The sequence below is a fragment of the Lactiplantibacillus sp. 3062 genome (assembly GCF_055413545.1).
In genome coordinates this window covers 345,717-403,200 of sequence record NZ_JBVAYE010000001.1, presented here as the reverse complement: position 1 = coordinate 403,200, position 57,484 = coordinate 345,717, and the positions used below count along the sequence as shown (strand labels likewise).

The window sequence follows — 57,484 nt, the reverse complement described above, 5'->3', positions numbered from 1 at the left end:
TCCGATAATTGGCGGCACCGCTGAAATTATTATAGATGACGCCCTTTAAGTGCGACTTAACGAGCAGATGGGAACGGCCTTCGTAGAGTGGGGTCACGGCCTGATCAGTTAGCGCCGTTTTAGCGGCTTGAACTAAGTCTTGATAGCGCTTGGTCGCGTTCAAAGCATCTGGACCATCAGCGGCTTGCATTGCCTGGTCGTAAGCCTTGCTTTGATAGTGGCCCATGTTGGAGTTGCTGTCGCCAGTCAAAATTGTTAATGATTGTGAAGGGTCGGCAAAATCCATACTCCAGCTAGTTAAATTAAGCTGGAAGGCTCCCTTGGAAACTTTACCTAGCATTGCGGTAAATGGCATTGCCTTGATTGTTACCTTTAGTCCGGGGAGGTGACTGGTTAATTGTCCCTGGATGAATTCAGCGACCTGATGTGAGTTGTCATCATCACCACAAGTAATCGTTAACGTTAGCGATTTTTTGCCCAATTGTCGTTGTGCTTTATGATAGGCGGCTCGAGCCTGGTTGAGATTATAATTAACAGTACCATCAACGGTCGCATCATTGACAAAATCGGTACCAGTTTTAGGATTCTTAGCCATATTGCGCACACCAAAGCTTTTGGCTGGAAGCGAACCATTTTCTAGAACTTTGTTGGTCAGTTGCGACCGGTTGATTGCTAAGGATAAAGCGGTGCGGAGTTCACGGTTGGCTGCTACATGGTTATGGTGATTGTATTGAATAAAGCTGATTTGACCACCCGCAAGTGTTTTGAGTTCTTGATTATTTTTATTCTGGACACTCTGCTCGCCATTAAGTGTCACACTATCTAACTTATTAGATTGATATAAATTATAGGCAGTCGTATTGGACTTAATAACCTGATAATTGATTTGGTGCAGTTTCACCAGTTTGTGATCGTAATAAGCTGGATTTTTCTTTAAGGTCCACGTATTATTAGTCCCGGTCCAGCCAGTAAGCGTAAATGGCCCGTTGTAGACGGTCGTCGCGGCCGAAGTCCCGTACTTCTTCCCGTATTTGTTAACAGCAGGTTGATTGACCGGATAAAAGGTCGAAACAGCTAAAATCTTTTTAAAGTAGGCGACAGGTTTGCTTAACGTGATTGTTAATTGATAGTCACCATTAGCTTTGACACCAAGGGTTGATGGCTTTTTCTTGCCGGCTGCAATGGCGTCAGCATTTTTAATGTTCGTGAAGACATAGGTGAATTCAGATTTACTTTTTGGATCAAGAGTTCGTCTCCATGAATAGACAAAATCGTGAGCGGTCACCCTGTTACCGTTACTCCAGCGCGCATCGTGGCGTAATTGAATGATATAGGTATGACCACCATTGGTAACAGTTGTCTTAGTAGCCAAAGCGTTGACGGGTTGGCTCTGACTGTTCAGCCGATAGAGCCCCTCGTCAACTTGGGTGACTTGGCTATTAGAAACGCTGTCCGTCATTTTAGCGGGATCTAAGCTCATAATTTCTGAGCCAGCTGATAGGTTGATAACTTGTGATTGTTTAGTCGTAGCTGGGTGTGAGTGGGCGTTGACGGTAAAGCCGATGCCGCCAATAATGGCCACGCTGCCGATTGTTAAAATTAATTTGTGTGTTCCGGATAAACTCATAATTAAATCCTCCAAAAGTATAATTGTATTTGGTTAGTTTGATCCATGAGTTTTGCCATCGTTTCGTGACCATTTATTTCACCCCGTTTTTATCGTCAAAAAAACCGTCCTTATCCAGCCAATGCTGTGTTAAGGACGATTTGATAACCGCGGTGCCACCTTAATTGAGTGTTCGCCAATTTAGTGATTAAATCACGCGTACACTCCTACTCCATAGGAAACTAACATTTCCCTGACAACTGACGTATGTCGCACGTCTTTCCGTACTCTCAACTGACGTTAATTTCGGCAAAGCCCTCGGTGGTCCATTTAATTACCTGCGTTCGGCCATACTCTCAGCAACGATGACTCTCTGTGCGGGCACGATAATCTTGATCTCCACCTCATTGGTTTATAAGGACGATATTTTGTTGAAGTGAGTATACCGCTTTTGAAAATCAGTTGTCAAGAGCTGGAAAAATATTGTTCAACTATAAATTTAGTCAAACAGAAAACGATGTTCGTAAATAAACCGAGGATTAATATAGTGTCGAGTGGCATTGATTGCGTGGTTTTTAATAACGGCTGCAAGCATTAATTACTTTCATTATGCGCGAATAAAAATTATAATGACATCAATAATGTAAACGGGTTCAATATTGCGGTGACAAGATTAAGGAGGGCTAAACATGAGCTTTAGAGTTGTAGCCGGTTATTTCGGTGAATTTAGTGATGAAGCGAAGCGGGCCAATCAAGACTTAGGTGTAATCGGCATGTCGTTTCAGTATCAATGTAATCTCGTTTATCCAGAAGGGGCGGGGCCAAACTTTGGTTTTCGAACCGACGCGCAAGCGATTGATGTGTTCGATGCGTTAAAAGTTGGTTACGATGGTTTCAAAGTGCAAGCTGGCCTGATTAAGGCGATGGGACTAGTTGATTATCAATTGGTTGGTGGTCGTTACGAACTAGTCGGCCATGATTTCCGGGAATTACCTTTAGCTGAGATCAATGCGAACTTGGAAGCGATGCCCGGACTTTTGGCTCAGGGACCGATGCCGGTTCGATATGTGACTTATCGTCGGACGGATGACCCTATCGACGCGGTTGGCTTTAGTGGCAACTGGGCACTAGGAGATAGCGGTGGCTTTCGACAGTTAAGTGAGACGTTGGCAGAACCAATGCAAGCACCAGTGGCGGCGCTAATTAAGGCAATTGATCAACTTGGTTTAACGTTACAACAAATTAATCTACCCACACCGCAAAGTTCAACGGCTTTGCCGACACATTTGAGTGATGATGTTCATCAAGCGAACGTTGACGTGTGGGTGGTGTTAACACAACCACAAGGTGACGAGCAGCAAGTTTTGCAGACCATTCATAACGCTCAAGAGTGTAATGAAAAATTGTGCGAAGCGCTGACTCGTGTTTATTTGAAGTAGGATGTTTCACGTGAAACAACTGGCACTTGGCAGTCCGTTATTTTCTTTAGTGCGTTGTATGATATGATACGCACGAACCGTAACACATCTTCACGGGAGAAAATATGTTATTAGAAACTTATCAGCATCGCTCATTTATCAAACAAACTGGCAATATTTCTATCGAACGTGATTGGGAAAAACTTTTCGACGAAGCGTGGTTGATTAAGCATCTTCGTGGCTATCGCTAAGCTCAAGACTTAGAGGGGGAGTGGTTTGATGATGACATCGACACCACGGTTATTACAAGCCATTCAACAAACGACCACCGCAATTTTAAAAACAAACCTTGTTGGTATTTACCTGCATGGATCCTATGTTTTAGGCTCATATAACGAACAGGTGAGCGATTTAGACTATCTGATCGTTGCTCGGCGTCCGTTAACATTAGCTGAAAAACGGCAGTTAATGACAGCTACCATAACGCAATTGTGGCCATTAGCGCCACACAAGGGATTGGAGTTTCACGTGCTGTTACTGAGTGCAACTCAGCATTTTGCGCATCCTTGCCCATTCGATTTTCATTTTTCAAAATACCATTATGAGCATTATCAACAGGCACCGCTGGCCTACCTAAAGACGATGCACGGTACTGATCCTGATCTTACTGCCCACTTAACAATTCTCCAAGCAGCGGGACAAGTCTTGCTTGGACCAGCCATTACAACGGTCTTTGGCCCCATTCCTGCGGTGGCCTACTGGGACAGTATCAAGTCTGATATCGCGAATGCTGAAACGGCGATCGTTCAGTTACCAATGTATACGGTATTAAACCTTTGTCGAGTTCGCGCTTACCAGCAAGATCAGTTAATTATTTCTAAGCAGGCCGGGGGTGAATGGGGGTTACAACAGCTGCCAACACAGTGGTATCCGTTGATCAGGCAGGCGTTAGCAGCCTATGCTGGTCAACAGGACGAACAGGTTATACGATGGTCACGTCCAAACTTAGTGGCGTTTGCACGAATCATGTTAGCCGAGTTGGGCTTAAAATCAGAATAGTTTGTGAGTTTAACAAAAAATGCTTACTGGCGATCATCCACCAGTAAGCATTTTTGTCACCACCAACTTAAAGTCGGCTGTTATAAATCAAGAAACTAATGTAGCAGTTATCGCCATCAGGTAAATCATAGCCAGTGTTTTCGTTGCTACCGTCATTTTCGTGTAAAACAACGAATTCACCAGAACCATAATCTTGGTCGTTTAAATACTTCACTAAACGTTCATCACATTCAGCTAAAGTCTTACCGGTCACAACGCGCCGGTTCCAACCACGATGGATCTCAGTATTTGGATTAAGCATCTCTTCTCAACTCCTCTTAATTATAAAGTCATCAATTGCGCTTGCCGAGCGGGTTGCTGATCAAGATCAGCGCGCGTTAGGTCAGCGTCGACTTGGTGGGTACTGTTAAAAATAATGAAACGTTCACCAACGGCTTGGACTTGCTGGTAGTTATGGCTTGCCATGATGATAGTTTTGCCGGCAGCTTGTAGCCGTTGCAGTAGGGTTAGCATTTGCTGCTGAGCGGCAATTGTTAAGCCGTTCAGCGGTTCATCTAACAATAAAATTTCAGGGTTCAAGGCGAGAACGCTGGCTAGTGCCACGCGCTTCTTTTCACCACCTGAAAGTTGGTAAGGGACCCGGTCTGCTAAGTTAGCACAGTCCGTTAATTGTAAGCAGTCGGCGACGCGTTGCGCAACCATGGCTGCTGATAAACCGAGTTGTCGGGGACCGAAAGCGACTTCCTCAGTGACCGACGTGTTGAATAGTTGAACATCAGTATTTTGAAAGACCATGCCGATTTGCTGATGAAGTTGTTGTCGATTTTGGGCATCAGCGAGATAAGTGGTCGTAATCGGCTGATCGTGAAACTGATAAGTGCCACTAGTTGGACTAGCTAATCCACTCAATAGTCGTAAAAGGGTCGATTTACCAGATCCATTGGGCCCCATTAGACAGACAAAGTCGCCTGAGTTGACCGTTAAGCTGAGGTCCTTCAAGCCACACGTATCAGGATAATCATAGCAAATATTCACCAATTTAATCAATACCACGTTAATGCCTCCAAAAAATAAATAATATCCAGACAATAATCGCTGGGCTCAGGGCAAGATAATCGCGCCAATGGGTACGACGCCCGGTTGAGCGCGCGTAATGACCATTGAACCCGCGTGCTTCCATGGCAGCGTATAGTTCTAGCGCATAAGTGTAACTTTTAAGATATAAATTACCAAATAATGCGCCGATTAAACGGTATGGATGAGCCGTTGGGGCGACCGTCCGCAATTCTAGTGCTTCCATCGTCAGCAATAGATGTTGGCCGAGCATTCGTAAGTACGTGATGGCAATGGCCAAAGTCATAATTAATAGATCAGGGCAATGGAGTGCCTTCAAGCCAGCCAATAAATCTTGAAACGGCGTGGTTAGACGGTAATATTGAGCGTTTGCCAGCATTAGACTGGTTTTAAGGCCAAAGAATAATAACGTGGTGGGACCGGCTAACCAGTAGCTCGGTAATACGAACAGCATGGCCATCCCAACACTGATTAGCCAGCTTCCCATAAAACGGCGCAGTTGGCGTGGAGGTAACCATAATAATTGGCACCCAACTAATAGTGCTAGGCCCCATAACAGAATGAGATTATTACTTAAAGCAATTAAAATGACGAGCAACAGGAGCTGAATTAATTTGAATTGCGGTGCAACGCGCCAATGAGACGTTGCCGTGACTGGCGCTGGCTGTGCTAGTCGACTGAGTAATTGGCGTAGGTGACGCTGATTACGTTGCCAAAATTTCGCTTTAATAGCAGGTGTTGGCGTGGTGGTCGTAGTTTGCAGCCAAGCTGGAATATCAGTGTTGGGACGTGTCGGTTTCATGTTGAAGACCTCGAATCAAAAGTAAGAAAATCAAAACAGCGGTAATGGCCGATAAAATATAACCCACACTGACCGGTAAGCCCGCGATGGCGTAATCACTGAACAGGGCCTGAAAATGGAACCCGTGGACCATTCCTTGAGGCGCGTGAGTACTGATATGTTGTTGCGCTAGCCGTTGCTGTAATTCTTGGGGGCTCCATTCGCCCCAAGCCGTATTGCTAGCCAACAAGCCTAATGGTGATAACACCGCTAATCCGAGTAGCAGTGCGATCCACGGCCGCTGATTGCGCCGAGTGGGTGTCTGATAGAGGTTAGTCGGTGCGACTCGTTTTACAAATTGAAAGACAAGCAGTGTGAAGACGACTTCGACCCAGCCGGCGACTAATAAGTGAGCCGTCAACATTGCGGGTATCGTAATGTTGAGGCCGTATGGGCAGTAGAGCGGCGCACCACTTGCCGTATGAGCCAGTATGGGTTGTAACCCGAGCTCGATACCAGCAACTAGCGCCGCCATATTAATGCCTAAGTAAGCACCAATTGCGAGCCCCAACTTTTCATGGTGCCATTTTTGACCTAGGCGATAGCAGGCGTAGCCGACAAACGGCATAATGACCGCCATATTCAACGCGTTAGCGCCAAAGGCTAGGATACCGCCATCACCGAATAATAAGGCTTGTAGTAGTAACGTCACGGTCAGCGCAAGACACGCCGCCCATGGGCCAATCAAGACAGCTAACAGGGTTCCCCCGACAGCGTGAGCCGTGGTCCCACCTGGAATCGGCAAGTTGAACATCATAATTAAAAAAGCCAATGAAGCGGCGATGCCGAGCATTGGCAGGGTTTCATGATGTTTTTTGATTTGAACTTTAACTTTTAAAACGGCGACGGTCCAGACGGGAGCCATCGCGGTGACCAACGTTCCGCAAGTTGCGGGACTTAAATAATTATCCGGAATATGCACGGATGAGCACCTCACTAATTTGCAATTTGATCTAAGAGGTAACTAACATCTTGAATAATAAATTTGTGATTTTTGACCGTAATGACGCCGTCTGTTCGTAATTCCTTGAGCATCCGGTTGACACTGCTCCGGGAGCTGATACCACAGAAACCGGCAATGTCGTCATTGGTGACCACAAAGTCAATCAGAATCCCTTCGTTAACTTTTCGTCCGAACAAATCAACAAGACTATAGATAAAGGCACAAATGGCCCCTTTTTTACCGTTCATGACCATCCGTTGCAGTCGAAGAATGTTTTCGGACAACTTTTTACGGTAATAATTTTTAACGTAGTTTTGCAGTTCAGGCGTGCTGTTGACGTACTTCCAAAAAGCGACCCGGTTGACCTGATAAAAAGTGGCGTATTCGGACTCAATACGGACGTTAAACGGTTGATCCGTAGAACGAGAAACTTCATCACGCAGCAGGGAGATCACGTCGGGCTTGGCAATATAAGATAAATTATATTCGCGACCGTCTTGTAAAATAATGCTGTTTTTGATGATGCCGTCCTTTAAGACGTACGTATAGTGTTCGGCTAAACCATGATAGGTCAGGTAAGTATGCCGCTTTTTTTTGATTGTCGGCACGTGATGGGCTTCCAAATAACTTAGTAAATATTCAATATCAGTTAATACCATCTTAGTTTTTCAGTTCTTTCGTGAATAATTTTTAAGGTTGAGGTCAGTAAAAATAGCGATTCTCAACAGTAATCACGACGATAACGCTACTTAAGCATAGCGGTTTTCATGATTGTGACAATCGCATTTAAAGTATACATTTGTTAACTATTTTTGAAAACTTAAAATGTAACGGACAAGTTATCCGTCTTCTAGTATAACAAAACGTGCATGTAAAAATTAGTTTTTAGAGAAAGAGGATGGCTAAAAGTCATGGTTGCAATTGATTTACCATATGACAAGCGCACAATTACGGCTCAGATTGATGATGAAAATTACGCCGGTAAGTTAGTGTCGCAAGCTGCAACATATCATAACAAATTATCAGAACAGGAAACGGTCGAGAAGTCGCTGGATAATCCAATCGGCTCCGATAAGCTGGAGGAACTTGCTCGTGGGAAGCACAATATTGTGATTATTAGTTCCGATCACACGCGCCCAGTTCCTTCACATATTATCACCCCGATCCTATTGCGGCGGTTACGGTCAGTGGCGCCCGATGCACGGATTCGGATCCTCGTAGCTACTGGTTTCCATCGGCCATCAACCCACGAAGAATTGGTGAATAAGTATGGTGAAGACATCGTCAATAACGAAGAAATCGTGATGCATGTCTCAACCGATGACAGTAGTATGGTCAAGATTGGCCAATTACCATCTGGCGGCGATTGCATTATTAATAAGGTCGCTGCTGAAGCAGATTTGCTAATCTCCGAAGGCTTTATCGAATCACATTTCTTTGCTGGTTTTTCAGGTGGTCGGAAGTCCGTTTTACCTGGGATTGCTTCATACAAGACGATTATGGCGAACCATTCCGGCGAATTTATTAACTCACCGAAGGCCCGGACCGGTAATTTAATGCATAATCCGATTCATAAGGATATGGTGTACGCTGCTCGGACCGCTAAACTTGCCTTTATTATCAATGTTGTTTTAGACGAAGATAAAAAAATCATTGGGTCATTTGCCGGTGACATGGAAGCCGCCCATAAAGTGGGCTGTGACTTTGTCAAAGAACTTTCTAGTGTACCAGCCATTGATTGTGACATTGCGATTTCGACGAATGGTGGTTATCCGCTTGATCAAAATATTTATCAGGCCGTTAAAGGAATGACCGCTGCTGAAGCAACAAACAAAGAAGGCGGCACGATTATTATGGTTGCCGGTGCTCGTGATGGTCACGGTGGTGAAGGGTTTTATCACAACTTAGCTGACGTTGATGATCCTAAGGAATTCCTGGACCAAGCAATCAACACGCCACGGCTTAAAACTATTCCTGACCAATGGACGGCCCAAATCTTTGCTCGAATCTTAGTTCATCATCACGTGATTTTTGTGTCAGACCTCGTTGATCCTGATTTGATTACGAATATGCATATGGAACTGGCCAAGACGTTAGATGAAGCCATGGAAAAGGCCTATGCGCGCGAGGGTCAAGCCGCTAAAGTGACGGTTATTCCTGATGGTTTAGGCGTTATTGTGAAGTAGTATGGCAACCACAGCAGAAATATTACAACAAGTGGCGGCAGGGCAATTAAGTCCGACGGCGGCTGCCCAACAGTTAGAAGCGGGCAAAACAGCGGCATTAGGTTTTGCCAATGTCGATTTAGATCGTCAACGCCGCAATGGCTTTCCTGAGGTCATCTACGGTGCTGGTAAGACGGCAACCCAAATTGTGGGTATCGTGCAAGCCTTGTCCCAACAGACGTTGCCGATTTTAACGACCCGGTTATCCGCAGAAAAATTCGCGGCACTCCAACCAGCGTTACCAACGGCTGTCTATCATGCCACTGCGCAGTGTATGACGGTCGGGGAACAACCCGCACCGAAAACACCAGGGTACATTGCTGTGGTGACGGCGGGGACCTCCGATCAACCGGTTGCTGAAGAAGCAGCAGTAACCGCGGAAACTTTTGGCAATCGTGTTGAACGAGTCTATGACGTGGGTGTTGCGGGAATCCACCGACTGTTTGCCAAGTTGGATGTGATTCGTGGTGCCCGGGTGGTCATTGTGATTGCGGGCATGGAAGGTGCGCTGGCCAGTGTCGTTGGTGGACTAGTTGATAAGCCCGTGATTGCAGTGCCGACCAGCGTTGGTTATGGTACTAGTTTTCAAGGTATGACCGCGCTATTGACCATGCTCAATAGCTGTGCGTCGGGGATTACCGTTGTCAACATTGATAACGGCTTTGGTGCCGCCTACTCAGCTAGTATGATCAATCAAATGTAAGATTCAGTTAACTGAACAAGGAGAAGATAAATGCAAACACTTTATTTAGACGCTTTTTCGGGGATTAGCGGTGATATGTTTCTGGGCGCGTTACTCGATTTAGGACTTGATTTTGAGCAATTAAAAACCGAATTGGCTAAGTTACACGTGCACGGTTATGAATTAACGCAGCAACGGGAAGCCCAGAGTAGCATCTATGGCACGAGCTTTGATGTTCAGGTTGCGGGTGGTAAGGACCATGGTTTTGTGGAACATCACCATCATCAGCATGAAGCTGGGCATCATCATGATCATGAAGCGCGTCATTTAGCTGATATTGAGGCGTTAATTGACGGCAGTGACTTATCAGATACCGTGAAACACCACGCGAAAGCGATCTTTATGGAAATTGCGCAAGCGGAAGCAGCGGTTCATCACATGCCACTAGCTGAAGTTCATTTCCATGAAGTGGGCGCGTTGGATTCGATTGTTGATATTGTGGGCTGCTGTATTGGGTTGGAATTGATGCAGATTGATACCATCATGGCTTCACCGTTAAGTGATGGTAGTGGTTTTATTAACGTTGCCCATGGTCAGATGCCAGTTCCCGTACCAGCCGTGATGCAGATGCGAGTTGGTAGTGCCATTCCGATTCAACAACGGTTGGATGTGCATACTGAATTGATTACCCCCACTGGGATGGGCTTGGTCAAGACGCTCGTACGTGAATTCGGACCGTTACCGGAAAATGCCGTGCCAACTAGAGTTGGTTATGGGTTTGGTAAACGGGACACGGGTGGTTTCAATGCACTGCGAGCCGTATTATTCGAAAAAAAAAACTAAGTCAGCAAATCGTTAACCGGACGGCTGATGCTGTCTTAATGATTGAAGCTAATCTGGATGATCAGACGGGTGAAGGACTGGGGTACGTGATGAACCAGTTATTAACGGCGGGCGCATACGATGTGTTTTTCACGCCCATTCAGATGAAGAAAGATCGGCCGGCGACAAAGTTAACGGTTTTGGGAAACGTTAACGATAAGGACTTACTGACTAAGTTGATTTTACAAGAAACGACGACGATTGGTGTACGTTACCAGACGTGGCAACGTACTATTATGCAACGGCACTTCCTGACGGTCGCAACGCCGTACGGTGACGTTCAAGTTAAAGTGGCGACATATCAAGATATTGAGAAGAAGATGCCGGAATATGCGGATTGTGCCCAGCTGGCGCAGCAATTTCATATTCCGTTTAGAACGGTCTACCAGGCAGCCTTAGTGGCGGTAGATCAATTAGATGAGGAGGCGTAATTTTTTGGTACATCAGTTGATTGCTGAATTTATGGGCACAGCCCTAATGATTATTTTTGGGGTGGGTGTTCATTGTAGTTCCGTATTAAAGGGAACCAAGTATCGGGGTTCCGGTCATATTTTTGCCATTACAACTTGGGGTTTTGGGATTAGCGTTGCCTTATTCATTTTTGGCAATGTTTGCATTAACCCGGCAATGGTTTTGGCGCAGTGTCTATTAGGAAATATCGCATGGTCTTTATTTATTCCGTATTCCGTTGCGGAAGTGCTTGGTGGGGTCGTGGGCTCAGTGATCGTTTGGATCATGTATGCTGATCATTTTAAAGCCTCAACAGATGAGATTTCACCCATTACAATTCGGAACTTATTCTGTACGGCACCAGCCGTTCGTAACTTACCGCGGAATTTCTTTGTGGAATTATTTGATACATTTATTTTTATTTCGGGTATTTTAGCGATTTCTGAGATTAAAACGCCGGGAATCGTGCCAATTGGCGTTGGCCTACTTGTATGGGCCATTGGGATGGGACTTGGTGGTCCAACTGGGTTCGCAATGAACTTAGCTCGAGATATGGGGCCCCGGATTGCCCACGCCATCTTACCAATTGCCAATAAAGCCGATAGTGATTGGCAATACGGTATCATTGTGCCAGGAATTGCGCCCTTTGTCGGGGCAGCAATTGCCGCTTGGTTTATGCATGGCTTTTTTGGAATTAATTAAATTAAATAGAAGAAGGGTTTTATTATGGCAACATTAGCAACAAAAAAAGCAACGTTAGTAGCAGCATTAAAGGATTTACAACGGGTCACCGTGGCCTTTTCTGGTGGGATCGACAGTACCTTAGTTTTGAAGATGGCCCTCGATGTTTTAGGCCGTGACAATGTGACCGCTGTGGTTGCGAACTCTGAATTATTTACGGATGAAGAATTCGATAAAGCGATGAGTTTAGCCGAAGAACTAGGTGCTAACGTTCAAGGAACTACGCTAGACTACTTGAGCGATGACCACATCAAGAACAACACGCCTGATAGCTGGTACTATGCGAAGAAGATGTTCTACAGCCGGTTGAATGACATTGCGGCTAATAACGGTAGTGCCGCTGTCTTAGACGGTATGATCAAGAATGATGAAAATGATTATCGTCCTGGTTTGAAGGCCCGTAGTGAAGCGGGGGCCCGGAGCTTGTTACAAGAAGCTGATTTCTTCAAGACTGACGTTCGGGCCTTGGCACAAGAACTCGGTTTGACGAACTGGAATAAAGTGGCGTCATGCTCTGTATCTTCACGGTTCCCATACGGGACGACGTTGACACATGACAATATTGCTCAAGTAATGGCCGCCGAAAAATATTTGCGTAGTTTAGGTTTTCCAACGGTCCGGGTTCGTTTCCACAATGATATTGCGCGGATCGAATTACCAGAAGCACGAATTGGTGATTTCTTAGTCTTTAACGACCGCGTTAACCGTCAATTACAATCACTTGGATTCCGCTACGTTACCCTTGATTTAGGTGGCTTCCGTAGTGGTCGGATGAATGATACGTTGACCAAGGCACAATTGGCCACTTTCGCCTAGGCCTAATCAAATTAATGATAGTGGTGTCGGGATTAATCGGAGATGGGCGGCTGAACGGCGGTGATCATGGTTCATTCGCCCACCCGATGATAATCGTAACCCCAGCCGATACGCACATGTTGCGATTATCGCCTGACACCCCAAAAAGCGCAGTTCAAGGCCGCCCTTGAGCTGCGTTTTTCGTATCTTCATTTTTAGATCAACAGGCGTCAAAAGTCACGACGAGTTTACCAACGACTTGACCAGCTTGGAGTTGTTGTAAACCACTTACAAGTTGGTCACGGTGCAAGACCTGAGTAATTAGTGGGTCGACCTTGCCAGTTTGGACCAAAGCTAATAAGGCGGCGGTCATTTGCCCAAGATCGGCAACTTGCGCTGGGTTACCGCTACGGTGGGCACCACCGAGGTCCAATTTACTGATAGTTACAACTTGATTACTTGGAAAGTGGTCCGGAGTTGCTAATACACAGACAAGCTGGCCATTGTAAGCTAAGCGCGGTAAGTCCGCATCAGCATGACCAATGGTATTAATGATCAGATCAACACCGTGCTGCTGCGTTAGGTCTTGAATGCATGTGGTCACATCTTCATGATGGTAATCGATTTGGGCATCGGGATGCAGCGGTGCCACGAAGGCTTGCTTGGCCTGTGAAACGGTCGTGAAGACGGTCTTGCCAGCAGCCTTAGCGAGTTGAATAGCCATACTGCCTACACCGCCCGCACCTGCATGGATCAGCACAGTTTGCGCGGCATTTAAATTGGCTTTGCGCAGGAGGGCCTGATAAGCCGTCAATCCAGCGCAGAGACTAGCGGCGGCTGCTTCAAAGCTCACAGTCGTTGGAATCTTAGCTAGCACGGCTGCTGGTAAACTCACGTATTCGGCAAACGTCCCATTATTGGCGAGATTAGCGTGCCCACAAACTCGTTCGCCAGGCCGAAAATTAGTGACCTCAGCGCCAACCGCTTCCACGATTCCAGCTGTGTCTAGTCCTAGTGTGTGTGGATATTGCCAGGCGGCGTTACCCGCCGTAACTAATTTAAAATCTACCGGATTGAGCCCGACTGCTTGGGTCTTGATCAACACCTCAGTTGGCCCGAGGTTGGGCATGGGCCGTTCTTGCCATTGAAGCTGTTTCATAGTTTGAGCGGATGGATCTGGCACAACAAGTGCTTGCATCTTCAATCACTCTTTTCTTAAAGGCATATTTGCTTTTTATTATAACCGGTCGCGGCGGTGAATTTAAACTTTAATGCCTAATTAATTAAGTAGCAATGAGGGTGATTCGGCTAACGGAAAGATTGACGTTAGCGGTTACAATCGTTAGACTAAGGTTAGTAATTGAATATTTTTAAACACTAGGGGTGTCCAAAAATGGGCTGAGATGGTGCTGTAAGTGCCGATCCCTCTGAACCTGTAAGCTCAAACTTGCGTAGGAAAGTGTCACAGCTAATGTTAGCGGCCACTGGATCAATGCATGTTGATTGGTGGTCGTTTTTGATTGGTGTGACGGTCAATGAGGAGGAGAATTGCTATGGAATTACAATTATTGAATACTTTACGGGATCACAATCCGATTGTTTTTAACATTGCCAATTTTGTTACGGTTCAAGACGTTGCCAATGGGCTAAACGCGTTAGGGGCCTCGCCAATTATGTCAGCTGAAGTCCAAGAAGCAGAGACGATGGTCCAAATTGCCGGGGCAGTTTGCATTAATTTAGGAACCTTGACCACCACCCAGATTGATCAAATGCGAGTGGTTGGTAAGCTTGCTAATCAGTATCATAAGCCAGTCGTTCTTGATCCGGTGGCCGTCGGGGCGGTCCCTTATCGAAAAGAAGTCGCGCTAGCATTACTATCTGATTTTCAAGTCGATGTTATTCGGGGCAATGCTGGTGAAATTGCGGCATTGGCTGGCATGGATTGGCAAGCGAAAGGCATTGATGCGGGGAGCGGTCAGGGCGACCTGGTTGAAATTGCTCAAGCTTGTGCACAGCAATTTCAATGCTGTGTCATATTGTCGGGATCTACTGATGTTATTACGGATGGTCGGCGCGTTGTTAAAGTCGCTAATGGTACCCCGCTTTTCCAACGTCACGTGGGCTCGGGCGATTTACTTTCTAGTATCGTCGCGGCTTTTACAGCCGTTAGTCCAACCGATATTTACCAGGCGGCGCAAATGGCTTGCTTAGTCTTAGCGGGAGCGGGGGAACTTGTCGCCAGTCAGCTGACGGCCGATCGTCCCGCCACATTTGCCATTGATTTGATTGACCGGCTGAGCTTAGTGACAGTGTCAGAAATTCAAACAATTGCTAAAGTTGATTAAATATAATGAAGGGTCGCGAGATTTAATGAATGAATTTCCACAAGTGGCAACGATTGCTGGTACGGACAGTGGTGGCGGTGCCGGTGTCATGGCCGATTTAAAAACGATGCAGGCACGTCACGTTTTTGGTACCGCGGTAGTCGTTGCCGTGACAGCTCAAAATACATTGGGGGTCCAAGATTTTATGGCAATGCCGACGAAGCTCATTGACGAACAATTTGCTTCGTTAGCAGCTGACTTAGACATTCGCGCTTGTAAAACGGGGATGCTTGCAGATGCTGAACATGTCCATGCCGTCGTTGAGAACTTGAAACGAGTTGATTTTGGGCCGCTGACAGTTGATCCAGTCATGATTGCGAAAGGCGGGGCGGCGTTATTAGCCGCGGATGCGATTAAAACGGTTCGCGACGAACTGATCCCGTTAGCGACTGTTGTGACACCGAATTTACCGGAAGCAGAACGATTAACCGGTCAGGCAATCACTAGTAATCAAGCGATGGTTACAGCTGGACATGCGCTACAGGGGTTAGGTGCTGACAATGTCATTATTAAAGGTGGGCATGGTGATAATCCTGATTTAGCTAATGACTTCGTATTGTTGGCTGACGGGACCGCCTTTTGGCTTTCGGCTCCACGGATTGATACGGTGCGGACCCACGGCACGGGAGATACTCTATCGGCATGTATTACCGCCGAATTAGCAAAAGGACGGTCAATGGCTGCGGCCATTAAAACGGCTAAGGCGTACGTTGCTGGGACGATTCAGGATGGTATCCAGGTCGGGCATGGTCATGGCCCGTTGAATCATTGGGCAACCCCAAGTGAGCAGGTGATCGTTCATGACGCTTAAATTTGAACCCACACAATTACGTGCTTATTTTGTGTGCGGGACACAAGACGTGCCGGGACAGGATCTGAATGTGGTCGTCCAAACGGCCTTGGATGCAGGCATCACGGCATTTCAATACCGAGATAAAGGCAATAGCCAGTTGACTACGGCTGAGCGTTTTGCATTGGGGCAGCAGCTGCGGGAACGCTGTGCGCAAGCGCATGTTCCCTTTATCGTCGATGATGATGTCGAGCTGGCACTCGCACTGCAAGCAGATGGGATTCACGTTGGTCAAAAGGACGACCGGGTGACACAAGTTATTCAACGGGTCGCTAATCAAATGTTTGTCGGTTTGTCTTGTTCAACCTTAGCTGAAGTGCAGATTGCTAACCAATTGGAAGGCATTGCCTATCTTGGTAGTGGTCCCATCTTTCCAACGACATCTAAGGCCGATGCGGATCCAGTAGTCGGTCTGACGGGCTTGCGACAATTAGTCGTGACTGCAACCTGTCCCGTTGTCGCCATTGGCGGAATTACTGTCGCGCAATTGCCAGCTATTGCGGCTACTGGTGCGGCTGGCGCTGCGGTGATCTCAATGTTAACGCGTAGTCCCGATATGGCTGCCACGGTCAAGGCGATGCTAACGGCTACGGAGGGTCACTGATGAAACATGACGGGATTTTTCGGAGCCAATTTTTACTGTGGCTCGGTGCGGCTATCTCAATTGCCGAAATCTTAACAGGTACGCTGATGGCACCACTGGGGCTGACACGCGGATTGGCTGCGATTGTATTGGGGCACTTGATCGGCTGTGGCCTGTTCTTGGTTCCAGCCGGCTATTTGGGGGCTAAATTACACCAGTCCGCGTTAGCGTCAGCCCAACTGGCTTTTGGTCGCGGCGGGGTGTTACTAGCGTCAGGACTCAACGCCTTGCAACTCGTTGGCTGGACGGCGGTGATGATCGTCAATGCTCAGTTAGCCATGAACAGTATTAGTGGAAAGCTATTTGGCTTTCGAAGTCCGCTATTAATGGCAACCATCGTGGCGATTTTGATTATTGCGTGGTTGCTCATGGGTAGTCAGTTACTGTTCAAAATCAACAATGCCGTTGTGGGCTTGTTGGTGCTCGGGACGGTGTTAATGCTCGTAATGGTATTTATGGCACCGACAACTAGTCAGTCGGTATCAACGACTAGTATGACGTTTGGGCAAGCAGTGGAATTGAACGTTACGATGGCACTCTCATGGTTGCCACTAATTGGTGATTATACCCAGCGTGTTGATCGTCCTTTACCAGTCGCACTAGTCAGCGCGGGTGGCTATATGTTAGGCAGTTTAGTGATGTTTGTGACGGGGCTATTAGTTGTGTTACGGACAGGGCAAACTGATATCACGGCATTGCTGACGCGGTCCGGTTTAGGATTGGTTGCATTGCTGATTATTGTTTTCTCAACGGTGACGACGACATTTTTAGATACTTATTCGGCCGCCACGAGTTTGGCTAATCTGACCGATAGCCGCTATGTTAATCGATTAGCCGTTGGTGTGACGGTAGTTGGGCTATTGATTGCGCTGACGGTTGCCATGACGTATTATCAGAACTTCCTGTATTTGATTGGTTCGGTCTTCACACCGCTATATGCTATTATCTTCGTCACGTACTTTGTGCGGCACGCTACGTTACCATACTGGTTGAACTTTTGCTGGTGGGTTGTGGGGATTGTCGCCTATTATCAGTTACAGGCCATTGATTTCATTGGTGGCACGACGCTATTAGTATTGGTTGGGCTGAGCATCGCCGTCTGGTTGACGGGAATTATCGTCAAACCAACCGAGCTCGAATATCGCGAGCTTAGTCATTGACAATTAGATGTAAAAAGTAAATGATAATCCCATTGGTAATACGCATGTTACCGTGGGATTTTTTTGAGAGAGGGCGACAGAATGGTTAAACCGATAATTGGAATCGCACCAGGCGTTGTGACAGTGAACAGCCAGATGTTCCCGGGGCGGGTCCGTGATTATGTGAATCGTGATTATTTGAAATCAGTAACGGATAATGGCGGTGTGCCATTGGTATTACCGGTAACGACCGACGCAACGACGATTGAACGATACGTTGGAATGATCGATGGTCTACTACTTTGTGGTGGTGCAGATGTGGCCCCATTGACGTATGGGGAGGAACCCCAGCCTAAATTGGGTGGGGTAGATCCGGAACGGGATCAGTATGAAATTGCGCTGATTCGTGCCACCCACGCCGTTGGTAAACCGGTGCTCGGTATCTGTCGGGGCTTACAAATCTTAAACGTGTGCTATGGTGGCAATCTTTATCAGGATATGAGTGAACTACCAGCTGGTCAGGGTACCTTAAAACATATGCAAGGACAATTGGCCGCTTACGGCATGCATCACGTGAAGGTCGTACCAGGTACGACCTTGGCTGAATATTTAGGCACCACTAGTGACGCAATCACGGTCAATTCATTTCATCATCAGGCCGTGAAACAAGTGGCAACGGGCTTTCAGGTGGTGGCCCAAAGTGCGGATCAGGTTGTTGAAGCAATTGAGGCGACAGCTGGTGGTCTACAGTTGGGTGTCCAGTGGCATCCAGAAATGATGCAACAAGTAAACTCCGTGCAGGCGCGGTTGTTTGCGGCGTTTATGCGGGCTTGTGTGGCGTAGATAGCATTGACTAGCAAATTGATAAAATTGGGCGTGGTTATTCTGAATTGTAGGATAACCACGTTTTTAATGTGCAGCCGCAAAACTAATGAATGTTTCGCGTGAAACATCTGAAATGGTGTTGGCAACTAGATAACTAATCCAAGATATTGTAAGCTGACGTGTAAAACAATTCGTAAAGCTGTTAATACTGGCAACGCTTTCGTATAATGGAATAAAGTTATTGTTAAGGGGGTGACCGCTATGGAACGAATTGAAGCTGGCATGAGCGTAATGACGTTGAAGAAGCAGACCTATCGGGTTATCGCTGTGATTAATCAGGGGCAAGAACTGTTAGTTCGCGCCCACGAACCAGAAACAGCTGACATTGAAATAATTCCAGTGACCACAGTTGTTCAAGTAACTGAACAAAATTCAACAGGCGATGCAGCCGTCGCATTGGATACAGTCACGGTCGTTGGCGAACGGTATGTCGATGATATTGTGGCAACGTTAACGACGCTCAGAGTGGGTATGGCGGTGTTGCTCCAGCGAGAAAGTGGCAATCAATACGATGATAATGCCATCTCAGTGTGGACGTTGCAACATGCTAAGTTAGGCTACATTGCCCGGTATCAGAATCAGCCGTACGCGGCACTGATGGATCAGGGACAACGATTGTACGGCATCGTGACGGTATTAGATCAACAAAAACAGCATCTTGAATTGATGCTATGGCGGACTACTGCAGTCCCAAGTCCGATTGAGGCGTTGCAAATCCGCCAACGATTGGCTAAGCCGAGGACAAATTTAGGGGCGGTGCCAACGCATTCGTTACAGACACCGTTAGGAACAATTGTCATGATGTGCAATGGTCACCCGATTAAGTATCAGCAGGTTCCGTTATCGCCATGGTTGACGCCCGCTGATGAATTACACGTCACCAAACGTTATCTATTAACGCCTGATTGGTCACAAGTGCCGCCGGACAGCCTCATTACTTGTCAAGTGACGGCGAAGGCCGACGTGGTTCAGCGGTGGCAAAATGAACACATTTCAGCAGCGGTCTTAACGAACGCTAGTAGCTTTTATGTGGTTGTTATCAGTGCTCAAACCAAGACGGGGCTGAATGATAACTTGGTCGATGATGCTGCGCAACCCGCGGTTATTTACCGAGTTGGCCAGGTTAGTGCACATATGCAGGCCGGCTTCATGGTCAGCTGGGCGCCGTTTGGTGATCCGCGCGTACAACCAGCACTGAAATTAGCATTGCACTTCTCCTCACAACCGCTAGTTCCTTACCATCCAGTAACACCTAGTCGCACCAACGCGACGTTTACGCAGCAAGAGTTGGCAGCCTTGTTAGTCTCCGCATTACCAAATTATCAGGGTGGTCAACGCTTAGAACCAAGTGTGACAGCGATAACGGTAGAAAAATTGCGGCAGACGTTAGGTGATCAGACGTATCATGCGCTGGCGAATTATCAGCGTCATGTTCAGCTAGTTGCGGGTAGTACGGAAGGTGTCAACGAGACCTTGTTACAGGCGTTGATTCATGCAGTCACGTATCATGAGTTGACGACCATGCACTACTACCAGCCGACTGTAGGGATGGTCGACCAGGTTATTTATCCGATTCAATTATTTAGCACCACGACTAAGGATGAGGATGATGCGCAATTAGTGGGTTGCTTAGCGCTTTACAATTACGAAACATTTGAAATCCAACAGGTGCCGCTGACGGCAATTGCTCGTATCGCGATTATTGCCGATCCGGAGCATCCCCAGACAACACCGGAGACGGAAAGTCCGGATTGGTTACGCATATTTTTACATGGGTGGAATGACGATTTTTGAACGAACAGTCAAAAATTAATTTGTTTACGACTTATAAGTATTCGTGATACAAGCCAGATTGAATTCGATAAAAAATCCCGCTGAGGCTTTAAACTCAGTGGGATTTTTGGTTAGGTTATTTGGTTGCCGAATGGGTCTGTAAATATTCCTGGGCGGCGTGAATCATATCTGCATTTTGTTGATTTAACAATGGCGGCAAGTTGTCGAAGTCAAAGTAGTCGAGTTTGAGTGTTTCATCAGTGGCTTGGGTCAGAACGTGGCCGCCAATGGGTTTTACAAGAAAGAGTGCACTGATTGTTTGAGCTACATCGCCGTTAGGATAGGCCGTCTCGCCTTTATCAAAGATGCCGATGCGATCAACAACTTCGACATCAATGCCACTATCTTCCTTATATTCCCGCACGCAGGCCGTGGCATACGTCTCACCGTATTCTAGATAGCCACCGGGTAAACTCCAGTTATGCGTATCGGTACGAAGGTTCAGCAAGACTTGTTGCTGATCGTTGACTAAAATACCAGCGGCCGTATTCAAAATGATTGGTTTGTGACCAACCAAAGCCCGAATTTCTTTAATGTAATTTGCCATGATGAAACCTCGTTTCTAGTTTAATTACCCTTATTATACCGATAATTCTGACTGAAAGCTGTTTGTTGATAAATTTATACGAAGCATGCTCGAACCGCGTTAGAGCAAGTACATACTGACTATGTGTCACTAAATCCGTTTGCGTCGGTGCACTTTTTTAGCTAAGATAAAAGCTATATACTGTCAGCCGTGATAGTGTGAGTTCTTTGATTTTATGAAAAGAGAGTAATTTATGCAGAGAAAATTAAGTACAGGCCAGATGCAAATGATTGCACTGGGCGGCACGATCGGAGTGGGCCTATTTATGGGATCCAGCTCAACGATCAAGTGGACCGGGCCGTCAGTGCTAATTGCGTACATCGTATCAGGGGCCTTTCTATACCTGATTATGCGGGCACTAGGTGAGATGCTGTATGTCGATCCGAATACCGGTTCGTTTGCCAAGTTTGCTTCTGAATATATTCACCCCGTTTTTGGATACTTGACGGCTTGGAGCAACATTTTTCAGTTCGTCGTTGTTGGGATGAGTGAGATGATTGCACTAGGCGGCTACTGCCGGTATTGGTGGCCGAACTTGCCAGATTGGATTCCGGGCCTAATTGCCATTGTATTCTTATGCGCGGCCAACCTTATCTCGGTTAAAATGTTTGGGACGCTGGAAACCTGGTTCTCACTTATTAAAGTGGTGACGATTATTCTGATGATTATTGCCGGTTTAGGTCTGATTATTTTTGGTATTGGTAACGGCGGTCATCCAATTGGAATCAGTAACCTGTGGACCCATGGTGGTTTCTTCACTGGTGGGGTGAAGGGCTTTGTCTTCGCACTAGCAATTGTGTTGGCGTCGTATCAAGGGATTGAATTGATTGGAGTCACAGCTGGTGAAGCTGAAAATCCACAAAGCACGATCGTTAAAGCGATTCGTTCAACGGTTGCCCGGATTTTAATCTTTTACGTGGGGGCCATCTTCGTAATTGTCAGCATTTACCCCTGGGATAAGTTAAGCCAGATCGGTTCACCGTTTGTACAGACATTTGCCAAAATTGGGATTACCGCTGCGGCTTCGATTATCAACTTCGTGGTTATTACGGCTTCCTTATCGGGAACAAATTCTGGAATTTATAGTGCGAGTCGAATGACTTACACGTTGGCGGAAAGTCACCAGTTACCAAGGAAGATGACTTTATTAAATCGTCATGGAGTACCATTTTATTCCGTTATTGCGATTGCGACCGGGATTCTAATTGGAGTCGTCTTGAATGTTGTATTACCAATGTTTTTCAAGGACGCTAGCGAGATTTTCGTGATGGTTTACAGTTCGAGTGTCTTGCCCGGTATGGTACCGTGGTTTGTTATTCTAGTGAGTCAAATTGCGTTCCGTAAGCAAAACGCAGCCAAGATGGCGAACCATCCTTTTAAAATGCCATTATCACCCTATTCAAATTATTTAACGTTGGCCTTCCTCGCGTTAACACTGGTCTTCATGTTTATTAATCCGGAAACGCGCTACTCAATTTTAGTCGGTGTTGTATTTCTGGTCATCATGACATTGATTTATTTCCGTAAATACGCCGGTAACAAGGAAGAAACGTTGTAATTAAGAGCACTTGCCAGTAAATGGTAAGTGCTTTTATTTTGGGCTTTTATTGCGTTAAAATTAGGTATCAATATCAATATCAATATCAATATCAATATCAGGAAAAGTGGTGGCACGATGGTCAAGCAAGGACATTATGCAAAAGTCAGTAAACAGAAACGGTTACGACAATTAAAGCAACGACGTCAGGCCCAGGAGAAGCGGGCGATTATGCCAGAAATGGTTAGCGAATTTTTGCAAGTGCGTTACCACCTGACGCAAGCGGCAAAACAGCGGCCGGCGATGCGACAGATGATGCAACGTTTTATGGCACAGTGGTTAGCCGCAGGGCAAGCAGAATTGAGCGACAATGGTCAGACAACGTGGTCAGTAGTGGCATTGACGAAGCAAACGTTACAGACCTTTAATCGGCAGTTACCGTGGCAGGGGTATGCCTTAGTTGACCAGGAAATGGCGCGCTGGACGGCTTTTCTGAACAAGGAAGTGCCAGCTGTGCCGTTAAGTGAGCGGATTACGTTAACTGAGGCACTGTCCCCAGCGACGTGGCAGGCCTGCCTATCAGAGCAATTAGCAATCAATGCCCTATTAGCATTAACTGGTGATTCACGACAATTGGGCCAAATAACGACTGAGCAAGTACGACAGCTACAAACCAGTATTCAAACAGCGACGGGGATTGATTGGGAAAAGGTTGCTCAGTTGCTTGATTTGACAGTAATTGCCCAGAATACACTTTCCAAAGCTGGGCTGGATGACAAAACGCGCCAATGGCTAGAAAAATTAAAGAAGCTAACGCCACAAGATTTTAACGACCATGTTGAATGAATAGTCAAAAAGGGGGATGGTGAAATGCGTTTTATCACGTCAGATCACGTTCAGTTAGATTATACGGATGAAGGCCAGGGGCAGCCAATCGTTATTTTGACGGGATTTGGTGGCGCTAAGGATATTTGGCGCGCTCAAATCCCGGTACTGATTCAGGCGGGCTACCGGGTCATTAATTTAGATGGGCGGTGCCAAGGTTTATCCGAGCACACGGCGAAAGGCTTACGTATGAGTCGTCGCGCGGTGGATGCGCATGAATTGATTGAAAAATTACAACTCAAACAACCAATTTTACTCGGTAATTCGATGGGAGCCGCGACTTGGTTTGCGTACGTGTCATTGTATGGTGATACAGGAATTAAGGCCCTGATCGACGTGGATCAAACGCCGCGGATGATCAATACACCGCACTGGCAATATGGGTTCAAACAGGTTCAATGGCAGGATATTCCGGACTATTTTAGAATGCCGCTGGGACACTCGACGTTTAAGCACATCGATGATGCGACGTATGCGCGCGTCAAGGCAGTAGAAGCGCAGGCACCGTTCGATGCGAAATTAATGTTTCCATTGTTGGTTAACCACGCGGTTCAGGATTGGCGGGATGTGATCCGCCAATTGACCGTACCGTTCTTGATCATTGCGGGCGCCAAGTCACCGTTCTTCAATCCCGACTTTGCGGCAGTGACTGCTCAAATGGCACTACGAGGACAGAGTGTTGTCATTCCGGAAGCTGGTCATATCGTGATGGCGGAACAGTCGGTGGCATTTAATAAGGCGTTGTTGGAATTTTTGGCGACGTGCTAGGTCGTGGTCAGTGAGTTTCCTTGATGCATTATTATTTTTAAAATTATAGTTATTTCAAAGTACGGTGGTGATAACATTCTTTGTGTCATCACCGTATTTTTGTCTATAGTAATAGGTCGCTAATTTTGGCGACACGACAAAGATTATATATTTAATACATTAATATTAAAGAAAATAATTAAGACTGCGCTTACAATCGTTGCTAGGATTAACTTTTGCTTGTTGCAAATGATTATCCAACTGCGCGATAATGAGTGCATAATCTAAAATTTATCGGAGGATGTATAAATGAAAGAACCATACGGTGTAGGCTTGGATATTGGTACGAACTCGGTTGGCTGGACGGTTGTGGATGCAAGTGGTCATGTCAGAAAAATTAAGGGGCAGACTGGGATTGGTGTACGGTTATTTAAAGAAGGGGCAGCCGCAGCAGACCGGCGGGGATTTCGAACAACGCGTCGTCGGTTGAAACGGGTGAAATGGCGGTTACGATTACTACGCGAATTCTTTGACCAACCAATCAGCAAGGTGGATATCAATTTCTTTGCGCGGCGCAAATATTCGGATATTTCACCTCGTGATCCTAATTATAACGGTCTTGAAAAAACGTTGTTTAATGATCGGAGTGATCAGGATTTCTATCATGATTATCCAACGATTTATCATTTACGTGAGGCGCTGATGACTCAGCACCGCAAGTTTGATGTGCGTGAAATTTACCTAGCGATTCACCATATTGTCAAATATCGCGGCAATTTTTTGCGTAATGATGCAGCGACAGCGTATCGAAGTGGGACACTTGATTTACAGCAGCACTTTGAAACTTTGAATCATTTGTTTAGTCAGGCTGATCTGGAGCTGAACTTGAACCTGACAACCGATGTAGCGTTGCTTGACAGCATCAAACAAACATTGGTACGAACTGATATCTCGCGTAGTGACCGCCAAAAATTAATTATGCCACTATTAGCAGTTTTAACTGGCGCGACTACTGCGGAAAAGAAGCGCCAAAAGGCAGTGGTAACAGAATTTGCGAAAGCCCTCGTTGGAAATAAAACCAAGATTGATGTGCTGACTCTAACGGACATCGACGCTACTGAAGCAAAGGATTGGGCCTTTAGTTTAGAGGAAAATCAAGACAAACTTCCTGGCATTGAAGACCGTTTTAGCGAAGTGGGCCAACAAATTATTGATGAGGTAATTCGGTTATACGCCAGCGTCAACCTTGCACAGCTTATTCCAGAAGGTAAACGGTTCTCACAGAGTATGGTTGAGAAGTATAAACGCCATGGCGAAGATTTGAAGTTATTGAAAGCGTATATTCGCTCTCAGTCAGACGCCAAGCGCGGGCGGGCCATTCGGGCAACCTACGATCAATATATTGATGGTGTGAAAAGTAAACAGGTGACGCAAGAAGCGTTTCAAAAGGCCTTGGGAAAATTTGTTGACGCCGATGTAGATTTGAATAGTTGGGCAGCTCAAATTAAGCAAGCTATTGACTCTGAACAATTCATGCCTAAATTACGGATAAAGCAGAATGGAGCCATTCCTTATCAGGTTCAACAAAATGAGCTAGATCAAATTATTAGTAATCAGAAGGAATACTACCCGTGGTTGGGTGAAGAAAATCCGGTCATCAAGCGACGCGGTAAGTTTCCATACAAACTTGATGAGCTTGTCGGTTTCCGGGTGCCTTATTATGTTGGACCGCTGATTACTAAAGAAATGCAGGCAGCAACTGCCAATGCAGGTTTTGCATGGATGGTACGTAAGGCTGATGGGCCAATCACGCCATGGAATTTTGATGATAAGGTCGATCGGGTGGCCTCGGCGACTGCTTTCATTCAGCGGATGCAGACGACGGATACGTATTTGATTGGTGAGGAAGTACTACCCGCACGAAGCTTGATTTACCAACGCTTTATGGTGCTCAATGAGCTGAATAATATTCGAGTTGATGATGGGCAATTAACACCCCGGCAAAAACAACGACTATACAACCAAGTGTTTAAGAAACACAAACGAGTAACAGCTAAGAATATTCAAGACAATTTAGTTGCAGCGGGAGAGTTTCCCACTGCGCCACGAATTACGGGGCTTGCGGATCCGAAAGTATTCAATAGTTCGTTATCCACGTATCATGATTTGAAACAGGTGTTGCCTGAAGCTATGTCAGACGTGCGTAAGCAAGCTGATATTGAAAAAATCATTTTATGGTCAACTATTTTTGAAGATAGTACGATTTTTAAGCAAAAACTGACAGAGATTTCCTGGCTGACAGCGGCCCAACTTAAGCAACTAGGTCAATTACGATATCGTGGCTGGGGACAATTATCACGAAAATTATTAACAGGTCTCAAAGATGATAATAATCGTTCAATCATGGACGGCTTGTGGGAGACAAACGCTAATTTCATGCAATTACGAAGCCAACCTGCCATTGAGAATCAAATTAAATCGGCAAACCAGGCCAACCTAACAACGGCGGATCTTCAAGATACCATCAATGAATTATATACGTCACCGCAAAATAAGAAGGCTATTCGCGAAGTGATGGTGGTGTTAGCTGACATTAAAGATGCGATGCATGGTCAAACACCTAACTGGATATTTGTGGAAGCGGCTCGTGGTGGTGGCGTTGCTGGTCGGCGGACACAATCACGGTCAAAACAAATTGTTGCAGCCTATCAGGGAACAGCTCAGGCCATTGTCAGTGATCAAGTCCAACGTGAATTAAAAGAGAAAATCAAGAACAAAGCTAATTTCAATACGCGGCTCGTACTTTATTTCCTACAAAATGGCCGCGATTTGTATACCGGTGATGCGATTAATATCGATCGATTGTCAGAATATGATATCGACCACATCTTGCCACAATCTCTGGTGAAAGATGACTCATTAGATAATCGAGTACTGACAAATGCACGAATCAATCGTGAGAAAAATGATACGTTTGCTAGTGAAAAGTTTGGGAAAAAGATGGGTGCTAAGTGGAAAGAGATGCACCGAATGGGGCTGATGACCAAACGGAAGCTTGACCACTTACTGATGCGTCCTGATGAAATCAGCAAGTACGCGACTGGTTTTATTAATCGGCAGTTGGTTGAGACACGTCAGGTTATCAAACTAGTTGAAGAGCTGATTAATGCAGAATATCCATCCACCGCTATTGTGTCGGTTAAAGCGAACTTGACACATCAATTTCGACAAACGTTTGATTTTCCGAAGATTCGTGAGGTCAATGACTACCATCATGCATTTGACGCAGCCTTAACTGCTTTCATTGGCACCTATTTGTTGAAGCGATATCCGAAGCTGGAACGATTCTTCGTCTACGGTAAGTTCGCTAAACAGCCGGTTAACCTAACACGTTTCAATGTTATCCGAAAACTAGCTAAGACTGATACCCCAATTACGGATATCGATACTGGTGAAGTTTTGTGGGATAAGTTAACCGATATTAAATATTTTGAGACGCTTTATGATTACAAGCGATTATTGGTGACGCGTGAGGTATCCGAAAACTATGGGGCAATGTTTGATCAAACTCTCTTGAAGGCAAGTGATAATGGCAAGCGATTAATTCGGAAAAAACAATCCTTCGATACAGCTATTTATGGTGGTTATACGGGAAAAACGCTGGCTTACATGGCTATCGTGAAAGTATCGACTAAAAAGGATGTCCAGTACCAAGTTGTAGGTGTACCTACAACTATGGTGACACAAATTGAGCAGTTGGAACAACAAGGAATGACAAACAAGCAAGCGGTGACGAAAGTAATTGAACCGCTCATTGCTGCCAACAACAAGAAGATGCTGACGTATGAAGTGTTATTGCCGAAGGTACGGTTTGAACAGGTGGTTCGAGATAGAATTAAAGGTCAAACGCACCGCTTCGCACTTGGTACTGATACGTATTATCACAACATTCAAGAGCTGTATTTACCATTAACTTTACAGCGCGCATTTTTAGGTAAGCAGAATGAGTCTGAAGTGCAATTAAATCAGAATTTACTGACTGTTTTTGACGCAACGCTTGCCCAGGTTAACCGATACTTTCCACTTTACGAGATGAACAAGTTCAAGAAGATACTTAATTCTGCTCGTGATCAGATTGAGCTGCTGGAAGCGAAAAATCAATTTGTTAAGAATAAGCTGGTTTTAGGGAAGCAAGGAATTTTGACCAATATGTTTATTGGCTTACATGCGAATGCCTCGTATGGTGATTTAAAGGTGCTAGGTGTGAAAACAGATTTTGGTAAGTTACAGGTTCCTGGTGGCATTAAGTTAACGGGTGACGCTGAAATTATATATCAATCACCAACTGGTTTGTTCGAGCGAAAAATTTCATTAAAAGATTTATAGCGAAAAAAAGATGTCATCCCGATAAGGATGACATCTTGGTACATATGTAGTGGTCCGAATACGGACTCAAAAGGTGAAACTTGGCAATAAATGCCTTGTTTGATCTTGACGCTAGTAGTCATATCAAGAAGGTTTAGAACTTGATACAAGTGAATAGTAGCACGAAAAATATAATTAATCAAGGAGCTGTTATTATGGGATGGCGAAACGTGATTATTACTCAACATGCTAAAGTTTCTTATTCAATGAATCGGATATTAGTTCAGACGAGTTCTGATAAATATGCGGTTCCAATCAGTGATATTCAATTGCTGTTAGTCGGAACAACTCAGGCTGTGATTACTAGCGCAGCGCTTTGTGCGCTGGCGGAAGCTCATGTCAAAGTTATTTTTACAGATCATCAGGGGGAGCCAATCAGTGAGACCAACGATTATTATCCGACACGGCGAACAGCTGATTTGGTACGACAACAGGTGACTTGGCCCGAAGCACGAATTGCAACGCTATGGACGAAAAATGTTGGTAGTAAGATTTTGAACCAGATTCAAGTCATTGACTTTGTCGGTGGCGATACCCAGACACTTGTTGATGAGTTGGATAAGTTAGAACTGAATGATGTGACTAATCGGGAGGCAGTTGTGGCTAATAAATATTTTTCATTGTTATTTGGTGCCCAGTTCTACCGTCGAGATTTTAGCCCAATTAACGCTGCACTCAACTACGGATACGCCGTGCTGTTATCCATGGTGAATCGAGAGATTGTTTTAAATGGCTATCTGACCTGCATTGGTATTCATCATGAGAACAATGAAAACGAATTTAACCTCGGCTCAGATTTAATGGAGCCTTTTCGGCCGATTGTTGATCAATGGGTCAGTCAACAACGGTTTAAGGACTTCACACCGGATATTAAGATTGGACTAGTGTCGTTATTAGACCTAGAGATTGGGTTTAATGGGCACCAAACAATTGTGAGCCACGCGATTACAGAGTATGTTGCCGCGTGCTTACACTATCTTAGCGGTGAAACGGAAGAATTAAAGATTGAGGTGAAATTACCAAATGAGGTATCGAGTGATGCGATTAATAGTCATGTTTGATGTTCCCATGGATACGTCGGAAGAACGCCGTGCATATCGGCACTTTCACAAAGCTTTAGTGCGTGAGGGCTTTTTGATGATGCAATACTCAACTTACGTCCGGGTTTGTGTAAATAAGAAAGCGGCCGAATTCGTGGAAAAGCGGATTGCGCCACTGGCACCCAAAGGTGGAAAAGTGCAAACGATGACAGTGACTGAGAAGCAGTATCAGGCAATGCACTATATTCAAGGTACACCTAGCAATGATATTTTGAATTCAGCTGAAAGGACGATTGTTATATGAATATAACATATTATCCATTTCCACCATTCAAGATCGATGCTGGTAAGGTCAACGTTCTCGATTTGGGAAATAGTAACATGTATGCCGAAGTGTGCCAAGGCTTTCGAGATCGAATCGACAGCGTACGTATAAGCAATGACGACCTTGAATTACAGACGATCAGTAGCCAATGCAACTGGTATGGTGACTTGATGTTATCAGTCGATTTGAACCGCCTTTTTCTAAAGAAAGTGCAGACCCAAATTATCAAGTTAATGGCTGATGATCGGCAAGTAGCGGTCTTAGATGAAAATCGTAAAGTAGTTTCGCAAGTAATGGAAGCCAGCTTCTTACTAGACTTACCGCTAGATGTTGACGAATCGCCTAGCCTAGAACAAATATTGAAATTTACCGGTGTTCATTTTCCAACGGAGCTTATGAATGACCCAAGGGCAATACTGGAGGCACTCGTTCAGACGCATGTTGAACTGGGTTTGAAACAGAAGCTGGTGTTGACTAATGTCAGCCATTACTTAAATCAAAAACAATGGGCGAGCTTTGAGCAACTAGTGCATGATTTGGGCGCAACTGTCATTGTTATCGAATACTCAGAAATAAATCGAATGGAAAAGTTCAAAAATAGTTGTTATTATTATGTTGACGAGGATTTAGTAGACTGGCGTGATATGAATTAATGAGTAAATGATGTTAAAATGCTGGTCTTGAATAGTAGTCATATCAAACAGGTTTAGAACCAACAGACTCCTGCTGGGGTTGCCTCAGTTGTCTTGAATAGTAGTCATATCAAACAGGTTTAGAACTCGAATTAATGCTGACGCCCAGTTATTGATGTCTTGAATAGTAGTCATATCAAACAGGTTTAGAACAAACGTCTTTAGCGTAGTCATTCATTGGCTGTCTTGAATAGTAGTCATATCAAACAGGTTTAGAACAAACACCGTTAACGGTCTTACCGTGTCGATGTCTTGAATAGTAGTCATATCAAACAGGTTTAGAACACGTCGGCGAAATCTTCACCACGCCGATTAGTCTTGAATAGTAGTCATATCAAACAGGTTTAGAACTTGATGACTCTTCTGGGGCACCAACAAGTTGTCTTGAATAGTAGTCATATCAAACAGGTTTAGAACTATTGAGTGCAGCGTTGTTTGCGAGCGTCCGTCTTGAATAGTAGTCATATCAAACAGGTTTAGAACGTACAGTGTCGCTCAACGTCTATCACTCCCGTCTTGAATAGTAGTCATATCAAACAGGTTTAGAACGGTATGGAGTACAACAAGGAACAAGACACGGTCTTGAATAGTAGTCATATCAAACAGGTTTAGAACGATGCTGAGGAAACGAAGCATAGAACGTTTGTCTTGAATAGCGGCCACATCAAAAACAGTTTCACGATACTAAAAAATGGCTCACCAACTAAAACAGGTTGGTGAGCCATTTCTATTTATTGACTAATTACTAATCAATCACGCCATCTTTTCCCATCCATCGGAACCGAATAAACTTCCCGACCTCGGTCACAATCAAGACGACGATCCCACAGATAATCGGGATGCCCCAACCATACCAGAAGTTGATGCTAGTCGTATGGAAGACGGATTGCATGAATGGTAGGTAGATGATTCCTAGTTGTAAGAGAATCAGGATACCAATGATGTAGAACGCCATCTTATTTTGGAAGAAGTACTTGGAAATGACGGGGTGGTCATTCCGCAAGTTGAAGAGGTAGAAAATCTTACCAAAGATGATGATGTTCAGTGACATGGTACTACCGACGACATTTGGTAATCCAAGTGCGGTCAAGTAGTTGTAGGCGAAGATCCCCAATCCAGAAATTAGGAAGGAGACATAGCCGATTTCAAAATAATCTAATTTTGACAACAACCCAGACTTAACATTCCGGGGACCCCGGGCCATGATGCCGGCCTCGGGTGGCTCAAAGATGAACGCAAACTGGATGGTCAGCGCGGACACCATATTGATCCACAGTAATTGCGTCGGGTACAGCGGAAGTTCGTGGCCCATTAAAATACTAATGATGACAACGAGGCCTTCCGCGAAACTAGTTGGGAGTAAGAAGCGAATCGTCTTACGAATGTTATCGAAGACGTGGCGCCCTTCACGAACGGCGGCGACGATATCAGCAAAGTCATCATCGGCCAGGACCATATCGGCGGATTCCTTAGCAACTTCGGTCCCCTTGATTCCCATAGCAACCCCAATATCGGCTTGCTTGAGGGCCGGGGCGTCGTTGACCCCATCACCAGTCATCGAAACGACGTGATTATTGGCCTGTTGGGCACGAACAATCCGTAATTTGTTATTCGGTGTTGCCCGTGCGAAGACGTTATAATCATCGATGTGTGCTTGTAACTGCTGATCGTCCATCGCGTCGATTTCAGGACCAGTAATCGCTTTGACATTGGCGGCCAAGTTCAACTTGTTAGCAATTGCCATCGCCGTATCAGGGTGGTCCCCCGTAATCATTTTAACTTGCACGCCCGCTTGCCGTAATTCGGCGATCGCGGTAGCCGCTTCTTCACGAGGCGGGTCAATGATTCCGACTAAGCCAGCTAAATGCAGCCCACCAATGGCTTGTGCATCAATGGTAGTCACGTCATCATCGACTTCTTGGTAAGCCAGCGCCACCACGCGCAAACCATCGGCGGTTAAGTCGTCCATGGCGTCATCCCAGTATGCCGTTTGGTTAGCTTGGTCAGTTAAACGCAGGACAGTCGCGGGTGAGCCCTTGACCATTAGTAAGCGTTGACCATCTAAGTCGGCCAGGCGAGCAGAAAAACGGAAGGCTGAATCGAATGGTAGCGAGTCGACTTCTTCAACCTCAGGATCATGACCAGTCATTTTACGATACAGCGTCGTCAAGGCACCATCGGTTGGTTCACCAGTCAGTTCCCAGCGATTGTTTTCGAAGTGTAGCTCGGCGTCGGTCGTTTGGCCGGCAATCTTAACGAGCCATTCCATCGCGTTATCTTGGTGCCAGTCGACTTTGTTGCCATTGAGCTTGAGATGGCCATCGAAGTTCACGCCACCATTGTCATCATAACCGACCCCCGTCACATCAAACGTATGCTCAGGCGTCACGACCTTAGTGACCGTCATTTCATTTTTCGTCAACGTCCCAGTCTTATCGGTGTTAACGATATCTACGGCACCTAAAGTTTCCACGGCGGGTAGTGACTTGACAATGACGTTTTTCTTCGTCATCTGCCGGGTTCCCATGGCTAAAACCACCGAGGTGCTAGCGGGTAGTCCTTCTGGCATAGAACCAACGACCATCGTAATAACCGCAATTAGTAAAGTCGGCAAACTATAGGTATCCATGACCATCCCTAATAGGAATAATAGGACGGCCGCCACCACGATGGCGATGGATAAGCCGACCCCCAGTGAGTTCAGATTACGCATCAGTGGGGTAGTGGTTTGTTTGACGTCACTAACAGACTGCTGGATATGACCGATTTCGGTATCTTCGGCGGTAGCCGTTACGATTCCGACGGCCGAACCGCTAGTCACCGCGGTTGACGCGTAAACCATATTCTTACGGTCAGCCAAAGCCAGCGTGGTCTCTGTCATCGGTTCTTCTTGTTTCTCCACGGGATTAGTCTCCCCTGTCAGCACGGATTCTTGGACGTTAAAGTTGTCCGCTGAAATCAAGCGCATATCGGCAGGAACCGCGTCACCGGCTTCTAAGTTGACTAAGTCACCAACGACTAATTCGCGGGCGTCAATTTCCAGTTTTTTCCCATCACGGATGACGAAATTCTTGGAAATCAGCATTTCACGAATCCGTTCTAGCGCGTTGCCAGCTTGGCGTTCTTGGACATAACCAATGATGGCATTGGCAATAATAACCAGTCCAATAACGATAGAATCGGAATAGTGGTGCATGAAGAACGTTAAGACCGCTGCTGCGGCTAAAATGTAGATAATACTGTTATTAAACTGCTTGATGAATTGGACGAACCGAGACGTACGCTTGGTCTCCAGTTCGTTGCGACCGTTATGTTGTAAACGTTCGGCAGCTTCAGCAGTGCTCAATCCATTCTCAGGATCGGTGGTGTACTTTGCGGCTAAGGCTGATTCATCAAGCTGCCATAAGTTATCCGCATCGGGAGGGTTCTGGGTGTCGTTTTGCTCTTCATTAGAGGTTAACGACTGATTGTCATCTTTTATCATTCAATTCGCTCCTTAAAAATAAAGTTATTACCGGTGAGGTTCTGTAAAATCACGACGTTTATTGCGTGTTAAATAGGCCAATTTCGCCACATCCTTTCTTAATTAGCGTTATTATAAATAATATTATATACGAACAATCTAGGTGAACGCCATTAAAATATTTGACAAATTCATGACAAATTATTGCGTTAGTTGCAATAATATATCAGATTTTGGCTAGTTTGTCGCTGAAAATGACTGGTTTTCCTCGAATTGTTGGGTAAATTAAATAGGGAGAACTTAAGATGACAGATAAGTTAACGTTATTGCAATATGATCCAAATCCAACGGCTATGGTAGGGCCAGACGTGGATGGCCGCTTTACTGTTCCAGCTAAGCTACTCTACATATTTTCTGGTGATGATTATTTTCAACAATTCGTCACTCGGTATCATGGTCACCGTTTAGGCCAATTTAATACCATTACTAAAGTTAGCTGGGTTTATCAAATCGGTTATCGTGGTCAAAAATTGGCAGTAGCGCAAGCGCCCCTTGGTTCCCCAGCTGCGACAATGTATTTAGAGATGTTGATTGATTTTGGTGCTCGTACCGTCATAGCAGTTGGTAGTTGCGGCGCATTAACAGCACTACCAGAGGAACAATTATTAATCCCAACGGTGGCTTTGCGTGATGAAGGGACGTCCTTTCATTATTTAGCAGCAGCTGATTGGGTGCCACTCGATCCAAAGGTTATACAGGTACTCGGGACAACATTGACGAAGGCTTGCCTGCCATGGCAGATGGTCAAAACGTGGACAACGGATGCTTTCTTCCGTGAGACTGTGTCTAAAGTCAAAGCTGCTCGTCAGCAGGGTTGTCAAGTCGTAGAAATGGAATGTTCGGCCTTAGCTGCCTGTTCGGCGTTTCGGCAAGTTTCCTTTGGACAATTACTATATACGGCAGATACCTTAGCACAACTAGAGCACTATGATCCGCGACATTGGGGTGCGGGCGGTGTTCTTGCTGCCATTGAACTAGCTGTGGAAAGTTTGGCCGCATATTAGCGAATAAAAAACGAGCAGTCGATGACTGTTCGTTAATAGTGGCTAATCTTTGATGGGGTCCTTCATTAATAACCAGAGAATCAGGTAAGCGATGATACCAGGGAACATGGGTGTAATTGCTAAAACAACAAATAATAGCCGGGTAACGTTAGTATTCCAGTTAAAATGTTCGGCAATTCCACCAATGACACCGGCAATCACCCGGTCCGTTGCGGAACGATGAATATCGATCTTCATAAGTTAATTCCCCCTTAATAATGCTAACTATAATGTAGCAGGTTTGATTCAATAACGCTACTAATTTAATCGGTTGGAAACGGCGTAGTGGTAAGAACCGTGGTATAGTAGGTGATTTCAGTCAAAGCTTGGTGAAGTGTATGATCGTAGCGTTTGCTCAGGGGCGCGTTATCGATAAAGTGACCGTTACTTTGAAGGGTTTGTGGTACGTTACCAATGGGCGTTGGTTTAGGGAGGACGACTATTCCTAATCGTTGGAGAACTGGAACTAGTGCGGCCGCCCCAAATTGACCGCCGCGCATATTGTCAGAATATGAGATAATCTTAGCCGGTTTACGGGCGCCTTCGAATGCCAAAAAATCGAAGGCGTTTTTCAATCCAGCTGGCATTGCGTGATTGTATTCGGGTGTCAGGATAATGTAACCGTCCGCACTAGCCATATCGGTGAGCCATTGCTGCTGGTTAGCAGGTAGCTCGCGGTGCGGGTTCGCCATCGGTGACTCGGGTTCATCGAAAAAGGGAAGTTGATAGTTGGCCAAATCTAAAAATTGGTAGTGAATCGGAGAATGAGTCGGTAATTGGTCAATGATTAATTTTAAATGATTTAATAAAGCGCGGCCGTTAGCCTGTGACCGGGTACTCCCTAAGATGATTGCAATTTTAAACATAGTGAGGCCTCCAGATATTTTTATTGATTCTAATGAATACAAAATGATAGTATAGACTTAATAATATTAGTATGCAAGTATCTATTCACGTGAATTAAAAGGAGATTTTTAAATGACAACACCATTAGTTAGTCAGTTGATGACGGAACTAAATCAATTTTTGACGCAGGATAGCGTTGATGATCAAGAAAAACGCTGGGCCATGCAACAAACGACTGATCCGCAATTACAAGCGGCATTAAAACAACTATCGACGACGGATATTAAAATTATGGCGTATCTGGGACGGCGTGGTGCCAGTCGAGCTAAGTCGCTACCGGCACCAACGGAACTTTCACAGGCGACGATTTCTCGCGGTCTGACTAAATTATCCCGATTGAAATTGGCCACGAAATATCGGGATTTGACCAATAACAAAGAAATTCTCGTGCGATTGACGACGCTGGGCGAAGCAGTCGCTGATTTACACACGCAACTGGACGCGACCATTGCTGCTAAAGCACAAGCCATTGCTGATGACTATTCTGACGCGGAACTGAGACGATTTGTTAGCCTAATGCGACGGATTCGTGAAATTAAAATTTAGCACTCGAGTTAAACGAGTGCTAAATTGTTGCATTCCCACAAAATGGTGTTAGTATATATATCGAAGGTCAGGAAAGGTCAAACAAGGATTTGAATTACTGACCAGTATTAATAGCCAAGTGAAATTTTGAAAGGGGATTGTTAGTATGGCTAATACTTTAATGAATCGGAACGATTTCGGCATGTTGGATCCGTTTGAACGGATGGCACGCTCCTTCTGGGCACCATTAGAAAACATGGATCAAGTATTGAAGACCGACATTAACGAAACTGATGATCAGTATCAAGTGAAGGTTGATGTCCCTGGTATTGATAAGCAAGATGTGAAGTTGGATTATCGTGACAATGTGTTGTCTATCAAGGTTCAAAAAGATAGCTTTGTGGATCATGAAGATCAAGACCAAAACATTGTGATGAATGAGCGTCATACTGGCACCTTGCAACGGCAGTATATGTTACCAAACGTTGCGGCGAATAAAATTACGGCATCCCAAGCTGACGGTGTCTTAACGATTACGTTACCTAAGACCCAGCCGAGCGCGAATGACGGTCAAATCGAAATTCAATAATTAAATCATTAAATCATCAGTAACAAGTGAGCGGCCCACCGATAATCAAATCGGTGGGCCGCTTTTGACATCAACAATCGGTATGAATTATGACCGCTGGTTGGTAAGCTGTTGGTTTAGCTGGATGACTTTGATGCGGGCGAGTGCCATTTCAATTAACCATAGACCGATATAGGCTCCGGTGTAAACCAAGGTATAGAAGCCAAACCAGCGAACGTTTAATGGAAACCAGCCACAGAGAATCGCAAGTGGGGTCATCCCTAGGAAAGAACACAGACAATGAGCAATGGTTTGTTTCGTAATCGACCACGTTTCAATTTCGAATAGCCAGCTACTGAATGCCCAAACTTCACCAATCAGAATCCACAATAATGTCGAAAGCTGGGTGGCGGCTAAGGGCGAGGACCAGTGGCTGACAAAAGTGGGATTAGAAGGAAATAAATAGGTGGTATTAAAGAAGGTTGAGAACCCCAAGGCCATTAAGTAGCCGATAACGATGCCTCCGATGGCGCCAATCAAAAGGGTGTGCCAAAGTCTTTTCATAATTGTGCCGCCTTTCTAATTTGTTGGGTATAGCGTCGTGATGCGTATGTTGTTGTGCCGGTTGTTAGGTTGACTTGAAAGCTACCCCATTTGGTTAAGGTAAAATTTTTAACACAGGCGATTCGCACAATTTCACTACTAGAAATACGTAGAAATTGGTGGGGTGGCAGTTGGTCCATTAAAGTGTGTAAGTGGCTGTGAACGAGGTAAGCACCGGTGGTTGTTTCACAATAAAGTCGTTTATTGGCAGTGTAAAAACGTGACACCGATTGAAGTGGCAGCTTAATGAGCGAGCGATCTTGAAAAACATTGATGAATTGCTGATTAGTCAATGCTTCAATATTCCGTTGTAGTTCTTTGATTGCCGGAGTTAACTGCGGGCCGTGAATAGTCACGAAGACCTGATGAATCGTTTCAGAGATGGTTAACTGGACGTGCCTTGTTGATTCCCCCTTAAATAGCGATTTTGATAAGCTTATTGTAGTGAAAATGCGGCTTGACACTAGTGCTTATTGTTACTTGGTCAACTAAACGGGCTAACTGGTCAGGAAATATGGCAAAAAATTTCCCGGGAAATAATTGTCACTGGTGGTCGCTAAATATGATAAGCTAATTAACGGTATAATACTTACTGAAAATTAGTGTCAATTAGATATGGAGATGACGAGCGTGGATGACGCAGAACGTGAACGCGGACCATGGCATCGTAATTTGATTGTTTTATGGTTTTGTACGTTCGTTGCGGGAATGGCATTTAGCGAAATTATGCCATTTCTTTCATTATTTGTTAGTCAGCTGGGTGATTTCACGAAGGCCCAGATTACATTTTATAGCGGGTTAGCTTTTGCAGCTGATTACGCGATTTCAGCAATTTCGGCACCACTGTGGGGCATCATTGCTGATAAAAAAGGTCGTAAGATCATGCTATTGCGCGCGTCCCTAGGGATGGCAGTTGCGATGGGGTTAATGGGTTTTGTAACGAATGTCTGGCAACTAGTTGCCTTGCGCGCGCTACAAGGTGTGTTTGCGGGCTTTATTTCTAATGCCCAAGCCTTAGTCGCGTCCCAAACGCCACGTAAATATAGTGGACGGGCGTTGAGCACTTTGATCACTGGTGCCGTTAGTGGTCAATTGTTTGGCCCAGTGATTGGGGGCTTGCTAGCCCAATTGTTTTCGATTCGAAACACGTTTTTTATTACGGCCGGATTATTAATGGTGGCGTTTTTGTTGAGTCTGTTCTTTGTACAGGAACACTTCAAACCAGTCGCACATCATCGTGAACCAGGTGACAGTCGCAATCCTTTAGCAGCGTTTCAAAATCCGCGCTTGATTATTGTGATGTTATGTTCGACGGCCATCGTCCAATTTGGAAACGCCTCGATTGCACCAATCATTAGTTTATACGTTCGTGAATTGATGCATTACCGTGGCCCGATTACGGTTGTGGCCGGAATTATCGCAGCTTTACCGGGTATTTCAAACATCTTTTCAGCACCGCGCCTTGGACGTTATGGTGATCAGCACGGTTCTGGTAAGGTATTGTTATTTGGCTATATTTTTGCGGTGATTATGTATTTCCCACAAGGCATTGTTACGAGCGTCGTGGCCCTCGGTATTTTGCGGTTTGCCATTGGGATTTCCGATGGCGCACTATATCCAGAGATTCAAACGGTTTTGACTAAGAATACGCCAGTACATCTTACCTCAACGATTTTTAGCTATAATCAATCTTTTCAAGCTATTGGCAATATGTTCGGCGCCTTGCTCGGTGGTTTGGTGGCTGGTTGGTTCAATTACAACGCGGTATTCATTATGACGGCGTTACTTTTGTTAATTAACCTAGGTTTAATTTTGTGGTTAGTTCCTGATATTTGGAAGAACGGCAAACGGGCAGTTTCCTAGGTGTTTGGTAGTTAGTCTATTAAATTGGCTAGCTGCCTTTTTTGTTACTTGTCCTTGAACATGATGTTAATTCAGTGTATTGTTAGTTTCATGAATATCGAAATAAGCAAACAAGATCAGGCTGATCAGCAACGAGTGGCGATTTTCAAAGCACTGGCCGATGCTAACCGATTACGGATTATCCGGGTGCTCTATCAAGCACAACGGGAAATGACTTGCAGCGAAGTGGGGGCGCAATTAAATATCAGCAAGTCAACCGTCTCTTATCACTTTAAGACCTTGCGGTTAGTGGGTCTCACCAATACGCGACGAAAGGCACAGACGAAGTATCTATCCTTACAATTAGCGACCTTTGACCGGTTTTTACCGGGGTTCTTAGCAACGCTTTAGTTTTTTTGCTTTTTAGTTCGACAATTATCGAACTAAAATCTTGGAAAGAAGATGTCAACTACTTATGACCACAACACATCAACATAGCCGCTATTTAACACTTGGAATGATGTTAGCGGCAACGAATATGCGTTTACCAATTACAATGATGCCGGGATTAATCAGTTCTTTGAAACGGACACTGGGTTTGCCGAGCTCGATGGCGGGATTACTGACCACGATCCCATTATTGACGTTTGCCATTATGTCCCCATTGATTGCACATTGGGGGCGGCGATTTGGCAACGAACTGACAATTTATGTAATGTTGATCTTTCTAGCCGTTGGGAGTTATCTGCGGGTCATCCCAACGATTGCTGCCCTTTTCATTGGGACGTTACTAGTCGGGATTGGCGCGGACGGTGGCAATGTCTTGATTCCAGCGATTATTAAAGATAATTTTCCGACGAAGATTCCAGTCGCAACTAGTCAATACACGCTCTCAATGCTATTAGTCGGTTCACTGGGAACGGGACTTTCGGGAGTGTTGGCGGCACACTGGTCGTTACCACTAACGATGGCGGTGCTATCGGTGATTGGACTAATTAATTTGGTTGTCTGGTTGCCAAACTTGAAATACAATCATCGCGCACCAACAGTTGCGATGACCGCGAGTGATGGGCAGTCAACGGCAACTCACGGGAGTGTTTGGCGGCGGCCGTTAGCGTGGGTCGTTACGGCCTTTTTCGGCTTGCAAGCACTAGTCTACTATTCATTACTGACTTGGTTACCAACGGTATTTGTTGCCCACGGCTTCTCCTTGATTGTGGCTGGCAATTTAGTTACGGTCATGCAATTGAGCGGCCTACCGATGTCATATTTAGTGCCAGCGACTTCTGGTCATCGGCGCGGCGTTTGGGCAATGATTATGGTGGTAGGTGTCGGTTTTATTGCGGGAATTGGTGGTATCTTACTTTCCGGAACGAATTTTTGGGTGGCAGCACTGTCCTGCGTCTTACTAGGATTAGGCTCTGGAGCAGCCTTCAGTTTGGCAGTCGTCTTCTTTACGCAAAAAACGACCAATGGGTTTGAAACGGCTGACTTATCTGGTATGGCCCAATCCGCGGGCTATTTGTTAGCTGCAGTGGGGCCCGTACTATTCGGCTGGTTAGGCGGTCAATTAGGCTGGGGACCAGTACTCTGGTTAGCTATCATTCTTTCCGCGTTACTAGCATTATCCGGCAGCATCATTTTCCAGCATGCAACGATTTATGAGTAATTAATATCACAATAATGCAGAACGAGATTGGCCCAAGTCAATTTCGTTCTTTTTTTGAAACTTTATCTTTGCCTTAGAGTTACTCTAAGGGATTACACTAATCTCTATTCAATTAAGGAGGCCACAGTAATATGGCGGTTATTCAAATTCTAACGGTCGTCGGCGTGGCGATCATCGGGGCAAGCCTTGTAGGTGATCCCACTCAGCAACGACAGTCAAAACCAGTAAAGGAGCAAAAATAAGATGACAGTGTTAACAACGATGTATCAACTAGCAAATGGTGTCAACATTCCCAAAGTCGCATTCGGAACTTGGCAGATACCTGGTGGTGAGGCAACGTATCAAGCCGTTCGTGCGGCCTTAGCAGCGGGATACCGGCATATTGATACTGCACTGGCCTATCAAAATGAAGCTAGCGTTGGCCAGGCAATTCGTGATTCTGGCATTCCACGTGAGCAAATCTTTGTGACGACTAAATTACCGGCCGAAACGAAGTCATATCAAGGTGCACTAAATGATTTCGATCGCTCACTGAAAAATTTGGGTTTAGACTACGTGGATCTCTATTTGGTACACGCACCTTGGCCATGGGGGCAAGTCGGTCGAGTTTACGATGAAGCTAACCTCGATGTTTGGCAGGCAATGGAAGCTATTTATCAAAGTGGCCGGGCGAAAGCGATTGGTGTCTCTAACTTTGCTGTTCGGGATTTGAAGAATATTCTTAACCAGGCGACGATACCACCAATGGTCAATCAAATTCAATATTACTTGGGCTTCACGGAACCTAAGATCACCAAGTTTTCTGAGGAACATGCCATGCTTGTAGAAGCATACTCGCCGTTAGCGACGGGCGGGGTCCTCGATAATCCGCAAGTACAGGCCTATGCCGATAAATACGGCGTCAGTGTGGCGCAGTTAGCGTTACGCTTCGTTTTGCAAAATGGGGTCTTGCCATTGCCCAAGGCTGTTAATCCAGCCCATATTGAGGCGAATACGCAATTGGACTTCGCAATTAGTGTGGCCGATATGCAAGCCTTAAACGACTTGCCAGATGCGGCTGGTTCATACATGCACAACCCAACCCAAGGTTAACGAACAAAATGTTTGACCGCACTTGGGTCGATAGGAGTAAACTGAACATAATTAATAAACGATAAGGAGCGATTTGATGACAACGATTAATGCAGCTAACGCGGGTACTTACGCGTTTGATGATCAATTCAAAGTTAACCGGATGGGTTATGGCGTCATGCAGTTAACGGGTCCTGGGACATGGGGACCATACGCTGATCCTGAAAATGGGGTCAAGGTAGTTAAGAAAGCACTGGAATATGGCGTTAATTTCTTTGATACGGCTGATTCATACGGTCCATGGTTTGCTGACCGGTACTTAGCGGCGGGCTTGAAGGATGCCGCTAATCGTGATCAGATCTTCATTTCTGATAAGGTCGGTCAAACGCGGCAAGGACCGAATGTGTGGACGCCACTTGGTGAGCCACGGTATCTGCGTCAGCAAGTAGAAGTTTCAATGATGACACTGGGGATTGACCATGAAGACCTAGTATTCTTACATCGAATTGACCCTCATTACTCGATTGCGGATCAAGTTGGTGAACTCAAAAAGCTTCAGGATGAAGGTAAAATCAAGCATATCGGTCTGAGTCAAGTAACTGTTGATCAAATCAAGGAAGCGCAGCAAGTCGCTAAGATTGATGCCATTGAGAATCTCTATAATGTCGCCAATCACGGTGATGATGACGTTGTTGACTACGCGGCCTCACAAAAGATGGCTTTTCTGCCATGGTTCCCATTAGCAACGGGTGAACTGGCTCAGGCTGGGAGTGTCCTCAGCACGATGGCCCAAAAGTATCAGGTGAGCCCAGCGCAAATTGCCTTGGCTTGGCTATTGAAGCGGTCTGATAATATCATACCGATTCCAGGAACAAGTTCTATTGAGCATTTACGGGACAATGTGGCAGCCGCCAACGTTGATTTAACAACGGCCGATTTTAATGGATTAAGTCAATTAAGTGTTAAATGAGTATTTAGGTCGGGAATTCCCGACCTTTTTGTTTGCCTAAAACGAGCTAAACGACGCTTGAAATTCATGGGGTTGACGGTTAAAATGAATAAACATTGAATGAGAAAGAGGATTGAGCAAATGAGTACGCGTTTGATGAGTGATGAGCCAACAATTTATTTAGCAGGACCTTGGTTTACTGAGGGCCAACCAGAACGGCTAGCTAAGATCGAAAAATTAATGGACGAGTTAGAATTGACTTATTACAGTCCACGGCTAGACGGCATCGATTTGACGCCGGATGCGACCGAAGCTGATCGAAACGCGGTATTTACGGACAATGTGGACCATTTAAAACGGGCCAAGTTAGTTGTCGCCGTGGTTGATGGCTTTGACACGGGAACTATTTGGGAAACTGGAACAGCATATGGTTTAGATATCCCCGTTGCTTACTATGGTGAAACGTTAGCTGATGGCACGTTTAATGTGATGCTGGCTAAGTCCGGCAAAGCGGTTATTGAGAACATGACTGATTTGAAGGCTTTTCTACAAGATCCCACTGCCGATGATTTTCAATATACAGGAACTATTCGTTAATTTGAACGGTTAGTCAAAATAAAAAGCGAGCCGTCTGCATTTGTCAAGGCTCGCTTTTTGCATACATAAATGGCAGAACTTGTGGTGGGAATGAGCCGCTTGAAAAAATGTAATATTTGTTAAAGGCAATGTGTTTAATTGGAGAAAAGTCATCAAATGGTGTTACGCTATGGGCAGAAATTGGTTGACTAGCGCAAATATTAAGAAAGCGGCAAGAAAACAAAAAAGTTCAGTTCAAACTAGACAATCACTATCCAAGTTGTATAATGTACTTGTAAGCGTTATCAGAACCTAATTACCTATTTTGGGGGCGTTATTTATGGTTAAAAGTAAAGCAATTATGATTGGTGCCGGGCTATCAAATATGGCTGCGGCGGTCTACTTGATTCAAGATGGTCATTGGGATGGTAAGGACATCACATTCTATGGTGTTGATATGCACGGTGCCAATGATGGTGGTGCCACGACTGATTTTACCAATGAGTATTGGAATAAGAATCATCCGATGGCTAACACGACTGGGTATGTTGCCCGGGGTGGTCGGATGCTGAATTACCGGACGTACGTTGACTTAATGGATTTATTGGACCGGATTCCATCGGTAACTGAACCGGGGATGACGGCGGCTGAAGATACGCGTGATTTTGATGCGAAACATCGGACGTATGATATTGCCCGCTTGATGCAGGGTGGTAAAGGCATTATTAATGCTGGTAAGTTAGGATTCAATAATAAGGATCGGACTTTGCTGACTAAGTTGATCATGATGCCAGATAGTGAAGAAACGAAGCTCGACAACGTTTCGATTGCTGAGTACTTCAAGGATGATCCGCATATGTTCCAAACGAATTTCTGGTATATGTGGGAAACAACCTTTGCCTTTAGAACGCAAAGCTCTGCTCAAGAACTGCGGCGTTACATGCATCAAATGATTTATGAATTTACACAAATTGAACACTTAGTTGGTGTCAACCGGACGCGTTACAATCAATTCGAAAGCATGATTTTGCCATTAATTAAGTACTTGCAAGGGCAAGGTGTGACTTTCATTGATAATAAGATTGTTAAGGATTGGCAATTTAAAGACACGCCAATGCAAGACGAAATTACGGTGACTGGCTTAGTCATTGAGGATGCGCAGACTGGCGAAACGGAAGAAGTTGAAGTTGATGAGGACACAGCGGTGATCTTCACTAACGGTTCAATTACCGATTCTGCAACGATGGGTGATTACAACACGCCTGCTCCTGAAAATATGGATTATGGTGTTAGTGCTAGTTTGTGGAAGAAGGCTACTGAGCGGTTCTATAACTTAGGGACGCCAGATAAGTTCTTCAACGATCGGAATGCTAGCGAATGGGTCAGCTTCACGTTGACGACTAAGAATCATTTATTCTTAAATGAAATCGTTCGGATCACCACCCAGGAACCCGGGAATGCGTTGAACTCCTTCTTATCAACTACGCCAATTACGCCGTTGAACCAAAAGGATGTTAATATGTCGATCGTGGTGCACCACCAACCACACTTTACGACACAGCAACCAAACGAAACAGTTCTGTGGGGCTACTTCTTGTATCCACGGCGTCAAGGTGAGTTTGTTAACAAGCCGTATATCAAGATGACGGGTAAGGAAATGGCTCAAGAATTAATTGGTCAACTTTCCAAAGTAGATCCGGGTCCAGGCAATATTAAGGACAAGGAAAAGGAAATTTTGGACAGTATCGTGAACAATATTCCGGTATACATGCCATATGCTTCCGCACTCTTTAATAACCGGGCTAAGTCTGATCGGCCAGAAGTCTTACCAAAGCACTCAACGAACCTAGCCTTTACGGGTGAATTTGCGGAACAACCATACCAGATGATCTTCACGGAACAGAGTGCGGTCCGCTCTGGTGAGATTGCCGCTTATCACTTTGCTGGGGTCCCAATGGATAACTTGGTCAAGACACCACGGTACGATAAGGATCCAAAGACCTTGCTCAAGGCAACTAAGAAGATGTTTGATTAATTAAATGCTGGCCTGTCAGTGGTTAATGCTGATGATGGCATGATTTAAAAACGCTCCCCATGAAAGATGACTTTCATAGGGAGCGTTTTAGTGTGCATCACGATCAGTAGTAACGGCTCGTCGAGACGCCGTCATTAACAGGATCAGGTTGCTAAGCAATTTAGTGGTTGATCAAATTTTAGCAGCTGCTTTAGGTGTTAATTTAGACGGTGTGTGTTTAGTAGTGACTTTGACCGTGAGATGCTTTTTGGTTGCAAGTTTGGGCGCCTTTTTAGCGTTTTGCTTGGCGGTCTTTTTGATTAATTTTGGTGCCATTTTCTTAGTTTTCGTTGGTTGGGCTAACGTTTTTTTAGTGGCGAGAGTCGTTACCTTTTTAGTTGGTTTGATACTTGCCTTAGGGTGCTTGATCGTTAGCTTCGTTGATTTTGCTTTGGTGGTCGTCTGCTTTGCCAATTTGATTACCTTTTTAGAGGCTTTGATTTTAGGCGTTGCTTTCTTAGTACTGGTGGCTTTAGGTCCAGCCTGCTTGGTGGTCTTCTTAGCAATTGTCAACTTAGTCTTCGGGGTTTTCTTGGTCGCTTTTAATTTAGCGGTCGGGGCGTTCCCTTTAATCATCGTGGTGGCTTTAGCCCAGCCGAGGGCCTTACCGTGTTCACTAATGAGATAATATGTGGCCGACGTATGCTTGCCGGTTGCTAAAGTAATCGTCTTAGTTACCGTGTAAGTCTTTTTAGTACTGAGTTTCGCTTTGGCCGGGCTAACAAAGGCGATTGCCCGATCGGCGGCAAAGTGAATTGTATTCAAAGTCGTGGCGGCCTTCGCGTGCATTGTGATGGCGGGAAAGTGGGTCGCTTTAGTAAGTGCATGGGTAGTGGCTTTTGGGGTTACCGTGGCGGCATTAGCCGTGGTAGTCATGGCAAACGGGCTGGCAGCCAATGGTAATGCCAAAGCAAGTGTTGCAACGACTGATGTTAATTTTTTCATTTCAAAATCCCCCTTAAAGTGAATCTTTTTTTGATTCGAAGATAGTTTAGCACCTTGACTGCTTTGCAACAATCGTAATATCAATAAAATTATCAAAAAGTGGGTGAATTTGAATGCAATCAATAAAGGCTTGATAACAAACGAACCGCGGTGGGAGTAACCGTTGGGTTAATGAGAGTGAGCGAGATTTTAGAACTAACGTTCGCACTGAATGGGAAAGTTATGGTATGCTAGAACGGTATTTTTACTGAAAGGGGTGGGCGGCATTGCCGGCAGCAACAACTTTAATAACCCCCGCTGAAAATCGTTTCTTTCTGTTAAGTGAACGAGCTCGACGGCGGACCACGCTCCAACAAATTAGTGCGTTATTACGCGCACACGTAACGGTAAAGGCTGACAGTGATTTCTTGAAACCGACTGTGCGTAATTTGATCTTACAAGATCATGGCCAATGGCTGACTGACTGTAGTCATGAGTGGCAACTTTTGGCGAGCTTGCCGTACGTTGTTAATCCGAATGAAAGCCGACAAGCATGGCATCATTGCGAATTGTGTCATAAGCCGGTTCGTTATGAGTACCATGTTCAAAACAAGCATAATCATCGTGAGTTGATTGTCGGTTCTGAATGCGTCAAAAAGTTCATGAACGCCGAAACACGTTACTTGATGGTGATTACAACTGAAGATAACTTTTATGCGGTGGCCCAGTATCAGACGCTGACTACCGCTGTACCAACAGTGCCAACGATCATGTTTGCCCAGCCATGGCTACCACAATTACCGGCTGAGCAAGCCCCCCAAGCACGCAAGTTGCGACAAACAACGACGCAAACCGTCACGACGTACCTAAAACGTCGTACCAAGCAACTACCATTACAGGAACTAAAGCCCGCTGAACAAACCTATCAGCGGTTAGTCCATGATGAACAAGCGGTGATCGAAGCGGCTGAGCGGGCGGCCCGTCAAGCAATTGTGACCAATCAACAACAACGCCAGGCACAAGCGCAGCAAAGTGCTGTGAAGGCCGAGCAAACCTTGCGCCAGAGTCACGCCTATCAACGTTATTTACAGCAGCTGGCGGCCATTATCGTGATGCGTCCGGAGCGACCGATGGCGAAGCAACAGTTTGAAAAAATCACGCCACCAGTGACCGAACGCCCTTTGGTGAACTCTTATCAATTCGGGCAAATGGTGACTGAATACCGACAGACTGGGAAGATTCAAGTTCGGCGCCTAGCCATGCTTGATCATCAGTTCGTTGCCGCACTTAATCAGGTGACTCAACAGCTAGATGAACAACAAACGACGCGTTTTTATGACGATGTCTTCAATAGTTGTTGGGGCTGGCAGTATCATCAGCAGGCGACCCAACGTGCGGATTGGGAGCACTTATTGATGACCCGGTGGGGCCAATTATTGTCGCTGGCTTGGTTTGAACAATTAGCCATGCAAACGACGATGCCACAAACTCAACAGTGGCTTGCGGACAATGCGGATGCCGGTATGCAAGCAGCACTACAGCAACGTTTAGCTGCGCATGAAGACCGCCAACCGATTGCCCGTGACCGGATGACTAGATCGGAATTACGACAGTTTTGTTTGCGTGAACAGTCAGCTGCGCCGACATTAGAAGCATTTGAACAGGTCTTTGACCAACAGTATCAATTGCCCGTCGACCGGCAAGCAACGGCCCATGAAACGTTAGCCTATTACTATATTGCGCGTCAATATCAAGGTGACCATCAGCATGCGTTACAACAACTGAATTGGTTATTGAAAGTCTAAATGTTTCACGTGAAACATAAAAACGCCCACTGATCTTTTCAGTGGACGTTTTTAATTCGGCTGACAGGTTAACTATTAATGACGCTGTGATAGCGCGAGGCTGCAAATTCATACAGCGGCCGGTTGAGTGGTGTGACCTCAACGGCTTCTTCAAATGGTGCCGTAACCATGGTGTTGTCAGCGTTTTTAGCGAGTTTGACGGCCCAAGTTGGATCATAAAGTAATTGTTGGCCCACTGCGACTAGTTCGGCAGTTTGTAACACAGTCTTGACATCGTCGCGGGTCCGGACGCCACCAACACCAACTAGTGGCAATTTACCTTGTAACGCTTCGTGCACGTAGGTCATGATGGATTTATCTTGATACTGCGAGTCTCGTGAAACACGGTCATAGTTGTTGAGTGAGACATGAACGTAATCTAATCGACTTTCCCGTAGTTGTGAGAGTAACCAAAGGGTATCTTCAAACCGAATACCTGGTTCTTCGAATTCTTCTGGTGAGAAACGATACCCAACGATGAAGGGCCGGTCCGCATATTGGTCAACAGCTGCAAAGACGGCCTTTAATAATTCATCAATAAAGCGGAACCGTTCTTGCGGCGTGCGACCACCGTATTCATCGGTGCGGCGATTACTATGTGGTGAGAAGAACTGTTGGATCAAATAGGTATTGGCACCGTGTAATTCAATCCCATCAAAGCCGGCTTGAATCGCGCGCCGAGTTGCTTCACCGAATACCGCAATCGTTGCGTGGATCTCGTCAATCGACATTGCGCGTGGGGTCTCCGCATCGTCACGAAGGGCTGCAACGGCACTGGCAGAGACAATCTGTTCGCCATTTAAGACGGCTCGATGCGTCATTCGACCGGCGTGGAAGATTTGAACGATAGCTTTGGCACCTTGACTTTGAATGCCATGAGCAAGTGCACTTAGACCGGGCAGCATCGTGTCATGCGCGATACTAAGCTCGCCATGCCAACCCTTACCGAGATCTTCGACGTTGGCAGCACCCGTAATCACGGCACCTAAGCCAGTAGCTCGTTGTGTGTAGTAGTCGATTTCGTCATGGGTGATACTACCATTGTAAAAGCTTTGAGTCGTCGTCATGGGCGACATCATTAGGCGGTTGCGTAGTGTAACGCCAGATTTGAATTTGAGTGGTTCGTTAAAACTAGTCACAATAAAACATCCTTTCAAGCTAGTTTTGCTTACTTTTTGTAAGATCTAGTTTCAGTTTAGCGGTTGAAATTTGTTTTTTCAATTTTAAAGTCGCTGGTTTTAGTTAATATTGGCATAACAGGATGGTGCGTGTGGAATAAGGGGATTGTTGCTGTTGTTAAGTCAGGTGAGGCTTGATAGGTAGATGCAAACAAAAAACTTCATCGATAAGCATGGTCGACGAAGTTTTTTGGAAAATTATGATGCAACGTTATGCCTTAAACGGATTCCAGAAACGGCCACCGTTGACCTTAAAGAGGGCGATGCCGAGGATGATCAGCAGAGCAACTAACGTTAACGCCAGATAGTCGTTATGTTTAAAGCGTTGGGCCATGTACCATGTGCGCCGTTTTCCCTTACCGAAGCGCCGCAATTCCATCGCCTGACTAATGGTTTCGATTCGATCTAAGCTTGAAAAAATCAATGGAAGCAGAATTTGGATGCCGCCACGAATACGGGTCATAAAATGCGCTTTTTTCGACATTTCAAACCCCCGAGCCTGTTGTGCCAGACTGATAGTACGGTAATCAGCTTGAACGTCTGGAATGTAACGTAGTGCAATCGCTACGGAATAGCTGATACGATAGGAAATACCAATCTTATTGAGACTCGCAGCAAATTCGCTGGGATTAGTCGTCATGAGAAAAATCAGGGCGAGTGGCACGGCAAACGTGTACTTTAATAACAAATTAAATTCATAAAAAAGTTGTTCGGCTGTCAAGTTAAAATAGTGATCAGCAGATCCCAGTAGTAAGTGTTCGGTACCATAAATCGAGACGCCGTAATGAGGCGCAAAGACGTACACCATCACTAAGTTTAAAACGGAAAAACCAATAATAACGTTAAGCACGAACGCGATATCGCGGTAATGAATTTTTGAAAAGCGGAATAGAATCAGTGAAAAAATCATCACCCCGATTAAGTAACGCGTGTCGTAAGTCATCATCCCGATAACTGATAAGCCAACAAAGCAGAGTAGTTTAGTGCTACCGCTAAGCCGGTTTAAAAAAGTATGACGGTCGTTGTACCCGATCAATAATTCATGTTGCATTTTAGCGCGCCTCCCGTTCAGCCTGAACAAATTTTGCGACGAATTCTGTCGGGTTTAAATGGTGCGCTTCCGCCAGGGTGTATAAACTTGTCTTGGCTAAGGAAGCTTGCTGAATAATGGATGCGTTGGTCAACACATCGGCTGGGCGAGCATCCATCAAAATGTTGCCGTGGCCCAACACAATCGTGCGATCCGTGTATTCTAGCATTAGGTGCATATCATGCGTGATCAACATAATCGTCATGTGTTGTTCCTGATTGATCTTAGTTAAGAAGGTCATCATTTCAGTATAGTGTTGCAAGTCTTGGCCCGCAGTAGGCTCATCAAGAATTAGCATGGCTGGTTCTAATACGAGGATGGCCGCAATCGTGACCCGTTTCTTTTGACCGAAACTGAGCGCAGAAATAGGCCAGTGGCGAAACTCATAGAGACCACAGACCTTCAGAACGGCCTGGACACGGCGCTTTACTTCATCGTCAGCGACACCTCGGAGGACCAAACCGGCAGCAACTTCATCAAAAATCATCGTTTTAGAGATCATTTGATTGGGGTCCTGAAGGATATAACCAATTTGATCGGCACGTTCTTTGACTGATTGGTCAGCTAGGGAATGACCGTTAAATCGCATTTTGCCGGACTGTGGCATCAAAAACCCAGTAATCAGATTGCTCAATGTTGACTTACCAGTCCCGTTTTGACCCACTAGACTAATCATTTCACCCTGATGAAGCGTGACGGTGATATCGTTGATGATTGGTTTGGCGGGATCGTACCCGAATGTCAGGTGCTCAATTGCGAGTAACGGTTGGTCATGAACGGTGGGCGACTGTAGTTGTACGCCGGCGGTCCAGTTTTGCAACGTCGCGGTGAGGTCGGGTACTTGTAAGGCTTGGAGGTTATCCAAGTGTTGGCAAGTTGCTAGATCAACACCGGCTAGTTTGAGCGCTGAAAGGTATAATGGTTCGCGCAGCCCGAGTTGAGTCATGAGTGATTGCCGCAAAATCGTTTCCGGCCGGTCGTTAGCGACGATCGCGCCGTCTTGCATGACAATCAGCCGGTCGATTGGTTGCTGTAACACGTCCTCGATGCGGTGCTCGATAATGATGACGGTCAGGTCCTGCGTATGAGTCAGTTGATCAATGAGTGCCATCGAGGCTTTACCCGATGCCGGATCAAGACTCGCTAGCGGTTCATCAAATAATAGGATTTTACTATTGTCGATCAGAACACCAGCCATGGCGACCCGTTGCTTTTGCCCACCAGATAATTCCTGCGGGCGGTGAGTCAATAAGTCTTGGAGGTTTAAAGTTTGGGCCCACTGTTCAGTTGCTTGTCGCATGGCCGGTTGGGTCTGCTGATCATTTTCCAATGAGAAAGCCATATCTTCGACGACAGTCAAACCGACGAACTGACTATCAGGATCTTGCAGTACCGTACCGACGTCTTGGGATAATGCAAAAATGGAGCTCTCAGTAATGGTTTGACCAGCAATCCTTGCTTGGCCCGTCACTGTTCCTGGATAGGATTGTGGAATCAAGCCGTTCAAACACCGGCCTAATGTAGATTTACCGGAGCCAGAAGGTCCAGCAATCAACACTTTTTCACCGGGATAAATATCCAGATTAATATCACGTAAAGTTGGTTCCGTTTGGCTATTATATTGAAAAGAGAAATTTTTAAAGCTAATGATGGGTGCGCTCATGTTATTAACGTTCCTTTGTTAAGCTCCCACGTTGGGTCCGCGTCCGGGCGTACAAGACTAGTAGGATGGTCCCAATGATGGCAACTGAGATGGAATCGGCGATCCAAGTAATGACACCTTGAAGGTAAACTTTGTTGGCCGGTTCATGATAAATAATAATATCACCAGTTGGTGCTAAAAGCACCCAACCAATAAAGTTGACGATGATTTGGTAAATGTTAAACCAGACTAATTTTGCCGTTCCTAGTACGCCATTTTCAATCTTGAGCCGATTTTTAGCTAGTCCGAAGGCAACTCCAATCAGACCATCAACGATGACCCAAGTCCACCAAGGCGAACCATAAGTTACGAAGTCGTTTAAGGCGTGACCGATGAACACGGCTAAACCAGCTGCAACGGGACCAAAGATGGCTCCTAGTAAGGCTAAAAACCCCATCGCGACGTTAACCTGGGTATTCGGCACACCCGTTGGAATGGCGACAAATTTCATGAGAACAAAAATAACGGCGGCGCCAATCCCGGTAGCCACGACGGTACGAATTGAATTGGATTGCTTGTTTTGCATAGTGTAACACTCCTTAAGTATTGAGAATGAATAAGTTCTAATAACCATTAATAAAAGCGAACAGGCGTTAATTTTAGATCAGTTATGGTCATAAAAAAACGCGCCTAAAAGCGAATGCTTTCTAGGACGCGTTTGCGTGTTACCACCGAGATTTTCCCACAGGGACTTATCATGATCGTAACGGATCGCTCCGACTGAGATGGCCCCAGTAGCTTCTTCAAGACCATCTTCAACTAACCACGTCATCGTTTTGCACCAAAAATACGACTCTCTAAGCACGAGAATTAGCTTACTCATCTTGTCACAGCTTTTTCTAATCTGAATTTAACTATTAAAGCATACGCCAAAGTCTGTGGGGGTGCAAGTAAAACCGAACGGATGTAGCCGGTTACATCGAGATTGAACGGGAAAATCGGGAACAGCTAATTAAATGGTGGTCAAATGCGCTGATTCATTCGGCTATACGGTCAGTGACGGATGCTGATGATTAGTTGGATTGGTCGTTAATTAAACAAAGCCAATAAAAGTATATACAAATGATTTCAATTAGCTACTAAAAGGGGTAAACTAGTTGACAAGACCAAATGATGAAGGGAATGTGAGTAGTTTGGCTTATAAGTATGAAACGATTGCGGATAGTCTGCGACAAGACATAAAATCCGGTAAATATACGCCGGGCGAATTGATGCCCGACCAGAATAAATTAGCTGAAACTTTTGATACGACACGAATTACGATTCACAAGGCCATTCAATTACTGATTATTGAAGGGATGGTTTACTCCAAGCGTGGCGCGGGGACCTTTGTTCGCAAGGACTTTGGCTTGACTGAACGGCGCCAAGAAACACTGGTAGACAAGCCCCTGGGAACAACGCAAACGAATGCCGGTAAAAAGGTGACGAGTAAGGTGTTGGAATTACAAGCTCGCTTGCCTACTAAGCGGGAAGCGGAACAATTGTTAATCGATGAGATGGATCCGGTGTACGTTATTCGGCGGACCCGCTACGTTGATGGTAAGGTGTGGGCGTATGAGCATACGATTATGCCAACGAGTATCGTGACGTTGACGAAGCAAGTCCTCGAAGGCTCGGTCTACGGTTACTTAGAGCAACATAGTGGCAAGAAAATCGCGGGTTCACACCGTATTATCTCGGCAGCCCGAGTGACGGCTGATGACGTTGCCGCAATGGGCGCGACTCTGAATGATCCCGTGTTGGTCATTAATCAGATTAGTTACATGGATGATGGTCAACCCTTTGAAGTCTCCGAATCACATTTCCCATACGAGACAAGTACGGTCGTAGCGGATGTTCAAATTCATTAAAGCAATCGGTAACCGCGTTAATCAGTGGCTACCGATTTTTTGTGGAAATTATTCTGGAGAGTTGCATTCAAGAAAACGGTGGCCCATAATTAAATTGATTGAAAAAGAAAGCGCTTCAATAATCTGATTAAGGGGGATGAAAATATGCCAGCTAACTTTTATCAACGATTAATTGATAAGTATGAACCAATGACGGAAGCAGCGTTCTTAGTGTTAGTCAGTGTTCGCCAGCCGATTACCAGTGAAGCGATTCCGGCAAAAATCGCTGAAATGACCAATAATCAACTACAGCTAGGATTAGGAACCTTATTTACGAATTTGCATGCCATGACGAAGGATTATTTAATGACGGAACGAGTCGACGAAAATGACGTGCATACCTATGAAATCACGGGGAGTGGTGAATCGGTTTTGGCGGCTGAACGAAAACGACTGCAATTATTGAATCAGATTTGTGAGCAGGCGGGATTGTAACGGGTTAATTTAACGGGGAAGTGAGTATATGTGGCGTTATCAAATGGCGGTCAAAGGCTCAGAGCAGGAATTGCGGTGGCTCAATCAGCAGGCACAACGCGGGCAATTACTGCGGCGTATCAGGGGGAACTGGTATCAATTTCAAAAAACAGCAACTCGGTATCAAGTCTTTAGTGAATATGTGAGCGGTAATATTGCAACTGAAATCGACGACCAGCACACACCGTTCAAATTGTTAGCACGGCTACAATTGACGAAACCAGCCGTACAGGTGATTTATACGGGCACGGCTCAGACTGAGTTGCAGGGGGCGCGAGTGGATCGTCAGGACGCACCGTTGCAGTTGAAAATTGCACTGGCGCAACGGGGACACTTGTTAAATGTCATGAATATTAGGTTAGTGGTTGGTCTGATACTGGCCGTGATCGTGATTAGCCTGAATGTGAGTGATAACGTGGCCAGTTGGGGAATGCTAGCATGGTTGCTATTTACCTTCTATCCTGCATGGCAAGCAAGTCGGCTGCATAAACAGGCGAATGCGCTGCGAGTCATTACGCAACAATATGATGATGCTTGGCGGCCAACGATGCACGTTTTCTTGAAAAACATGTCCACTGAGCTGGATACAGAAAAAGTGGCAGGTCTAGGGGCGTGGGCTTACGTCGGTCAAGATCATCACGGGATGTACTGGTATGACTTGAAGACGCTGGCAAGTGCTGCGGAAATCAAGCAATCGCTACAGCTAATTGTGGGAGATAGCGTTTCTGTATCGATTGTAAGCTGGCTGGGATTGGCACCAATTGGATTTGTTTAAACTTTTAAAATGGAAGTGGTAGGTATGTGGCGGCATCGATTTTTGATCAAAGGTTCTGAACAGGAGTTGGCATGGCTGAATGCGCAAGCGCAGCGACGCTATTTATTGATGGCTATTCATGGAAATTGGTATCAGTTTAAAAAAGTGCCGACGATTTATCGGGTCTTTAGTGAGTATGTGCCGCAAGCAATCGCGGCTGACATGAGCAACAGTAACAGCGCGTTTCAAGTTCTCGCCCAAGTGCAAGTACAGCAACCAGATGTTAAGATTGTGTATACCGGCAGCGACCAACCAGCATTACAGCAAACGACAATGGCACCAACTGATCCTAAGGTTCGTTTGGAAGTAGCTTTGCAGTTACGTGATCAGGCGATGAATACGATCAACCTCAGTCTTTATGCAGGGGTTGTGGTATGGGGATTGTTTTTGATACTGGTCCTTCATCAGGGTGATACAGATTTAATAGGCGTCTGGATGCTAATGCTGTTAGTAGGACTTCTCGCGGTATTAGGACTGTATCGGACGGCACATCGTTTGCAGAATCAAATCAGCCAGTTACGGCGTGACACTGAACAGTACGACGGGGCCTGGATGCCGACGATGCACGTTTTTGTGAGCGCATTGACTGCTGATCTTGACACCGAGGAACCGGCATTAAAGTCGTTAGGTCGGTGGACCTTAGTTGGTCATAGTAAAAAGGGCCAGTATTGGTATGATCTACAAACGCTAGCCAACGCGGCAGAAATCAAACAGACTTTACGACCGTTCATTGCGACTGACACTAACGTCAACGTTCTGAGCTGGTTAGGGCTCGCGCCACTGGGCTGGTTTGTGTGATTGGCAATAATTGTTTGTACAATTAACATATAAAACGTTAGACTATTCTGAGACTAACGTTTTTTTTTGTGTTTACCGGTCTGATGATAGTATAAATGATAAAAAGTGACATATAATCATAATAGTAGTATTCTAAATAAAAGACAAAGCTGGAATAGGTTGAGTGTTAGTTAATCAGCTGGAAATTAATGGATATTGCGCGAATTTTACTATAAAAGTTTTTTTATTCGTCACAAATATTTCATATAATCGGGTTAACTTAAATAGTACAAGCTCGATTGTGTTGAAGACAATTGAGCTGATTACACAGAAAGCTTAGTGAGGTGATTTTGATGCGACTTAAGGATTTAACTGGTGAGACTTTCAGCCGTTTGACCGTTATCGAACGGGCTGAAAGTGCGCCGAATGGTAATGCACGGTGGTTGTGTCAGTGTTCATGTGGACGACAAGTAGTTGTCGATAGTTATCGGTTACGGAAAGGGATTACGAAGAGCTGTGGCTGTTTACGGGCAGATGTTAGTCGAAAGAATATTTTTGAAAATCCGCAAACCCGTAAAAATATGGGACGTAGTGATAACTTACCGCTTTATCAAGGAACTTCGGTCGATCGATTGAAACCGAATAGCCGGAATCGGAGCGGGGTCATTGGTGTTTCCTTTGACCGATGCTCACAGAAGTGGGTCGCACGGTTAATGTATCGGGGCCGCTTAGTTTTGAATCAGCAGTTTGCTGATA

Annotated in this window: 57 protein-coding genes, 1 CRISPR repeat array and 1 riboswitch (2 of these 59 only partly in view); of the genes, 38 read left to right on the top strand and 19 right to left on the bottom strand. The window is 45.4% G+C overall.

Translation table 11 applies throughout. The annotated features are described in order from the left end of the window. On the bottom strand, window positions 1-1,627 hold the 5' portion of the coding sequence (locus tag ACWQAU_RS01835) for a peptide ABC transporter substrate-binding protein (protein ID WP_027821596.1). Its footprint begins 17 nt before the window's first position; 1,627 of the gene's 1,644 nt are visible here — the first part of the coding sequence; the start codon lies at window positions 1,625-1,627; the stop codon falls past the left edge of the window. Window positions 1,628-2,295: 668 nt separating this feature from the next. On the opposite strand from ACWQAU_RS01835, the gene ACWQAU_RS01830 reads away from it, so the two are divergent. The 3 genes from ACWQAU_RS01830 to ACWQAU_RS01820 all read left to right on the top strand — a co-directional run bounded on the left by ACWQAU_RS01830 (window position 2,296) and on the right by ACWQAU_RS01820 (window position 4,083). After that, window positions 2,296-3,045 (top strand): hypothetical protein, encoded by a 750-nt coding sequence (locus ACWQAU_RS01830; RefSeq protein ID WP_027821595.1) that lies wholly within the window; start codon window positions 2,296-2,298, stop codon window positions 3,043-3,045. 104 nt (window positions 3,046-3,149) lie between these two features. Then, entirely contained in the window at window positions 3,150-3,275 is a 126-nt protein-coding gene (locus ACWQAU_RS01825; protein ID WP_003641704.1) for a hypothetical protein, read from the top strand. 28 nt (window positions 3,276-3,303) lie between these two features. Continuing rightward, window positions 3,304-4,083, top strand: coding sequence for an aminoglycoside adenylyltransferase domain-containing protein (locus ACWQAU_RS01820; protein ID WP_027821594.1), 780 nt, complete (start codon window positions 3,304-3,306; stop codon window positions 4,081-4,083). A 67-nt stretch (window positions 4,084-4,150) separates the two neighbouring features. Here the strand turns inward: ACWQAU_RS01820 and ACWQAU_RS01815 are convergent, their stop codons facing one another. From ACWQAU_RS01815 to ACWQAU_RS01795, 5 genes are read right to left on the bottom strand one after another with little or no spacing between them, the layout of a single operon-like run. Next, window positions 4,151-4,384, bottom strand: coding sequence for a hypothetical protein (locus ACWQAU_RS01815; RefSeq protein ID WP_003641706.1), 234 nt, complete (start codon window positions 4,382-4,384; stop codon window positions 4,151-4,153). A 20-nt stretch (window positions 4,385-4,404) separates the two neighbouring features. Next, complete coding sequence (locus ACWQAU_RS01810) at window positions 4,405-5,136, bottom strand: energy-coupling factor ABC transporter ATP-binding protein (protein WP_027821593.1); 732 nt, start codon at window positions 5,134-5,136, stop codon at window positions 4,405-4,407. 1 nt (window position 5,137) lies between these two features. Next, window positions 5,138-5,959, bottom strand: a complete 822-nt coding sequence (locus ACWQAU_RS01805) for an energy-coupling factor transporter transmembrane component T (RefSeq protein WP_003641708.1) — start codon at window positions 5,957-5,959, stop codon at window positions 5,138-5,140. Then, window positions 5,934-6,920, bottom strand: a complete 987-nt coding sequence (gene cbiM, locus ACWQAU_RS01800; RefSeq protein ID WP_003641709.1) for a cobalt transporter CbiM — start codon at window positions 6,918-6,920, stop codon at window positions 5,934-5,936. Before cbiM ends, ACWQAU_RS01805 begins: the two co-directional genes overlap by 26 nt. 14 nt (window positions 6,921-6,934) lie before the next feature. After that, window positions 6,935-7,600: a Crp/Fnr family transcriptional regulator gene (locus tag ACWQAU_RS01795; RefSeq protein ID WP_003641710.1), complete on the bottom strand. Its 666-nt coding sequence runs from the start codon at window positions 7,598-7,600 to the stop codon at window positions 6,935-6,937. A gap of 252 nt (window positions 7,601-7,852) precedes the next feature. Between ACWQAU_RS01795 and larA the strand changes: the two genes are divergently transcribed. The 6 genes from larA to larE are packed head-to-tail and all read left to right on the top strand — an operon-like array spanning window position 7,853 to window position 12,737. After that, window positions 7,853-9,127, top strand: coding sequence for a nickel-dependent lactate racemase (gene larA / locus ACWQAU_RS01790; RefSeq protein ID WP_003641711.1), 1,275 nt, complete (start codon window positions 7,853-7,855; stop codon window positions 9,125-9,127). 1 nt (window position 9,128) lies between these two features. Further along, window positions 9,129-9,869: a nickel pincer cofactor biosynthesis protein LarB gene (gene larB / locus ACWQAU_RS01785; RefSeq protein WP_003641712.1), complete on the top strand. Its 741-nt coding sequence runs from the start codon at window positions 9,129-9,131 to the stop codon at window positions 9,867-9,869. Window positions 9,870-9,899: 30 nt separating this feature from the next. Next, window positions 9,900-10,691 carry a nickel pincer cofactor biosynthesis protein LarC gene (gene larC, locus ACWQAU_RS01780; RefSeq protein WP_003641713.1) on the top strand — a complete coding sequence of 264 codons (792 nt, stop codon included), beginning with the start codon at window positions 9,900-9,902 and terminating at the stop codon, window positions 10,689-10,691. Between the two features lie 38 nt (window positions 10,692-10,729). Beyond that, window positions 10,730-11,161, top strand: coding sequence for a nickel pincer cofactor biosynthesis protein LarC2 (larC2, locus tag ACWQAU_RS01775; RefSeq protein ID WP_003641714.1), 432 nt, complete (start codon window positions 10,730-10,732; stop codon window positions 11,159-11,161). A gap of 4 nt (window positions 11,162-11,165) precedes the next feature. Next, complete coding sequence (gene larD, locus ACWQAU_RS01770; protein WP_003643656.1) at window positions 11,166-11,882, top strand: D/L-lactic acid transporter LarD; 717 nt, start codon at window positions 11,166-11,168, stop codon at window positions 11,880-11,882. A 24-nt stretch (window positions 11,883-11,906) separates the two neighbouring features. After that, window positions 11,907-12,737, top strand: coding sequence for an ATP-dependent sacrificial sulfur transferase LarE (larE, locus tag ACWQAU_RS01765; RefSeq protein ID WP_003641716.1), 831 nt, complete (start codon window positions 11,907-11,909; stop codon window positions 12,735-12,737). A gap of 199 nt (window positions 12,738-12,936) precedes the next feature. On the opposite strand, the gene ACWQAU_RS01760 is transcribed toward larE, so the two are convergent. After that, on the bottom strand, window positions 12,937-13,914 hold the full coding sequence (locus tag ACWQAU_RS01760) for a zinc-binding dehydrogenase (RefSeq protein WP_003641717.1): 978 nt from the start codon (window positions 13,912-13,914) through the stop codon (window positions 12,937-12,939). Between the two features lie 171 nt (window positions 13,915-14,085). Continuing rightward, a riboswitch (TPP riboswitch) is annotated at window positions 14,086-14,191 on the top strand. A 78-nt stretch (window positions 14,192-14,269) separates the two neighbouring features. Here ACWQAU_RS01760 and thiM point away from each other — a divergent pair. From thiM to ACWQAU_RS01730, 6 genes are all read left to right on the top strand, one after another. Beyond that, entirely contained in the window at window positions 14,270-15,061 is a 792-nt protein-coding gene (gene thiM, locus ACWQAU_RS01755) for a hydroxyethylthiazole kinase (RefSeq protein WP_027821592.1), read from the top strand. 25 nt (window positions 15,062-15,086) lie between these two features. Beyond that, entirely contained in the window at window positions 15,087-15,911 is an 825-nt protein-coding gene (gene thiD, locus ACWQAU_RS01750; RefSeq protein WP_003643660.1) for a bifunctional hydroxymethylpyrimidine kinase/phosphomethylpyrimidine kinase, read from the top strand. Beyond that, complete coding sequence (thiE, locus tag ACWQAU_RS01745; protein WP_003641720.1) at window positions 15,901-16,554, top strand: thiamine phosphate synthase; 654 nt, start codon at window positions 15,901-15,903, stop codon at window positions 16,552-16,554. The genes thiD and thiE overlap by 11 nt, the downstream gene beginning before the upstream one ends. After that, window positions 16,554-17,753 carry a putative hydroxymethylpyrimidine transporter CytX gene (gene cytX, locus ACWQAU_RS01740; protein ID WP_003641721.1) on the top strand — a complete coding sequence of 400 codons (1,200 nt, stop codon included), beginning with the start codon at window positions 16,554-16,556 and terminating at the stop codon, window positions 17,751-17,753. The genes thiE and cytX overlap by 1 nt, the downstream gene beginning before the upstream one ends. Before the next feature lie 81 nt (window positions 17,754-17,834). Beyond that, on the top strand, window positions 17,835-18,575 hold the full coding sequence (locus ACWQAU_RS01735; RefSeq protein WP_003641722.1) for a gamma-glutamyl-gamma-aminobutyrate hydrolase family protein: 741 nt from the start codon (window positions 17,835-17,837) through the stop codon (window positions 18,573-18,575). A gap of 243 nt (window positions 18,576-18,818) precedes the next feature. Next, entirely contained in the window at window positions 18,819-20,411 is a 1,593-nt protein-coding gene (locus ACWQAU_RS01730; protein ID WP_027821591.1) for an HIRAN domain-containing protein, read from the top strand. 115 nt (window positions 20,412-20,526) lie between these two features. Here ACWQAU_RS01730 and ACWQAU_RS01725 read toward each other — a convergent pair whose 3' ends face one another. Further along, window positions 20,527-20,997: an NUDIX hydrolase gene (locus tag ACWQAU_RS01725; protein ID WP_003641724.1), complete on the bottom strand. Its 471-nt coding sequence runs from the start codon at window positions 20,995-20,997 to the stop codon at window positions 20,527-20,529. Window positions 20,998-21,229: 232 nt separating this feature from the next. Between ACWQAU_RS01725 and ACWQAU_RS01720 the strand changes: the two genes are divergently transcribed. The 7 genes from ACWQAU_RS01720 (at window position 21,230) to csn2 (ending at window position 30,648) form a co-directional block, all read left to right on the top strand. After that, on the top strand, window positions 21,230-22,594 hold the full coding sequence (locus tag ACWQAU_RS01720) for an amino acid permease (RefSeq protein ID WP_003641725.1): 1,365 nt from the start codon (window positions 21,230-21,232) through the stop codon (window positions 22,592-22,594). A 117-nt stretch (window positions 22,595-22,711) separates the two neighbouring features. Next, window positions 22,712-23,419, top strand: coding sequence for a hypothetical protein (locus tag ACWQAU_RS01715; RefSeq protein ID WP_079111761.1), 708 nt, complete (start codon window positions 22,712-22,714; stop codon window positions 23,417-23,419). Between the two features lie 24 nt (window positions 23,420-23,443). Next, the gene (locus ACWQAU_RS01710; protein ID WP_027821589.1) at window positions 23,444-24,226 is read left to right on the top strand and encodes an alpha/beta fold hydrolase; all 783 of its coding nucleotides are present in this window, start codon (window positions 23,444-23,446) and stop codon (window positions 24,224-24,226) included. A 288-nt stretch (window positions 24,227-24,514) separates the two neighbouring features. Further along, the gene (gene cas9, locus ACWQAU_RS01705; protein WP_027821588.1) at window positions 24,515-28,591 is read left to right on the top strand and encodes a type II CRISPR RNA-guided endonuclease Cas9; all 4,077 of its coding nucleotides are present in this window, start codon (window positions 24,515-24,517) and stop codon (window positions 28,589-28,591) included. A 194-nt stretch (window positions 28,592-28,785) separates the two neighbouring features. After that, on the top strand, window positions 28,786-29,691 hold the full coding sequence (gene cas1 / locus ACWQAU_RS01700) for a type II CRISPR-associated endonuclease Cas1 (RefSeq protein ID WP_027821587.1): 906 nt from the start codon (window positions 28,786-28,788) through the stop codon (window positions 29,689-29,691). Further along, a complete protein-coding gene (gene cas2, locus ACWQAU_RS01695) occupies window positions 29,669-29,974 on the top strand; it encodes a CRISPR-associated endonuclease Cas2 (protein WP_015379640.1) in 306 nt (101 codons plus the stop codon). Before cas1 ends, cas2 begins: the two co-directional genes overlap by 23 nt. Continuing rightward, window positions 29,971-30,648 (top strand): type II-A CRISPR-associated protein Csn2, encoded by a 678-nt coding sequence (csn2, locus tag ACWQAU_RS01690; RefSeq protein ID WP_027821586.1) that lies wholly within the window; start codon window positions 29,971-29,973, stop codon window positions 30,646-30,648. The genes cas2 and csn2 overlap by 4 nt, the downstream gene beginning before the upstream one ends. 24 nt (window positions 30,649-30,672) lie before the next feature. Then, window positions 30,673-31,302: direct repeats of the CRISPR family, unit length 36 nt; unit sequence GTCTTGAATAGTAGTCATATCAAACAGGTTTAGAAC. 130 nt (window positions 31,303-31,432) lie between these two features. On the opposite strand, the gene ACWQAU_RS01685 is transcribed toward csn2, so the two are convergent. Then, the gene (locus ACWQAU_RS01685) at window positions 31,433-34,171 is read right to left on the bottom strand and encodes a cation-transporting P-type ATPase (protein ID WP_027821585.1); all 2,739 of its coding nucleotides are present in this window, start codon (window positions 34,169-34,171) and stop codon (window positions 31,433-31,435) included. Window positions 34,172-34,455: 284 nt separating this feature from the next. Between ACWQAU_RS01685 and ACWQAU_RS01680 the strand changes: the two genes are divergently transcribed. Next, window positions 34,456-35,214: a nucleoside phosphorylase gene (locus tag ACWQAU_RS01680; RefSeq protein WP_011100895.1), complete on the top strand. Its 759-nt coding sequence runs from the start codon at window positions 34,456-34,458 to the stop codon at window positions 35,212-35,214. Between the two features lie 42 nt (window positions 35,215-35,256). On the opposite strand, the gene ACWQAU_RS01675 is transcribed toward ACWQAU_RS01680, so the two are convergent. Together ACWQAU_RS01675 and ACWQAU_RS01670 are read right to left on the bottom strand one after the other, a co-directional pair. Continuing rightward, window positions 35,257-35,451 carry a PspC domain-containing protein gene (locus tag ACWQAU_RS01675; protein WP_003641730.1) on the bottom strand — a complete coding sequence of 65 codons (195 nt, stop codon included), beginning with the start codon at window positions 35,449-35,451 and terminating at the stop codon, window positions 35,257-35,259. A 65-nt stretch (window positions 35,452-35,516) separates the two neighbouring features. Beyond that, a complete protein-coding gene (locus tag ACWQAU_RS01670; RefSeq protein ID WP_027821584.1) occupies window positions 35,517-36,119 on the bottom strand; it encodes an NADPH-dependent FMN reductase in 603 nt (200 codons plus the stop codon). Window positions 36,120-36,231: 112 nt separating this feature from the next. Between ACWQAU_RS01670 and ACWQAU_RS01665 the strand changes: the two genes are divergently transcribed. Together ACWQAU_RS01665 and ACWQAU_RS01660 are read left to right on the top strand one after the other, a co-directional pair. Further along, complete coding sequence (locus ACWQAU_RS01665) at window positions 36,232-36,705, top strand: MarR family winged helix-turn-helix transcriptional regulator (RefSeq protein ID WP_011100897.1); 474 nt, start codon at window positions 36,232-36,234, stop codon at window positions 36,703-36,705. A gap of 145 nt (window positions 36,706-36,850) precedes the next feature. Continuing rightward, complete coding sequence (locus ACWQAU_RS01660; RefSeq protein ID WP_011100898.1) at window positions 36,851-37,273, top strand: Hsp20/alpha crystallin family protein; 423 nt, start codon at window positions 36,851-36,853, stop codon at window positions 37,271-37,273. A gap of 87 nt (window positions 37,274-37,360) precedes the next feature. Here the strand turns inward: ACWQAU_RS01660 and ACWQAU_RS01655 are convergent, their stop codons facing one another. Together ACWQAU_RS01655 and ACWQAU_RS01650 are read right to left on the bottom strand one after the other, a co-directional pair. Next, window positions 37,361-37,816, bottom strand: coding sequence for a DUF3021 domain-containing protein (locus ACWQAU_RS01655; RefSeq protein WP_027821583.1), 456 nt, complete (start codon window positions 37,814-37,816; stop codon window positions 37,361-37,363). Further along, window positions 37,813-38,211 carry a LytTR family DNA-binding domain-containing protein gene (locus ACWQAU_RS01650; RefSeq protein ID WP_016511537.1) on the bottom strand — a complete coding sequence of 133 codons (399 nt, stop codon included), beginning with the start codon at window positions 38,209-38,211 and terminating at the stop codon, window positions 37,813-37,815. The genes ACWQAU_RS01655 and ACWQAU_RS01650 overlap by 4 nt, the downstream gene beginning before the upstream one ends. A 274-nt stretch (window positions 38,212-38,485) precedes the next feature. On the opposite strand from ACWQAU_RS01650, the gene ACWQAU_RS01645 reads away from it, so the two are divergent. The 7 genes from ACWQAU_RS01645 to ACWQAU_RS01615 all read left to right on the top strand — a co-directional run bounded on the left by ACWQAU_RS01645 (window position 38,486) and on the right by ACWQAU_RS01615 (window position 45,997). Further along, window positions 38,486-39,718: an MFS transporter gene (locus tag ACWQAU_RS01645; RefSeq protein ID WP_003643663.1), complete on the top strand. Its 1,233-nt coding sequence runs from the start codon at window positions 38,486-38,488 to the stop codon at window positions 39,716-39,718. A 90-nt stretch (window positions 39,719-39,808) separates the two neighbouring features. Continuing rightward, the gene (locus tag ACWQAU_RS01640; protein ID WP_015379645.1) at window positions 39,809-40,108 is read left to right on the top strand and encodes an ArsR/SmtB family transcription factor; all 300 of its coding nucleotides are present in this window, start codon (window positions 39,809-39,811) and stop codon (window positions 40,106-40,108) included. Window positions 40,109-40,172: 64 nt separating this feature from the next. After that, window positions 40,173-41,366, top strand: a complete 1,194-nt coding sequence (locus ACWQAU_RS01635) for a CynX/NimT family MFS transporter (RefSeq protein WP_003641738.1) — start codon at window positions 40,173-40,175, stop codon at window positions 41,364-41,366. A 243-nt stretch (window positions 41,367-41,609) separates the two neighbouring features. Continuing rightward, window positions 41,610-42,458, top strand: a complete 849-nt coding sequence (locus tag ACWQAU_RS01630; protein ID WP_003646328.1) for an aldo/keto reductase — start codon at window positions 41,610-41,612, stop codon at window positions 42,456-42,458. Window positions 42,459-42,534: 76 nt separating this feature from the next. Further along, on the top strand, window positions 42,535-43,407 hold the full coding sequence (locus ACWQAU_RS01625) for an aldo/keto reductase (protein WP_003646329.1): 873 nt from the start codon (window positions 42,535-42,537) through the stop codon (window positions 43,405-43,407). Window positions 43,408-43,527: 120 nt separating this feature from the next. Then, entirely contained in the window at window positions 43,528-43,983 is a 456-nt protein-coding gene (locus ACWQAU_RS01620) for a nucleoside 2-deoxyribosyltransferase (RefSeq protein WP_016511540.1), read from the top strand. 319 nt (window positions 43,984-44,302) lie between these two features. Beyond that, a complete protein-coding gene (locus ACWQAU_RS01615) occupies window positions 44,303-45,997 on the top strand; it encodes an oleate hydratase (RefSeq protein WP_003641742.1) in 1,695 nt (564 codons plus the stop codon). Between the two features lie 171 nt (window positions 45,998-46,168). On the opposite strand, the gene ACWQAU_RS01610 is transcribed toward ACWQAU_RS01615, so the two are convergent. Beyond that, a complete protein-coding gene (locus ACWQAU_RS01610) occupies window positions 46,169-46,981 on the bottom strand; it encodes a hypothetical protein (protein ID WP_027821580.1) in 813 nt (270 codons plus the stop codon). Window positions 46,982-47,247: 266 nt separating this feature from the next. On the opposite strand from ACWQAU_RS01610, the gene ACWQAU_RS01605 reads away from it, so the two are divergent. Further along, window positions 47,248-48,765, top strand: coding sequence for a hypothetical protein (locus tag ACWQAU_RS01605; protein WP_027821579.1), 1,518 nt, complete (start codon window positions 47,248-47,250; stop codon window positions 48,763-48,765). 68 nt (window positions 48,766-48,833) lie between these two features. On the opposite strand, the gene ACWQAU_RS01600 is transcribed toward ACWQAU_RS01605, so the two are convergent. From ACWQAU_RS01600 to ACWQAU_RS01580, 5 genes are all read right to left on the bottom strand, one after another. Beyond that, on the bottom strand, window positions 48,834-49,943 hold the full coding sequence (locus tag ACWQAU_RS01600) for an NADH-dependent flavin oxidoreductase (RefSeq protein WP_027821578.1): 1,110 nt from the start codon (window positions 49,941-49,943) through the stop codon (window positions 48,834-48,836). A 250-nt stretch (window positions 49,944-50,193) separates the two neighbouring features. Then, complete coding sequence (locus ACWQAU_RS01595) at window positions 50,194-51,033, bottom strand: energy-coupling factor transporter transmembrane component T family protein (RefSeq protein WP_027821577.1); 840 nt, start codon at window positions 51,031-51,033, stop codon at window positions 50,194-50,196. A 1-nt stretch (window position 51,034) separates the two neighbouring features. Next, a complete protein-coding gene (locus ACWQAU_RS01590; RefSeq protein ID WP_003646334.1) occupies window positions 51,035-52,735 on the bottom strand; it encodes an ABC transporter ATP-binding protein in 1,701 nt (566 codons plus the stop codon). 4 nt (window positions 52,736-52,739) lie between these two features. Next, a complete protein-coding gene (locus ACWQAU_RS01585) occupies window positions 52,740-53,300 on the bottom strand; it encodes an ECF-type riboflavin transporter substrate-binding protein (protein WP_003641748.1) in 561 nt (186 codons plus the stop codon). Between the two features lie 78 nt (window positions 53,301-53,378). Further along, window positions 53,379-53,597 (bottom strand): hypothetical protein, encoded by a 219-nt coding sequence (locus ACWQAU_RS01580; protein WP_015639841.1) that lies wholly within the window; start codon window positions 53,595-53,597, stop codon window positions 53,379-53,381. A 274-nt stretch (window positions 53,598-53,871) separates the two neighbouring features. Here ACWQAU_RS01580 and ACWQAU_RS01575 point away from each other — a divergent pair, with 274 nt between their 5' ends. From ACWQAU_RS01575 to ACWQAU_RS01555, 5 genes are all read left to right on the top strand, one after another. Next, window positions 53,872-54,624, top strand: a complete 753-nt coding sequence (locus tag ACWQAU_RS01575; RefSeq protein ID WP_050482339.1) for a GntR family transcriptional regulator — start codon at window positions 53,872-53,874, stop codon at window positions 54,622-54,624. A 144-nt stretch (window positions 54,625-54,768) separates the two neighbouring features. Further along, entirely contained in the window at window positions 54,769-55,098 is a 330-nt protein-coding gene (locus ACWQAU_RS01570; RefSeq protein WP_003641750.1) for a helix-turn-helix transcriptional regulator, read from the top strand. Between the two features lie 28 nt (window positions 55,099-55,126). Beyond that, window positions 55,127-55,912, top strand: a complete 786-nt coding sequence (locus tag ACWQAU_RS01565) for a hypothetical protein (protein WP_027821576.1) — start codon at window positions 55,127-55,129, stop codon at window positions 55,910-55,912. A gap of 24 nt (window positions 55,913-55,936) precedes the next feature. Further along, window positions 55,937-56,749: a hypothetical protein gene (locus ACWQAU_RS01560; protein WP_027821575.1), complete on the top strand. Its 813-nt coding sequence runs from the start codon at window positions 55,937-55,939 to the stop codon at window positions 56,747-56,749. A 332-nt stretch (window positions 56,750-57,081) separates the two neighbouring features. Further along, a protein-coding gene (locus ACWQAU_RS01555; RefSeq protein ID WP_003641754.1) for a hypothetical protein crosses the window boundary here: on the top strand, window positions 57,082-57,484 show its 5' portion. It continues 89 nt past the right edge of the window; the window shows 403 of its 492 coding nt (coding positions 1-403); it begins with the start codon at window positions 57,082-57,084; its stop codon lies off the right edge, out of view.

Bases quoted from the DNA above. Each gene is read 5' to 3' on its own strand.
- ACWQAU_RS01830 (WP_027821595.1), top strand. From the start codon at position 2,296: ATGAGCTTTAGAGTTGTAGCCGGTTATTTCGGTGAATTTAGTGATGAA.
- ACWQAU_RS01825 (WP_003641704.1), top strand. From the start codon at position 3,150: ATGTTATTAGAAACTTATCAGCATCGCTCATTTATCAAACAAACTGGC.
- ACWQAU_RS01820 (WP_027821594.1), top strand. From the start codon at position 3,304: ATGATGACATCGACACCACGGTTATTACAAGCCATTCAACAAACGACC.
- ACWQAU_RS01815 (WP_003641706.1), bottom strand. From the start codon at position 4,384: ATGCTTAATCCAAATACTGAGATCCATCGTGGTTGGAACCGGCGCGTT.
- ACWQAU_RS01805 (WP_003641708.1), bottom strand. From the start codon at position 5,959: ATGAAACCGACACGTCCCAACACTGATATTCCAGCTTGGCTGCAAACT.
- ACWQAU_RS01795 (WP_003641710.1), bottom strand. From the start codon at position 7,600: ATGGTATTAACTGATATTGAATATTTACTAAGTTATTTGGAAGCCCAT.
- larA (WP_003641711.1), top strand. From the start codon at position 7,853: ATGGTTGCAATTGATTTACCATATGACAAGCGCACAATTACGGCTCAG.
- larB (WP_003641712.1), top strand. From the start codon at position 9,129: ATGGCAACCACAGCAGAAATATTACAACAAGTGGCGGCAGGGCAATTA.
- larC (WP_003641713.1), top strand. From the start codon at position 9,900: ATGCAAACACTTTATTTAGACGCTTTTTCGGGGATTAGCGGTGATATG.
- larC2 (WP_003641714.1), top strand. From the start codon at position 10,730: ATGATTGAAGCTAATCTGGATGATCAGACGGGTGAAGGACTGGGGTAC.
- larE (WP_003641716.1), top strand. From the start codon at position 11,907: ATGGCAACATTAGCAACAAAAAAAGCAACGTTAGTAGCAGCATTAAAG.
- ACWQAU_RS01760 (WP_003641717.1), bottom strand. From the start codon at position 13,914: ATGCAAGCACTTGTTGTGCCAGATCCATCCGCTCAAACTATGAAACAG.
- thiM (WP_027821592.1), top strand. From the start codon at position 14,270: ATGGAATTACAATTATTGAATACTTTACGGGATCACAATCCGATTGTT.
- thiD (WP_003643660.1), top strand. From the start codon at position 15,087: ATGAATGAATTTCCACAAGTGGCAACGATTGCTGGTACGGACAGTGGT.
- thiE (WP_003641720.1), top strand. From the start codon at position 15,901: ATGACGCTTAAATTTGAACCCACACAATTACGTGCTTATTTTGTGTGC.
- cytX (WP_003641721.1), top strand. From the start codon at position 16,554: ATGAAACATGACGGGATTTTTCGGAGCCAATTTTTACTGTGGCTCGGT.
- ACWQAU_RS01735 (WP_003641722.1), top strand. From the start codon at position 17,835: ATGGTTAAACCGATAATTGGAATCGCACCAGGCGTTGTGACAGTGAAC.
- ACWQAU_RS01730 (WP_027821591.1), top strand. From the start codon at position 18,819: ATGGAACGAATTGAAGCTGGCATGAGCGTAATGACGTTGAAGAAGCAG.
- ACWQAU_RS01725 (WP_003641724.1), bottom strand. From the start codon at position 20,997: ATGGCAAATTACATTAAAGAAATTCGGGCTTTGGTTGGTCACAAACCA.
- ACWQAU_RS01720 (WP_003641725.1), top strand. From the start codon at position 21,230: ATGCAGAGAAAATTAAGTACAGGCCAGATGCAAATGATTGCACTGGGC.
- ACWQAU_RS01715 (WP_079111761.1), top strand. From the start codon at position 22,712: ATGGTCAAGCAAGGACATTATGCAAAAGTCAGTAAACAGAAACGGTTA.
- ACWQAU_RS01710 (WP_027821589.1), top strand. From the start codon at position 23,444: ATGCGTTTTATCACGTCAGATCACGTTCAGTTAGATTATACGGATGAA.
- cas9 (WP_027821588.1), top strand. From the start codon at position 24,515: ATGAAAGAACCATACGGTGTAGGCTTGGATATTGGTACGAACTCGGTT.
- cas1 (WP_027821587.1), top strand. From the start codon at position 28,786: ATGGGATGGCGAAACGTGATTATTACTCAACATGCTAAAGTTTCTTAT.
- cas2 (WP_015379640.1), top strand. From the start codon at position 29,669: ATGCGATTAATAGTCATGTTTGATGTTCCCATGGATACGTCGGAAGAA.
- csn2 (WP_027821586.1), top strand. From the start codon at position 29,971: ATGAATATAACATATTATCCATTTCCACCATTCAAGATCGATGCTGGT.
- ACWQAU_RS01685 (WP_027821585.1), bottom strand. From the start codon at position 34,171: ATGATAAAAGATGACAATCAGTCGTTAACCTCTAATGAAGAGCAAAAC.
- ACWQAU_RS01680 (WP_011100895.1), top strand. From the start codon at position 34,456: ATGACAGATAAGTTAACGTTATTGCAATATGATCCAAATCCAACGGCT.
- ACWQAU_RS01675 (WP_003641730.1), bottom strand. From the start codon at position 35,451: ATGAAGATCGATATTCATCGTTCCGCAACGGACCGGGTGATTGCCGGT.
- ACWQAU_RS01670 (WP_027821584.1), bottom strand. From the start codon at position 36,119: ATGTTTAAAATTGCAATCATCTTAGGGAGTACCCGGTCACAGGCTAAC.
- ACWQAU_RS01665 (WP_011100897.1), top strand. From the start codon at position 36,232: ATGACAACACCATTAGTTAGTCAGTTGATGACGGAACTAAATCAATTT.
- ACWQAU_RS01660 (WP_011100898.1), top strand. From the start codon at position 36,851: ATGGCTAATACTTTAATGAATCGGAACGATTTCGGCATGTTGGATCCG.
- ACWQAU_RS01655 (WP_027821583.1), bottom strand. From the start codon at position 37,816: ATGAAAAGACTTTGGCACACCCTTTTGATTGGCGCCATCGGAGGCATC.
- ACWQAU_RS01640 (WP_015379645.1), top strand. From the start codon at position 39,809: ATGAATATCGAAATAAGCAAACAAGATCAGGCTGATCAGCAACGAGTG.
- ACWQAU_RS01635 (WP_003641738.1), top strand. From the start codon at position 40,173: ATGACCACAACACATCAACATAGCCGCTATTTAACACTTGGAATGATG.
- ACWQAU_RS01630 (WP_003646328.1), top strand. From the start codon at position 41,610: ATGACAGTGTTAACAACGATGTATCAACTAGCAAATGGTGTCAACATT.
- ACWQAU_RS01625 (WP_003646329.1), top strand. From the start codon at position 42,535: ATGACAACGATTAATGCAGCTAACGCGGGTACTTACGCGTTTGATGAT.
- ACWQAU_RS01620 (WP_016511540.1), top strand. From the start codon at position 43,528: ATGAGTACGCGTTTGATGAGTGATGAGCCAACAATTTATTTAGCAGGA.
- ACWQAU_RS01615 (WP_003641742.1), top strand. From the start codon at position 44,303: ATGGTTAAAAGTAAAGCAATTATGATTGGTGCCGGGCTATCAAATATG.
- ACWQAU_RS01610 (WP_027821580.1), bottom strand. From the start codon at position 46,981: ATGAAAAAATTAACATCAGTCGTTGCAACACTTGCTTTGGCATTACCA.
- ACWQAU_RS01595 (WP_027821577.1), bottom strand. From the start codon at position 51,033: ATGCAACATGAATTATTGATCGGGTACAACGACCGTCATACTTTTTTA.
- ACWQAU_RS01590 (WP_003646334.1), bottom strand. From the start codon at position 52,735: ATGAGCGCACCCATCATTAGCTTTAAAAATTTCTCTTTTCAATATAAT.
- ACWQAU_RS01585 (WP_003641748.1), bottom strand. From the start codon at position 53,300: ATGCAAAACAAGCAATCCAATTCAATTCGTACCGTCGTGGCTACCGGG.
- ACWQAU_RS01580 (WP_015639841.1), bottom strand. From the start codon at position 53,597: ATGAGTAAGCTAATTCTCGTGCTTAGAGAGTCGTATTTTTGGTGCAAA.
- ACWQAU_RS01570 (WP_003641750.1), top strand. From the start codon at position 54,769: ATGCCAGCTAACTTTTATCAACGATTAATTGATAAGTATGAACCAATG.
- ACWQAU_RS01565 (WP_027821576.1), top strand. From the start codon at position 55,127: ATGTGGCGTTATCAAATGGCGGTCAAAGGCTCAGAGCAGGAATTGCGG.
- ACWQAU_RS01560 (WP_027821575.1), top strand. From the start codon at position 55,937: ATGTGGCGGCATCGATTTTTGATCAAAGGTTCTGAACAGGAGTTGGCA.